58 protein-coding genes and 1 tRNA gene (1 of these 59 cut by a window edge) are annotated in these 56551 nt (G+C 74.2%); 24 read left to right on the top strand and 35 right to left on the bottom strand.

Translation table 11 applies throughout. The annotated features are described in order from the left end of the window. The 6 genes from JQN84_RS29915 to JQN84_RS29890 form a co-directional block, all read left to right on the top strand. On the top strand, positions 1-1218 hold the 3' portion of the coding sequence (locus tag JQN84_RS29915) for a dolichyl-phosphate-mannose--protein mannosyltransferase (RefSeq protein WP_204961933.1). It extends 564 nt beyond the left edge of the window; 1218 of the gene's 1782 nt are visible here — the last part of the coding sequence; its start codon lies off the left edge, out of view; its stop codon occupies positions 1216-1218. A gap of 589 nt (positions 1219-1807) precedes the next feature. Then, positions 1808-3091, top strand: a complete 1284-nt coding sequence (locus JQN84_RS29910) for a VWA domain-containing protein (protein WP_204961932.1) — start codon at positions 1808-1810, stop codon at positions 3089-3091. Further along, positions 3091-3870, top strand: coding sequence for a peptidase (locus JQN84_RS29905; RefSeq protein ID WP_204961960.1), 780 nt, complete (start codon positions 3091-3093; stop codon positions 3868-3870). The genes JQN84_RS29910 and JQN84_RS29905 overlap by 1 nt, the downstream gene beginning before the upstream one ends. Before the next feature lie 163 nt (positions 3871-4033). After that, complete coding sequence (locus JQN84_RS29900; protein ID WP_204961931.1) at positions 4034-4690, top strand: 4'-phosphopantetheinyl transferase family protein; 657 nt, start codon at positions 4034-4036, stop codon at positions 4688-4690. A 52-nt stretch (positions 4691-4742) separates the two neighbouring features. Beyond that, complete coding sequence (locus JQN84_RS29895) at positions 4743-5771, top strand: DUF4352 domain-containing protein (RefSeq protein ID WP_204961930.1); 1029 nt, start codon at positions 4743-4745, stop codon at positions 5769-5771. Between the two features lie 149 nt (positions 5772-5920). Next, positions 5921-6796, top strand: a complete 876-nt coding sequence (locus JQN84_RS29890; protein ID WP_204961929.1) for a S1 family peptidase — start codon at positions 5921-5923, stop codon at positions 6794-6796. A gap of 69 nt (positions 6797-6865) precedes the next feature. Here JQN84_RS29890 and JQN84_RS29885 read toward each other — a convergent pair. The 6 genes from JQN84_RS29885 to JQN84_RS29860 form a co-directional block, all read right to left on the bottom strand. Next, positions 6866-6942, bottom strand: a tRNA-Ala gene (locus JQN84_RS29885). A gap of 274 nt (positions 6943-7216) precedes the next feature. Next, complete coding sequence (locus tag JQN84_RS29880) at positions 7217-8083, bottom strand: hypothetical protein (protein ID WP_372446025.1); 867 nt, start codon at positions 8081-8083, stop codon at positions 7217-7219. Between the two features lie 178 nt (positions 8084-8261). Beyond that, positions 8262-8864 (bottom strand): GNAT family N-acetyltransferase, encoded by a 603-nt coding sequence (locus JQN84_RS29875; protein WP_204961958.1) that lies wholly within the window; start codon positions 8862-8864, stop codon positions 8262-8264. Positions 8865-8955: 91 nt separating this feature from the next. Beyond that, positions 8956-10248, bottom strand: a complete 1293-nt coding sequence (locus JQN84_RS29870) for a molybdopterin molybdotransferase MoeA (RefSeq protein WP_204927381.1) — start codon at positions 10246-10248, stop codon at positions 8956-8958. Continuing rightward, a complete protein-coding gene (locus JQN84_RS29865; protein WP_204961928.1) occupies positions 10245-11246 on the bottom strand; it encodes a UTP--glucose-1-phosphate uridylyltransferase in 1002 nt (333 codons plus the stop codon). The genes JQN84_RS29870 and JQN84_RS29865 overlap by 4 nt, the downstream gene beginning before the upstream one ends. Positions 11247-11255: 9 nt before the next feature. After that, complete coding sequence (locus JQN84_RS29860) at positions 11256-13517, bottom strand: diguanylate cyclase (protein WP_204961927.1); 2262 nt, start codon at positions 13515-13517, stop codon at positions 11256-11258. Positions 13518-13602: 85 nt separating this feature from the next. Between JQN84_RS29860 and JQN84_RS29855 the strand changes: the two genes are divergently transcribed. From JQN84_RS29855 to JQN84_RS29845, 3 genes are all read left to right on the top strand, one after another. Beyond that, positions 13603-14247, top strand: coding sequence for a 5-formyltetrahydrofolate cyclo-ligase (locus JQN84_RS29855; protein WP_204961926.1), 645 nt, complete (start codon positions 13603-13605; stop codon positions 14245-14247). Positions 14248-14607: 360 nt separating this feature from the next. Next, a complete protein-coding gene (locus JQN84_RS29850; protein ID WP_239486458.1) occupies positions 14608-15057 on the top strand; it encodes an FmdB family zinc ribbon protein in 450 nt (149 codons plus the stop codon). An 872-nt stretch (positions 15058-15929) separates the two neighbouring features. Then, complete coding sequence (locus tag JQN84_RS29845; protein ID WP_239486457.1) at positions 15930-16187, top strand: hypothetical protein; 258 nt, start codon at positions 15930-15932, stop codon at positions 16185-16187. Between the two features lie 328 nt (positions 16188-16515). Here the strand turns inward: JQN84_RS29845 and JQN84_RS29840 are convergent, their stop codons facing one another. Together JQN84_RS29840 and JQN84_RS29835 are read right to left on the bottom strand one after the other, a co-directional pair. Continuing rightward, on the bottom strand, positions 16516-16707 hold the full coding sequence (locus JQN84_RS29840) for a hypothetical protein (RefSeq protein ID WP_372444632.1): 192 nt from the start codon (positions 16705-16707) through the stop codon (positions 16516-16518). A gap of 1139 nt (positions 16708-17846) precedes the next feature. After that, entirely contained in the window at positions 17847-18329 is a 483-nt protein-coding gene (locus JQN84_RS29835) for a DUF2231 domain-containing protein (protein WP_204961956.1), read from the bottom strand. A 166-nt stretch (positions 18330-18495) separates the two neighbouring features. Between JQN84_RS29835 and JQN84_RS29830 the strand changes: the two genes are divergently transcribed. After that, on the top strand, positions 18496-19350 hold the full coding sequence (locus JQN84_RS29830) for an oxygenase MpaB family protein (RefSeq protein ID WP_204961925.1): 855 nt from the start codon (positions 18496-18498) through the stop codon (positions 19348-19350). Between the two features lie 36 nt (positions 19351-19386). Here JQN84_RS29830 and JQN84_RS29825 read toward each other — a convergent pair whose 3' ends face one another. The 10 genes from JQN84_RS29825 to JQN84_RS29780 all read right to left on the bottom strand — a co-directional run bounded on the left by JQN84_RS29825 (position 19387) and on the right by JQN84_RS29780 (position 27391). Beyond that, entirely contained in the window at positions 19387-20223 is an 837-nt protein-coding gene (locus JQN84_RS29825; RefSeq protein WP_204961955.1) for a RecB family exonuclease, read from the bottom strand. Between the two features lie 125 nt (positions 20224-20348). After that, positions 20349-20963, bottom strand: a complete 615-nt coding sequence (locus JQN84_RS29820) for a MarC family protein (protein WP_204961924.1) — start codon at positions 20961-20963, stop codon at positions 20349-20351. A 40-nt stretch (positions 20964-21003) separates the two neighbouring features. Then, on the bottom strand, positions 21004-21870 hold the full coding sequence (locus JQN84_RS29815; protein ID WP_204961923.1) for a PHP domain-containing protein: 867 nt from the start codon (positions 21868-21870) through the stop codon (positions 21004-21006). Between the two features lie 23 nt (positions 21871-21893). Continuing rightward, positions 21894-23144, bottom strand: coding sequence for a WD40 repeat domain-containing protein (locus tag JQN84_RS29810; RefSeq protein WP_204961922.1), 1251 nt, complete (start codon positions 23142-23144; stop codon positions 21894-21896). Next, positions 23141-24034, bottom strand: a complete 894-nt coding sequence (locus JQN84_RS31815; RefSeq protein ID WP_307821491.1) for a SigE family RNA polymerase sigma factor — start codon at positions 24032-24034, stop codon at positions 23141-23143. The genes JQN84_RS29810 and JQN84_RS31815 overlap by 4 nt, the downstream gene beginning before the upstream one ends. Before the next feature lie 103 nt (positions 24035-24137). Next, positions 24138-25004, bottom strand: a complete 867-nt coding sequence (locus tag JQN84_RS29800; protein WP_204961921.1) for a PH domain-containing protein — start codon at positions 25002-25004, stop codon at positions 24138-24140. 6 nt (positions 25005-25010) lie between these two features. After that, positions 25011-25169, bottom strand: coding sequence for a hypothetical protein (locus JQN84_RS29795; RefSeq protein ID WP_165942702.1), 159 nt, complete (start codon positions 25167-25169; stop codon positions 25011-25013). Positions 25170-25285: 116 nt separating this feature from the next. Next, on the bottom strand, positions 25286-25975 hold the full coding sequence (locus JQN84_RS29790) for a DUF6758 family protein (RefSeq protein ID WP_342747143.1): 690 nt from the start codon (positions 25973-25975) through the stop codon (positions 25286-25288). A gap of 210 nt (positions 25976-26185) precedes the next feature. Beyond that, positions 26186-26809 carry a TrmH family RNA methyltransferase gene (locus JQN84_RS29785; RefSeq protein ID WP_204961920.1) on the bottom strand — a complete coding sequence of 208 codons (624 nt, stop codon included), beginning with the start codon at positions 26807-26809 and terminating at the stop codon, positions 26186-26188. Between the two features lie 90 nt (positions 26810-26899). Then, the gene (locus JQN84_RS29780) at positions 26900-27391 is read right to left on the bottom strand and encodes a hypothetical protein (RefSeq protein WP_204961919.1); all 492 of its coding nucleotides are present in this window, start codon (positions 27389-27391) and stop codon (positions 26900-26902) included. A 645-nt stretch (positions 27392-28036) separates the two neighbouring features. Between JQN84_RS29780 and trxA the strand changes: the two genes are divergently transcribed. The 4 genes from trxA to JQN84_RS31810 all read left to right on the top strand — a co-directional run bounded on the left by trxA (position 28037) and on the right by JQN84_RS31810 (position 30853). After that, entirely contained in the window at positions 28037-28399 is a 363-nt protein-coding gene (gene trxA / locus JQN84_RS29775; protein WP_088647038.1) for a thioredoxin, read from the top strand. Between the two features lie 84 nt (positions 28400-28483). Then, positions 28484-29530 carry an Rv2578c family radical SAM protein gene (locus JQN84_RS29770; protein ID WP_204961918.1) on the top strand — a complete coding sequence of 349 codons (1047 nt, stop codon included), beginning with the start codon at positions 28484-28486 and terminating at the stop codon, positions 29528-29530. A gap of 93 nt (positions 29531-29623) precedes the next feature. Then, positions 29624-30031, top strand: a complete 408-nt coding sequence (locus tag JQN84_RS29765) for a CoA-binding protein (RefSeq protein WP_204961917.1) — start codon at positions 29624-29626, stop codon at positions 30029-30031. A gap of 588 nt (positions 30032-30619) precedes the next feature. Beyond that, a complete protein-coding gene (locus JQN84_RS31810) occupies positions 30620-30853 on the top strand; it encodes a DUF4190 domain-containing protein (RefSeq protein ID WP_307821489.1) in 234 nt (77 codons plus the stop codon). On the opposite strand, the gene JQN84_RS29755 is transcribed toward JQN84_RS31810, so the two are convergent. Further along, positions 30854-31759 (bottom strand): SDR family NAD(P)-dependent oxidoreductase, encoded by a 906-nt coding sequence (locus tag JQN84_RS29755; protein ID WP_204961915.1) that lies wholly within the window; start codon positions 31757-31759, stop codon positions 30854-30856. A 116-nt stretch (positions 31760-31875) separates the two neighbouring features. Between JQN84_RS29755 and JQN84_RS29750 the strand changes: the two genes are divergently transcribed. Both JQN84_RS29750 and JQN84_RS29745 read left to right on the top strand, forming a co-directional pair. After that, positions 31876-32436 (top strand): DUF4190 domain-containing protein, encoded by a 561-nt coding sequence (locus tag JQN84_RS29750; protein ID WP_204961914.1) that lies wholly within the window; start codon positions 31876-31878, stop codon positions 32434-32436. A 128-nt stretch (positions 32437-32564) separates the two neighbouring features. Beyond that, a complete protein-coding gene (locus JQN84_RS29745; protein WP_204961954.1) occupies positions 32565-33389 on the top strand; it encodes an SDR family NAD(P)-dependent oxidoreductase in 825 nt (274 codons plus the stop codon). Between the two features lie 31 nt (positions 33390-33420). Here the strand turns inward: JQN84_RS29745 and JQN84_RS29740 are convergent, their stop codons facing one another. From JQN84_RS29740 to JQN84_RS29715, 6 genes are all read right to left on the bottom strand, one after another. Next, positions 33421-33990, bottom strand: coding sequence for a PIN domain-containing protein (locus JQN84_RS29740; RefSeq protein WP_281900716.1), 570 nt, complete (start codon positions 33988-33990; stop codon positions 33421-33423). Further along, entirely contained in the window at positions 33987-35129 is a 1143-nt protein-coding gene (locus JQN84_RS29735) for a helix-turn-helix domain-containing protein (RefSeq protein ID WP_204961913.1), read from the bottom strand. Before JQN84_RS29735 ends, JQN84_RS29740 begins: the two co-directional genes overlap by 4 nt. 71 nt (positions 35130-35200) lie before the next feature. Beyond that, positions 35201-37408: an APC family permease gene (locus JQN84_RS29730; RefSeq protein ID WP_204961912.1), complete on the bottom strand. Its 2208-nt coding sequence runs from the start codon at positions 37406-37408 to the stop codon at positions 35201-35203. Between the two features lie 103 nt (positions 37409-37511). After that, positions 37512-38471 (bottom strand): DMT family transporter, encoded by a 960-nt coding sequence (locus JQN84_RS29725; protein ID WP_204961911.1) that lies wholly within the window; start codon positions 38469-38471, stop codon positions 37512-37514. 118 nt (positions 38472-38589) lie between these two features. Beyond that, entirely contained in the window at positions 38590-39123 is a 534-nt protein-coding gene (locus JQN84_RS29720; RefSeq protein WP_239486468.1) for a hypothetical protein, read from the bottom strand. Positions 39124-39174: 51 nt separating this feature from the next. Further along, positions 39175-40044: a PhzF family phenazine biosynthesis protein gene (locus JQN84_RS29715; RefSeq protein ID WP_204961909.1), complete on the bottom strand. Its 870-nt coding sequence runs from the start codon at positions 40042-40044 to the stop codon at positions 39175-39177. A gap of 33 nt (positions 40045-40077) precedes the next feature. Here JQN84_RS29715 and JQN84_RS29710 point away from each other — a divergent pair, with 33 nt between their 5' ends. The 3 genes from JQN84_RS29710 to JQN84_RS29700 all read left to right on the top strand — a co-directional run bounded on the left by JQN84_RS29710 (position 40078) and on the right by JQN84_RS29700 (position 43284). Next, positions 40078-41385: a magnesium transporter MgtE N-terminal domain-containing protein gene (locus tag JQN84_RS29710; RefSeq protein ID WP_204961908.1), complete on the top strand. Its 1308-nt coding sequence runs from the start codon at positions 40078-40080 to the stop codon at positions 41383-41385. Next, positions 41378-42004, top strand: a complete 627-nt coding sequence (locus tag JQN84_RS29705; protein WP_204961907.1) for a DUF1003 domain-containing protein — start codon at positions 41378-41380, stop codon at positions 42002-42004. Before JQN84_RS29710 ends, JQN84_RS29705 begins: the two co-directional genes overlap by 8 nt. A 134-nt stretch (positions 42005-42138) precedes the next feature. After that, complete coding sequence (locus JQN84_RS29700) at positions 42139-43284, top strand: P-loop NTPase (protein ID WP_204961906.1); 1146 nt, start codon at positions 42139-42141, stop codon at positions 43282-43284. A 23-nt stretch (positions 43285-43307) separates the two neighbouring features. Here JQN84_RS29700 and JQN84_RS29695 read toward each other — a convergent pair whose 3' ends face one another. Both JQN84_RS29695 and JQN84_RS29690 read right to left on the bottom strand, forming a co-directional pair. Next, positions 43308-43736: a twin-arginine translocase TatA/TatE family subunit gene (locus JQN84_RS29695; RefSeq protein ID WP_204961905.1), complete on the bottom strand. Its 429-nt coding sequence runs from the start codon at positions 43734-43736 to the stop codon at positions 43308-43310. A 73-nt stretch (positions 43737-43809) separates the two neighbouring features. After that, on the bottom strand, positions 43810-45159 hold the full coding sequence (locus JQN84_RS29690; protein ID WP_204961952.1) for a S1C family serine protease: 1350 nt from the start codon (positions 45157-45159) through the stop codon (positions 43810-43812). A 279-nt stretch (positions 45160-45438) separates the two neighbouring features. Between JQN84_RS29690 and JQN84_RS29685 the strand changes: the two genes are divergently transcribed. Beyond that, on the top strand, positions 45439-46047 hold the full coding sequence (locus tag JQN84_RS29685) for an O-methyltransferase (RefSeq protein ID WP_239486455.1): 609 nt from the start codon (positions 45439-45441) through the stop codon (positions 46045-46047). A 95-nt stretch (positions 46048-46142) separates the two neighbouring features. Here the strand turns inward: JQN84_RS29685 and JQN84_RS29680 are convergent, their stop codons facing one another. Continuing rightward, on the bottom strand, positions 46143-47612 hold the full coding sequence (locus JQN84_RS29680; protein ID WP_204961904.1) for a leucyl aminopeptidase family protein: 1470 nt from the start codon (positions 47610-47612) through the stop codon (positions 46143-46145). Positions 47613-47755: 143 nt separating this feature from the next. Next, a complete protein-coding gene (locus tag JQN84_RS29675; protein WP_007455245.1) occupies positions 47756-47923 on the bottom strand; it encodes a DUF3117 domain-containing protein in 168 nt (55 codons plus the stop codon). A 191-nt stretch (positions 47924-48114) separates the two neighbouring features. On the opposite strand from JQN84_RS29675, the gene JQN84_RS29670 reads away from it, so the two are divergent. Both JQN84_RS29670 and JQN84_RS29665 read left to right on the top strand, forming a co-directional pair. Beyond that, positions 48115-48933, top strand: coding sequence for a PaaX family transcriptional regulator (locus JQN84_RS29670; RefSeq protein ID WP_204961903.1), 819 nt, complete (start codon positions 48115-48117; stop codon positions 48931-48933). 4 nt (positions 48934-48937) lie between these two features. Continuing rightward, positions 48938-49729, top strand: a complete 792-nt coding sequence (locus tag JQN84_RS29665; protein WP_204961902.1) for an enoyl-CoA hydratase/isomerase family protein — start codon at positions 48938-48940, stop codon at positions 49727-49729. A 35-nt stretch (positions 49730-49764) separates the two neighbouring features. On the opposite strand, the gene JQN84_RS29660 is transcribed toward JQN84_RS29665, so the two are convergent. From JQN84_RS29660 to JQN84_RS29640, 5 genes are all read right to left on the bottom strand, one after another. Continuing rightward, positions 49765-50517 (bottom strand): SDR family NAD(P)-dependent oxidoreductase, encoded by a 753-nt coding sequence (locus JQN84_RS29660; RefSeq protein ID WP_204961900.1) that lies wholly within the window; start codon positions 50515-50517, stop codon positions 49765-49767. Between the two features lie 64 nt (positions 50518-50581). After that, positions 50582-51166: a hypothetical protein gene (locus tag JQN84_RS29655; protein ID WP_204961899.1), complete on the bottom strand. Its 585-nt coding sequence runs from the start codon at positions 51164-51166 to the stop codon at positions 50582-50584. Further along, positions 51163-51759 (bottom strand): DNA-3-methyladenine glycosylase I, encoded by a 597-nt coding sequence (locus tag JQN84_RS29650; RefSeq protein WP_204961897.1) that lies wholly within the window; start codon positions 51757-51759, stop codon positions 51163-51165. Before JQN84_RS29650 ends, JQN84_RS29655 begins: the two co-directional genes overlap by 4 nt. A gap of 132 nt (positions 51760-51891) precedes the next feature. Beyond that, entirely contained in the window at positions 51892-52410 is a 519-nt protein-coding gene (locus tag JQN84_RS29645) for an SRPBCC family protein (protein ID WP_204961896.1), read from the bottom strand. Further along, positions 52407-53039 (bottom strand): DivIVA domain-containing protein, encoded by a 633-nt coding sequence (locus JQN84_RS29640; protein WP_204961895.1) that lies wholly within the window; start codon positions 53037-53039, stop codon positions 52407-52409. The genes JQN84_RS29645 and JQN84_RS29640 overlap by 4 nt, the downstream gene beginning before the upstream one ends. A gap of 189 nt (positions 53040-53228) precedes the next feature. On the opposite strand from JQN84_RS29640, the gene folP reads away from it, so the two are divergent. Continuing rightward, positions 53229-54098, top strand: coding sequence for a dihydropteroate synthase (gene folP / locus JQN84_RS29635; RefSeq protein ID WP_204961894.1), 870 nt, complete (start codon positions 53229-53231; stop codon positions 54096-54098). A 102-nt stretch (positions 54099-54200) separates the two neighbouring features. On the opposite strand, the gene ndhC is transcribed toward folP, so the two are convergent. Next, on the bottom strand, positions 54201-54578 hold the full coding sequence (gene ndhC, locus JQN84_RS29630; protein WP_204961893.1) for an NADH-quinone oxidoreductase subunit A: 378 nt from the start codon (positions 54576-54578) through the stop codon (positions 54201-54203). Positions 54579-54720: 142 nt separating this feature from the next. Between ndhC and JQN84_RS29625 the strand changes: the two genes are divergently transcribed. Next, positions 54721-56106 (top strand): hypothetical protein, encoded by a 1386-nt coding sequence (locus tag JQN84_RS29625; protein WP_204961892.1) that lies wholly within the window; start codon positions 54721-54723, stop codon positions 56104-56106. Positions 56107-56551 lie beyond the last annotated feature (445 nt).

The following is a 56551-nucleotide window of genomic DNA, read 5'->3' as shown; positions in this document are numbered from 1 at the left end:
GTGCTCTCCCGCACCGCGCTGCTCGACATCTTCCTGCCGCTGTTCATCCTGGCCGCCTTCGGCGCACTGGTGCTCGACCGGGACGCCCGCCGACGGCGTTGGGCCCGCGCGTTGGACGCCGGCCTCGACCCGACCGCACCCGGCCGGGCCGGTCGCCCCGCCGGTGGCTGGCGGAACTGGCCCTGGTGGCGGTTGCTCGCCGGGGTGCTGCTCGGCTGCGCGTGCGCGGTGAAGTGGAGCGCGATCTGGTTCGTACCGGCCTTCGGGCTGCTGGTCCTGCTCTGGGAGGTCGGTCTGCGCCGGTCGGTCGGGGTCCGCCGGCCGTGGCGCGACGCGCTCCTGGACGAGCTGCCCTGGCTGGTGCTCGCCGGGCTGCTGGTGGTCGGCACCTACCTGGCCACCTGGTCGGGGTGGCTGCTCTCCGACCAGGGCTACTACCGGCTCGCGTCCAGGTACCCGAACGTGCCGGGGCTCAGCGACACCCCGGTCATCGGCGCGCTGACCAACCTGTTCCAGTACCACAAGGCGGCGTTCGAGTTCCATACCGGCCTGGAGACCGCGCACAAGTACCAGTCCTGGCCGTGGCAGTGGTTGCTGCTCGGCCGGCCGGTGGCGTTCCACTGGTCCGGCGACGGCGCGTGCGGCGCACCCACCTGCGCGTCGGAGATCCTGCTGCTGGGCACGCCGCTGCTCTGGTGGTCGTTCCTGCCGGCCCTGGCCGCCACACTCTGGCTCGGCATCGCGCGCCGCGACTGGCGGGCCGGGGCGTTCCTGGTGGCCGTGGCCGCCGGCCTGCTGCCCTGGTTCTGGTACGCCCTCGACGGCCGGACGATGTTCTCCTTCTACGCCGCCCCGGCGCTGCCGTTCCTGGTGCTGTGCGTGGTGTACGTGCTCGGCGCGATCGCCACCCCCACCGTGCCGGAGCGTGCCGCCCCGGCCGGTCGGACCGGCACCGCACCGGACGGCACGGCGCGCGACGGCACCACACCCGACACCGGCGAGCCGGCCGAGCCGAAGGCCGTCGTGGTCGTCGCGGAGGCTGACGCGGCGGCGGCGGAGCAGCTGGCCGACCGGCGACTGGTCGGCGGGGTCATCGTCGGCGCGTACGTGCTGCTGGTGGCGCTCTGTTTCGCCTACTTCTACCCGATCTTCGTGGGCAACATCCTGCCGTATGACGACTGGTCCGCCCGGATGTGGCTGGACGGCCGCTGGATCTGACCGGCCCGCATCCGCTTCCCGCCCCACCGTCCCTGCCGCCCGGGTCCCGAGCCCGGCCGGCAGGAGCCGGTGGGGCGGATTTCTTGTGGGGCACCCGCCCGCACCCACCTCCACCGCCCGTCGCGGCTCCCCAGTGGACGTGACGCGGGTTGCGGGCACGACACGGCGCGGGGCGCGGGAGCGACGCCGGCGGGGATTCACCCGTGCCGCGCCGCCGGGGCACAGGCCCGACCGGGGGCGGTGGGGACCGACGACGCCGGGAGGTGTCCCATGAGTGTGCCGGAACAAAAGGACGCGCCCCGATCGCCTGCCACGGGGGAAGCGGGCGATTGGGGCGCGCAAGGAGAGCTTAACCACGTTGTGCCACCGGCACAACGGGTCGACTTGGGTCAGATTTCCGACCGATGCGTCGCGTGGCAAATGGTTTACATCTAGCATCTAACGGACGGTCATCGAGCCGGGCCCAAGCGACCACCCGCGCTCCCGCCGCCCCACCGGCCCCATCTGTCGTGGAATCCCGTCGTCGAGACTCGCGCCGTGCCGCGCACCCCGATGAATCTCCACTGTGGATCTCACTACACTTCGCCCGGTGATCAACACGAGACGACGATCAACGGCCGTCCTGATCGGAGTGTTGGCGGCGACCACGCTGACCGGCCCCGCACCCGCCCGCGCCGAAGGCGAGGAGCCCACCGAGCCGCCCAAGGTCGAGCTGGTGCTCGACGTGAGCGGTTCGATGCGGGCCAACGACATCGACGGACGCAGCCGGATCTCGGTCGCCCAGCAGGCGTTCAACGAGGTGGTCGACGCGCTGCCCGAGGAGACCCAGCTCGGCATCCGGGTGCTCGGCGCGACCTACCGGGGCGAGGACAAGAAACAGGGCTGCCTGGACACCCAGCAGATCGTGCCGGTCGGGCCGGTGGACCGCACGGCGGCCAAGGCGGCCGTGGCCACGCTGCGCCCGACCGGCTTCACCCCGGTCGGGCTGGCCCTGCGGTCCGCCGCCCGGGACCTCGGCACCGGCACGACCGCCCGCCGGATCGTGCTGATCACCGACGGCGAGGACACCTGTGCCCCACCCGACCCGTGCGAGGTGGCCCGGGAACTGGCCGCGCAGGGCACCAAACTGGTGGTCGACACGCTCGGCCTGGCCCCGGACGCCAAGGTCCGCAAGCAACTGCTCTGCATCGCCACCGCCACCGGCGGCACCTACACGGCGGCACAGAGCGCCGACGAGCTGACCGGCCGGATCAAGCAGCTCGTCGAACGGGCGAAGGACACCTACACCGCCGCCCCCACCGTCGTCACCGGCCGGGGCGCGTGCGCGGACGCGCCGCTGCTCGCCCCCGGCGTCTACGCCGACCGGGAGGCGTTCTCCGAGCACCGGTGGTACCGGGTGCCGGTCCGGCCGGGCCAGGAGTTGCGGGCCTCGGTCAGCGTGGCGCTGGACCGCCCGGTGAACCCCGACCACGCGGTGCTGCTGCGGGCCACCGCCACCGACGGGCGGGAACTGGTCCGGGGCGTCGACGCCGGCAGCGGCCGTACCGACGTGGTGTCGGCGGGGCTGCGCTGGTCGCCGACGGAGGACGACGGGGCCTCGCCGAGCCCGTCGGCCACCGACGCGCCGGTGCCGGCCACCACGGTCTGCCTGGTGGTCAGCAACGCCTTCGCGCCGCGTCCGGGAACCCGGGCCGAACCCGGCATGCCGGTCGAGCTGACCATCGACGTGGTCGCCTCGTCACCGGCACCGGCCGCGCCGGACCTGGGGCGCGGCTGGGTGCTGCTGCTCCTGCTCACCCTGGCCGGCCTGGTCACCGGCCTGGTCGTCGGACTGCTCACCCGCTGGTGGGTGGCGACGTGGAGGACGAACTGATGCGTACCCCGATCATCCGGGGCGGTGCGGCGCTGGCCGCCGCCGGCCTGACCCTGCTCGCCGCCCCGGCCCCGGCCACGGCCGCGCCCACCCCCTCCCCCGGGGCCACCCCGGTCACCCGGGCCGGGACGTCGTTCCTGACCGCCACCGGCATCACCGCCGGCCAACCGGTCCGGGTCGACGCCTCCACAGGTGACTTCCTGTACTGGTCGTTCCCCGCCTCGGCCGGGCAACGGCACGAGATCACCGCGACGGTGTCGCTGCCCAGGGCCCGCACCGGCGCGTCCACCTGGACGGTCGAGGTGTTCGACGGGCTGCGCCGCCGGCAGGCGTGCACGGCCGGGGCGCAGACCCCGACGGTGGCGGCCTCGGCGGGCAGCGTGGCGCTGGGCTGCACGCTGCGGCAGGTGCGCTCCTGGGCGGAGCCCTGGTCGGCCGACCCGCTGCCCGGCACCTACTACGTCCGGCTGTCGGTGACCGACCTGCCCGAACCCGACCTGGGCCAGCCGGTCGACGTGGAACTGCTGCTCTCGGCAGCGGGCGAGGGCTCCCGCGACGACGGTGAGCTGAAGGCGCCGCTGGTGCCGAACACCAGGGCCGGCACGGTGCTGACCGGCGACCCGGCGGCGGCCCCCGCCGAGGCCGACGACGACTGGTTCGACGGCGACTGGCTGCCCGCGCTCGGCTCACGCTGGGCGTGGAGCACCGTCGGTGGCGCACTCGCCGCCGTCGCCGGGGTGGTCGGTTTCGCGCTGACCCGCCGGCCCCGCCGCCCCTGACCCACCCGGTGCCCGGTCCCCTCGGCGTGGCCACCGCCGCGCCGGACGGGACCGGGCCGCCGGGGGGCCCTGCGGTGTCGCCCGCTTGCGGTACGTTCACCAGCCATGGCCGTTGCGCGCGCCGGGCGGACCGGGCGTGGTCGTACCGGAAAGGGGTGGGTTGATGCGTGACCTGCTGCCGGCGGCCGTCTCGGTGGCGGTCGCCGGGACCGCCGACTGGGTCGGTGAGCTGCTCCCGGAGGAACGGGCCGGGCTGGGCGAGCGGGCGGTGGAGCGCCGACGGCGGGACTTCACCGCCGGTCGGGTCTGCGCCCGGCGGGCGATGACCGCCCTCGGCCTGCCGGCCACACCGGTCCCCGCCGCACCGAACCGGGCACCGGTCTGGCCGGACGGGCTGGTCGGCACCATCACGCACACCCGGGACTACTGCGCCGCCGCGGTCGCCCGCCGCGCCGACCTGCGCGCGGTCGGCATGGACGCCGAACGGCAACGCGACCTCAACCCGGGGGTACGCCGGATGATCCTGCACCCCGAGGAGGAGGACCGGCTGGCCCGGCTCCCCGGCGGGGTGAACTGGCCGATCGTGGTGTTCAGCGCCAAGGAGACCGTCTACAAGGTCTGGCATCCGGTGGTGGGTTCCTGGTTGGACTTCCTGGACGCCAGCGTCGACCTGGACCCGGACGCGGGGGTGTTCACCGCCCGGATCGACCCGGCCCGGGTCTCGGCGGCCACCGTGGCGGACCCGCCCACCGTGGTCACCGGCCGGTTCGCGGTCGAGGACGACCTGGTCCGCACCGCAGCCGTGCTGCACCTGCCCTGACCGTTGCCGCCACCCAGCTTCCCCGAGTGCCGACCGTCGAACGAGGAGTACGGTGAACCAGCCCCAGCCCCCCTACGGGCCGCAGGACCCGCACCAGCAGCCCCCCGGGCAGTACTACCCGGTCGACCCGACCGCCCCACCGCCCCCGGTCCCCGAGCCGCCCTACTCCGACCCGTACGCCCCGCCGTCGCCGTACGCGCCGCCGCCGGTGTCGGGGGCACCGCAGCCGTCGTACGAGCCCGGGGGCACCCCGCCGGTCTCCGGTGCCGGCTATCCGCCGGTGTCGGGCGCGGGCTACCCGCCGGTGTCCGGTGGGGGCTATCCGCCGCCGCCCGGTGGCGGGTACCCACCGCCCGGCGGGGGCTATCCGCCGCCGCCCGGCGGGGCCTATCCGCCGCCCGGCGGGGGCTATCCGCCGCCGCCCGGCGGGCCCGGCTACCCGCTGGGTCCGGCGAAGCCGGCCGGTTCGTCGAACAAGAACGTCTGGATCGTCGTCGGCCTCGTGGTCGCCCTGGTGGTGCTGCTCTGCTGCGGCGGCATCATCGCCCTGGCGGTCGCCGGCGGCGACAAGGCCGACGAGGCGGCCGGGGAGTTCGATCCCTCGCCGCCCACCCCCGGCGTCACGGCGGCACCGGGGCTGCCCGGTGACCCGCCGTCGGCGGCGCCGTCGTCCACCGACGAGTCGTTCAACCTCAAGGCCGGTCAGACGCTGGTGATCAGCGACAACGACGGCACCATCGAGATCACCGTCCGGAGCTTCAGCACCTCGACCAAGGGCTGCCGCTCGTACGCGCCGCCGCCGAACAAGGGCTTCTACCTGATCGCCGACGTCACCGCCACGGTGACCAAGGGCACCTCGTCGATCAACCCGTTCTACTTCCAGTGGGTGGCCGACGACGGGACCACGGTGAACGGCCTGGCCGGCGCGTTCTCCGGCTGCGGTGGGGACCTGCTCGACTCGGGTAGCGGCATCCCGGCCGGCAGCAAGCGTTCCGGCTCGGTGGTGTTCGACGTGGCCGACAAGAACGGCGTGGTCGAGTACCAGCACAAATTCAAGGCGGCCGGCTCCTGGAAGCCCTGATCGCCGATCCGCCGACGGGCCGGTTCCCCCACCGGGGGCCGGCCCGTTCGCGTCGCGCGGGGTCGGGATCGCTGCCGTGCCTTGAATCGGGTCCGGCACCGGCGGATGCTTGACGCATCGACCATCAGCGATCGATTTGGAGGTGGGGGATGCGTCGTCTCTCGCTCGTCGCCCTGGCCCTGACCGTCACCCTGTTGCCGGCGACCCCGGCCGCCGCGCGCCCCGACGTCGACCGGCCCGCCGCCACCCGGGCGGACCTCGGCGGCCCGACGGCCGCGGCGGAGCTGGCACAGGTACGGACGGTCGGCACCGCCTGGGGTCCGGACCCGACGACCGGACGGCCGACGCTCACCGTCGACGACACCGTCACACCGGAGCAGCTACGCGTGCTGCGCGACCTCACCGCGCGGGCCGACGCCGACCTGCGCCGCGAACCCGGCCGGCTGCGCATCCTCATCGCCGGCGGGCAGGGCATCTACGGTGGCGGCGCCCGGTGCTCACTCGGCGCGAACGTGCACAGCGGCAGCACCTGGTACTTCCTCACCGCCGGCCACTGCACCGCCGCCGCGACCACCTGGTACGCCGACAGCGGTCAGACGGCCGTACTGGGCACCCGTACCGGCAGCAGCTTCCCGGTCAACGACTACGGCCTGGTCCGCTACACCGGCAGGGTCAGCCACCCGAGTGCCGTCTACACCTACCCCGGCCTGCTCACCGTCAACGCCGTCGGCACCGCGTACGTCGGGCAGGCGGTGTGCCGCAGCGGGTCCACCACCGGCGTACGGTGCGGCACCGTGACCGCCCTCAACCAGACGGTCAACTACGCCGAGGGCAGCGTCACCGGGCTGATCCGCACCAACATCTGCGCCGAACCGGGCGACAGCGGCGGCCCGCTCTACGTCGCCGCGACCGGGGTGATCATCGGCATCCTCTCCGGTGGCAGCGGCAACTGCACCAGCGGTGGCAGCACCTACTACCAGCCGGTCGCCGAGATCCTCGCCGCCTACGGCGTCACCCTCCCCTGAGCGACCCCCCAAGAAATGATCCAGGGCGGGTCTCCCGCCCGGGAGACCCGCCCTGGATCATGAACTTCCTGGTGGAGCTGAGGGGATTCGAACCCCTGACCCCCTCGATGCGAACGAGGTGCGCTACCGGACTGCGCCACAGCCCCTCCGCCGGTGGACCGGCTTCGGTCCCACCCGGCTTTCACCGGGCGGGCCGGCGCCAAGACTAACAGCCCACCCGCCCGCCGGGCGAATCACCCCTCCCGCCGGGCGGGCCGACGTGCCACCCGCGCCCGTGCGCCCAGCTAGCGGCATCCGACCGCCCGGACACCGCCGTTCCGGCCACGCGAGTCGATCATCGGGACACCCGACGGGCGGGCCGATCACCCGGACATCCGACCGGGCGGGCCGATCACCGGGACGGTCAGCCCGGAGGCGAGGTCAGCGGGAATCCCGGCCGGACTGGTAGGGGCGGCCGCGCAGGCCGCCGGAGCGGCGGTAGGACACCGAGCCGCCCCCGCTGGCCGCCGCCGGCAGGTCGGTCGGCCGGTCCAGGCCCATCGCGGTACGGCGTACCGCCTCGCGTTGCGCGGCCAGGCGGCGCTGCGCCTCCCGGCGGGCCGCCGCTCGACGGGCCTGCTCCCGGCGTACCTCGGCCTGCCGGGCGGCCAGCCAGGCGGCCTCCCGGGCGCGCAGCCGCCGCCGACGCCGCTCGGCCAGCGCCCGCCGCCGCAGGTGTACGACGTACACTGCGAGCAGGCCGGCGGTGACCGAGAAGCTGATCCAGAAACCGGGGCTGACCACGATCACGCCCACCAGCTCGACGAAGTTGAGCAGTAGCAGCGCGGCGAGCACCCGACGCCGCCGGTAGACGGCCGGGGTGTGGTGCCGGGGCGGGCGGCGGCGGGCCTGCCGGGGGGCGGGCGGCACGGCCCGCAGCCGGCCGGAACGGCGCGCGGTAGCCGGCTGGGCGGCACCACGGGCGGTAGCCGGCTGGGCGGCACCACGGGCAGTGACCGACGGCGCAGCCCGGCGGCCGGGGGCCGGGGGCGCGTAGACCGGGACCGCCAGACTCCCGGTGGCGGCATCCTCGGCCAGGGTGACCACGAGCGCCCGGGGCTGGTTGACCGGCCGCCTCCCGGGGACAGTACGACGTCGCCGGCGGCGCTGGAGCACCCGCGCCGTCGACTGCGCCCGCTCCGCCACCAGCCGCTCGGTGGCGTCGTACCGACGGACCAGGGCCGGCGCGAGGGCGAGCAGACCGGCGGCGGCGAGGACGGCGAGGAGCACCGAGGTCGGCACCCTCACCCCTCCCGTCACCGAATTCGGGGCACCCGCCGGTCGGCAGCAGGATCTTCCCCGAAATCTCGCCCTGGGCGCAGATCCTGCAGCCGAGCAGCGCTTGCCGCAGCTTGCAGTTACTTGAGGTTACGGGCCACCGACCGGGATGCCGACACGCCGCGCCGCATCCCACGCGTGGGACGACTCATCCGGCCTCGTGACGCATCCGGTGCCAGCGGGCCAGCAGGCCGCCCTCGGCGGCCACCTCCTCGCTGGTCATCGCGTATCCGATGTGGTCCCGCCAGGCCCCGTCGATGTGCATGTAGCGCACGTGGTACGCCTCCTCGCGGAAGCCCAGCTTCTCCACCACCCGCCGGGACGGCTTGTTCTCCGGCCTGATGTTCACCTCGACCCGGTGCAGCCCACCCGCGCCGAACGCATGGTCGACGGCGAGCGCCATCGCGGTGGGGATCACCCCGCGCCCGGCCACCCGGGAGTCCACCCAGTAGCCGACGTACCCGGAGCAGAACGCCCGCCGGACGATACTGCCCACGTTCAGGTGCCCCACCAGCCGCTCCTGGCCGTCCTCACGCAGGCAGACCGCGAACGGCATCCCCTCACCGGTACGCGCCGAGCGCCGCTGGTCGGCGTGCACGTAGCGGAACGCGGCAGGGGAGTTCGTCTCGTCCCAACTACCGGGCAGGTGCGATTCCCAGGGCGCCAGCCAGGCCCGGTTCGCCCGACGCACCGACGACCAGGCGCCGGCGTCGGAACGGCGGTACGGCCGCAGCACCACCGGACCGTCCATCAGCACCACCGGCCACCCCGGTGCCCGCCCGAACCAGCTCACCGCGCCGACCTCCCGTCCACGCCCGGGGCGTCGGCACGCCCGGACCGGCTCACCGCCGCCGGTCCAGCAGCAGCACGTCCACGGTGGAGCCGGCCGCCGCGGTCGTCACCCGCTCACCGAGCACCATCAGGCCGTTCGCCTCGGCCAGCCCAGACAGGGTGTACGGCCCACCGCTGAGCGGCTGCACCGTGTAGCCCCCGCCGCGCCGCTCGGCCACGTGTGCGGGCCGGAACTCCCGCAGCCCGCCGGGCGACGAGATGGTCTCCAGCAGGTGCGCCCGCACGCTCGGCCGGAACACCGGCTCCGCGCCGGCCAGCAGCTGGATCGCCGGCCGGGCCAGCACCTCGAAACCGATCAACGCCGCACCGGGCTCACCGGGAAGACACACCACCGGCACCTCCTCGGCGCCGACGGTACCGAACCCGAGGGCCGTGCCGGGGTACAGCGCCACATCGGTGAACGTCACCGGCCCGGCCCGGCCGCCCTCCCGGCGCGACAGGATCCGCCGGACCATGTCGCCGGGGCCGGTGCCGGTGCCGCCGGTGGTGATGATCAGATCGGCCCGCAGGGTCTGGTCCTCCAGCAGCCCACGCAGCCCCTCCGGGTCGTCGTCGCAGATCCCCACCCGGTACGCCAGCGCGCCCACCTCGGCGGCGGCCGCGGTCAAGGCGTGCGAGTTGGCGTCCACCACCTGACCGGGCTGGCTGCCCCGGCCGACGTCGACCAGTTCGTCACCGGTGGCCACGATGACCACCCGGGGGCTGGGCCGCACCACCACGTGCCCGATGCCGGTGGCGGCGAACACGGCCACCAGCGCCGGGGCGACGTACGTGCCGGCCCGGGCGAGGACGGTGCCGGCGGGCAGTTCCTCACCGGCGCGGCGGACACCGTACCCCCGCTTGGGGGTGCGGAAGATCTCCACCGCGGCCATGCCCTGGTCGGTCCACTCCACCGGCACCACCACGTCGGCGGCGATCGGCATCGGCGCACCGGCGGCCACCGAGAAGCACGAGCCGGGGGTGAGCCGGACCGGCCGCCAGCTCGCCGCCCCCAGGTCACCGACCACGTTGAGCCGTACCGGACGGCCCGGCCCCTGCGTGGGGACCGGGCCGTACCCGACGAGGTCCTCCCAACGCGCGGCGTACCCGTCCACCGCCGCCTGGTCGAAGGCGGGGAACGAGTGCGGGGCGACGACGTCGGAGGCGAGGACGTTGCCGTACGCCTGGGTGAGGTCGAGGTCGAGCGGGGGCAGCGCGCGCAACCTGCGCAGCACGCTGCCCAGGTAGTCGGCGAGCGGCGTCAACTCGTTCGCGGCCGCCTCGGCGTCGGCCGTCGAGGTCATGTACCGGAGCCGCCCGCCGCGTCGCGTACCCCGTTGAGGATCGCCGCCGTGACCGTCTCGTCGCCGTTGTTGACGAACTCGGTCAGCCAGGCGCGGAACTCGGTGCCGAGGTCCTCCCGCTCGGCGGCGATCTGCACGACTGTCTGGAGGTAGCCCAGTGGCATGCCGGTGTCGTAGCGGGTGCCCCGGTAGACGATCGCGTGCACCGGCACCCCCTCGCTACGCAGCAGCTCCATCGCGTCGGTCAGCTGGATCTCCCCGCCGCTGCCCGGTTCGGTACGCCGGATCGCGTCGAAGATCCGCCCCGGCAGCACGTACCGGCCGAGGACCGCCAGGTTGCTCGGGGCGTCCTCCGGTTGGGGCTTCTCCACCATGCCGGTGACCTTCACGACCTCGCCGATGTCGGTCAGCTCCGCCTCGGCCGGCTCGACCGAGGCGATGCCGTACCGCTTGGTCTCGGCCGGGTCGACCTCGAAGAACGCCAGCACCACCCCACCGGTGCGGGCCTGGAGCTCCAACATGGCCGGCAGCAGCGGCTCGGACGGCTTGACGAACTCGTCGCCGAGGAGCACCGCGAAGGGCTGGTCGCCGACGTGCGACTCGGCGTACCCGACGGCGTGGCCCAGGCCGAGCTGCTCCGGCTGGCGGCAGGTGTAGATCTCGGCCAGCTCGCTGGGACGCTTGACCGCGGCCAGCCGCTCGGCGTCGCCCTTGGCCTCCAGCCGGGCCTCCAGATCGGGGCGACGGTCGAAGTGGTCCACCATCGACGTCTTGCCCCGCCCGGTGATCAGCAGCACGTCACCGATGCCGGCCTGGGCGGCCTCCTCGACGATGTACTGGAGCACCGGTCGGTCGATCACCGGTAGCAGCTCCTTGGGCACCGCCTTCGTGGCCGGCAGGAACCGGGTGGCCAGGCCGGCGGCCGGGATGACAGCCTTGACCGCGCGGGCGCGACCGGTCGCGGCGGTCGCTGAGGGGTTCGCTGAGTGCTCCGACATGCCGCGAGACTATCGGCCACGGCTCTGCCGCGGCGGGTGAGGACCGGAAGACGCGCCGCCCGGCTGCGTCACACCGGGAGCGCCGACGGCGTGCCGACCGGCCGACCCGTCGGCCGGCAGGTCGTCGACGGAACCCCGGTCGGGGGGCGGCCGACGGATGGGTGGCCGGTCGGCGGGGGGCGGCCCGGCGCGGGGCAGGCCGTCGTCCGGGCTGGTCGCCCCCGCCGGCACGGCGATCTCCCCGACCGCGCCGTCGGCTGCCGGCGTCGGGCGGGGCCGGGCGGTCGCCACCCGGTAGCCGTCCCGGCCGGCACCCTTGGCCGCGTACAACGCCTCGTCGGCGGCGTCCAGCACCTCCGCGCCGGTGCTGGCGTGATCGGGATAGACGGCGATGCCGATGGAGACCGACACCGCGATCGTCGTCGGGACCCCCGCGTGACCGACCACCACGACCGGGGTCTCCCGCACCGCCGCACCCAACCGCTCGGCCACGGTCGCCGCGCCCCGGGCGTCGGTCTCCGGCAGCAGCACCACGAACTCCTCACCGCCCTGCCGGAAGGCGAGGTCCACCTCGCGGATCTCGCCGCGCACCCGACGGGCGAACTCGGCGAGCACCGCGTCCCCGGCGGCGTGCCCGTAACCGTCGTTGACGGCCTTGAAGCGGTCCAGGTCGAGGACGAGGATGCTGAGCATCCGACCGAACCGGCTGGCCCGTTCCACCTCCCGACGCAGCGACTCGCGCAGATAGCGGTAGTTCCACAGCCCGGTCAACGGGTCGGTCAACGACAGCCGCTGCGCCTCCTCGTGCACCCGGACGTTCTCCACCGCCACCGCCGCGTGCCCGGCGAAGGTACGCAGGGTGGCCAGGTCGTCGTCGTCGAACTCGTCGCCGCCCAGCCGGTCGTAGAGGACCAGCACGCCGCCCGCGGGCTCCCGACCGGTGACGTCCCCGCCGGGCGCGGTGAACGGCACCGCCACGTACGTCTCGCACCACGGTTCGCCGGGCGGCGTCGACCCGGGCGGCACCCGACCGCGCTGCGGTTCCCCGGTGGCGGCGACCGCGCCGACCACCCCCGCGCCCACCGGCACCCGCAACTCCTCCGGCTCGGTGCCCGCCGGGCAGCGCCCCGCCAGCCCCTCGGCGCACCGCCCGACCAGCGTCGCGGCGTCGTCGCGCAGCAGCACCGCCCCGGCCCGCGCCCCGGTCGCCGCGATGGCGCTGTGCAGGATCACCCGCAGGATGCGTTGCAGGTCGTGGGTGCTGGCCAGGGTGTCCCCGAGCACCCCGAGGTGCCCGCGCAGCTGGTCCCGGCTGCTGGTCAGCGCGGCCACGTACCCGGCGGTCTCCCGGATCATCCGGTTGAACGCGGCGGCGAGCCGGCCGATCTCGTCCCGGCTGCGCACCGGCACCCGGGCGGTCAGGTCGCCCCGGGCCACCCGGTCCACCGCCCCGGCCAGTTCCACCAGCGGCCGGGTGGTGACCCGGGCCAGCCGCCACGCGGTCAGCACGGCCAGCACGGCGGCCAGCAGCACCGCCCCGACCAGCGCCGCCGGCAGACCCGACGGCCGTTCACCGGCGACCGAGAGCAGCAGCGGCAACGGCTGCCCGGGGGCCGGCCCGAGCCGCCGCACGTACCGGCCGTCGGGGGTCGTCGTGACCCGGTCGCCGTCGAGGCCGCCGGCGGCGGCGAGCACCTCCCCGCGTACCCGCCGGGTCTCGGTGGTGTGGGTGATCCGGTCGGGGCCGTCGGCGTCGTCGAGCAGGGTGACCGCGACGCCGGTCGCGGCGGCCAGCCGGGCCACGAACGCCGGATCGACGATCTCGGCGGCGGCCACCGCGCCGAGCGGCGCGCCAGCCGGGTCCCGCAGGTCCACCCGGGCGCTCAGCGCCCGCACCGGCCCGCCGGTCCGGGCCGTCCCCGTACAGTCCTGCCAGGGGGTCGCCGGCCCGCCAGGGGTGGCGTACGTGGTGCCGCCGGCCACGTCGGTGACCAGCACGGCGGCGGCCAGCCCTCGGCTGACCACCTGACCGGCCGCGCCCGCCCGGGTCGCCGGGTCGGGGCGCAGGGCCACCGCGTCGGCGGCGGCCCGCAACTGCTGGCAGAGCGCGTCGATCGAGGTACGCACGGCGGACGCGGCCAGGCCGAGGCGTTCGGTGGACCGGCTGCGGTCCACCGTCGACAGGGTGCTGCCGACGAAGACCGCGCCGAGCAGCACCGGACCGAGCACCACCGTGAGGAAGGCCGCCGTCAACCGCCCGCGTAGCGTCAACGCTGTCCCCCCGGAAGTTCCAGGCCCGTTCCTGCGATGCTGACACAGAGCGACCGATTTGACAGCGTTGCGTCAGGAGTGTTGCGTGCCCGATTTTTCTGATGGAGCGGACGTCGCCCACGCGGCCAAACGCGAGACACGGACCGCGCTGCTCGCCCGCCGCCGGGCGCTCACCGCAGCACAGCGGGCCGCCGCTGCGGCGCGCGTGCAGGCCGAGCTGACCGCACTGGTACGCCGGCTGCGGCCGACCAGGATGACCGGGTACGTGCCGGTCGGCTCCGAGCCGGGCGGCCCCGACCTGCCCGACGTGCTGCGGGCCGCATTGCCGGCCGGGGCGGAACTGCTGCTGCCGGTGCTGTGCGACGACCTCGACCTGGACTGGGCCCCGTACGCCGGACCGGACACCCTGGTCGCCGCCGGCCGGGGCATGCGCGAACCGGGCGGACCCCGGCGGGGGCGGGCGGCGATCGTCGGGGCCTCCCTGGTGGTGGTGCCCGCGCTGGCGGTGGACCGGCGCGGGCTGCGGCTGGGTCGGGGCGGCGGCTCCTACGACCGGGCCCTGGCCCGGGTGCCGGCGACCACCCTGACCGTGGCGCTGCTACACGACGGCGAACTGCTCCCGGAGCTGCCCGGCCAGCCGCACGACCGGCCGGTGGGCGCCGCGCTCACCCCGGCGGACGGGTTGCTCACGCTCCCGCCGCCCGGCCCCGTCGATCATGTGGTGGGTTGACGCCGTGGTCCGGGTCGATGCTGTGGTCGGGTTCATGCTGTGGTCGGGCTCGATGCTGTGGTCGGCTCGATGTCGGGGCGTCGGCGGGTGCGGGTCGGCTGATGTGTGGGCTTCGGCCGGGTGCGGGCCGGCCGGCGATGTCGTGGGCTTCGGCCGGGTGACGACCCGGTCGGCGGTGTCGTGGGCTTCGGCCGGTTGCGGGCCGGTCGATGTGGTGGTCCGGCACGATGTCGGAGCCCGGGTCGATGTCGGGGCCACTGGTGGAGTGTGGTCCGTAGCTGGCGGGCCGGGGTGCACGGACGCCCGGCGGGCGGATGACGATCACGTCCGCTGGACGAACCCGGGTCCGATGACGCACCATTGGCACTCGAATACGTCGAGTGCCAACCGGCCGTACCAGATCCGGAGGAGAACGTGCCCACGTACCAGTACGCCTGCACCGCGTGCGGCCACCAGCTCGAGGCGGTGCAGTCGTTCTCCGACGATCCGCTGACCGAGTGCCCCGCGTGCGAGGGGCGGCTGCGCAAGGTCTTCAACTCGGTCGGGGTCGTGTTCAAGGGCTCCGGCTTCTACCGCACCGACTCCCGGGCCTCCGGCAGCGAGGGCAAGAGCGGCGCGGCGAAGCCGACGAAGTCGGAGGGCTCCTCGTCCGGCGGAGACTCCTCCGGTTCCGGCTCGTCGTCCAACTCGGGCTCGTCCAGCTCGGGCTCGTCGCCCAGCTCGGGCGGGTCCTCGGCCTCCGGCTCGCCGTCGTCCGGCTCCGGTTCCCCCAGCCCCACCAAGTCCCCCGCCCCCAGCACCTCCTCCTAACCCCCCCCTCCCTCCCCCCTCCCACCCCCACCCCCACCCCCGGCCACCCGAGTTGATCAAGAGGTTTACGTCAAGTTGATCTCTACGGATGACGTAAACCTCTTGATCAGCTGACGCAAAGCTCTTGATCACCGAGCTGGGCCGGGGTGGCGGGCGGGGTGGGGTTTTCCACAGGGCGAGCCGTTGTCCACAGGCTGTGGACGACGGCTCGTGAGGTGTGCAGTTTCCGCCTAACCTGCTGAGCCGGGACGCCACCGCGGCGTCCCGGTGGACAGCGGAGGTGGAGCATGGCGGCCAGCGGCGCGGACGGTCACGGCTCGCTACGACCGTTCCGCTGGCCGCGTCGGCCGGGTGGGGCGACCCTGCTGCGTGCGGCACTGGTGGCCGTTCTGCTGGGGCTGGCGGTGATCGTCCTGGACGCTCCGGAGGACTGCGCCCCCGGTGCTTCCCCGACCATGAGGTTCCCGGTCGCGGCGGGGATCTACGACGCGAAGGGCCCTACCGGGTCGACCGGCCCCACCGGTACGCAGGAACCTGCCGGTACGCGAGGCCCCACCGGCCTGGAGAGACCTGCCGGCGTGACGGGTCTTGCCGTTGTGAAGGGACCTGCCGACAGGCGGGGGCCTGCCGATTCGGTAGTCCTCCCGGGCACGACATTCAGCGCGATCGGCTGCACTGCCGCACCGGACCGCGGGGCCGACGGTTCTGCCTCCGCGGACCCGCCCGGCCCCGCCGCGCCCCACAGGCGTACGGGTGCCGACGGGGTCGCCGTCCCCCATGGGCAGGATGGCGGCCGGTCCCCGGCCAACCGTGATCGATCCGTCGACGGGGTCGCTCCGGCTGCACTGCCACTGCCGAGCGGCTTCGTCGGCGTGCCCGTACGCCTGGCCGAGCCGGCCGCCCTCGCGGTGTTGCGCCCCGGCGCGCGGGTCGACCTGCTCGTGTTACCGGCGGGACGGGACGCCGGCGAGACGGTTCTGCTGGCAGCCGACGCGCTGGTGCTCGACGTGGTGGGTGGGGACGCCGCCGACGGCTCGTCCGCGCTCTACCTGGCGGTCCCGCCCGATCAGGCGCAGCGCTCCGTCAGCCAGCCGGAGGGCAGCCGGTTCAGTGTCGTCATCCGGAGATGATCCAACCGCCGGGGGGTCTGCGGCGTGCCGCCCGGCATCAGGTCGGTCCACGAGGCCAGGTCACGCTCCCATGCGGACGACACGATCACTTTGGCCGGCTCCGCCGGCCCGTCAGCGCGCACCCGTAGCGCGTCCGCGACGGGCACGCCGGTCGACCCTCGGCACCTCGTCGTAGCCCGTCCGGCAAGTCAGGGTGCCCTGCGGATCCATGCCGACGGCCAGCACCCGGTGACCCCGTTCAGCGCCAGCCCCGCCAGTGGGCGCCGCACCGGGTGGAGGCCAGTGGATCTTGCCAAGATCATGCCCGGCCGGGGGCGGCTCCGGGTGGTCAGCTCCAGTGCGGAGGGCGTTCGGCGAGCAACCAGTCGTCGTTGCCGCCCCGGCGCTCACCCCAACCGAAGTCGGTGTCGTCGGTGGTCTGCTCGGGCAGCACCACGAAGTCGTCGCTGAGGTCGACCGTACGGTCGTCGTCGCCGGGCACACCATGCCCGGCCGGGTCCTCGGGGATCACGATCGGCAACACTACCCCGCACCGGTTCCACCCCGACGTACCCCGGAAGGTTCCTGTCCGGCAGCCGTCCGAACCGCAGCGGACCGGACCCCGACACCGACCCCCCGGCGAGTCAGGCCGCAGGCCGGAGATGAGCCGCCAGACTGGTGGGGCCACCCCGAGCCGGGATGAAGCCGACCGTACCGCCGTCAGTCCGCAGGTTGCCCCAGTCGAAGACCGCCGGGTCGAACCGCCTGACCGGGTCGCCGCGTTGGTAGCGTCGGACGGCGTGACGACGCCCAGCGGTGCCAGCCCCGAGGACGAGTACTGGCGACGCCCACCCACACAGCCCCCCACCGGACCGACGCCCCCGTCGGGCGACGCGGGTACGACGGAACGGACGGACTCCGCCCCGTCCCCCCGGTCACACCCGCCCACCACCGACGGGTCGGGTACACACGGGACTACCCCAACAGGTCCCGGGCAGGCATCCAGCGGAGCCGAAGCCGACGCGGAAAGGCCAGACTCCGCAGCCGGCACGGGAGTGAGCAACGCCGGAGCCGGCATGAAGGAGGGAACCACCGCAGCCGCAGCCGGCCCGGAAGAGGGAACAGGAGCCGGGTCCGGAACCATGACCGACGTGGAACCCTCGCCCTGGACCGTCCCGGCCGACGGATCCGCGTCGGGTCTTCCGGCTTCCTCGTCCGCTCCACCGCCCGCCCAGCCCGCCCCACCGCCCGTCCAGCCCGCTGCGGACACGCCGGCCAGGACGGGACCCGGGACGGGAACGTCCGAGCCGGGGACGGGCCCAGCGGTACCGGAACCGAACAGGCCCGCGTCAGGGCCACGGTGGGCGGGCGCGCGGCAGGCGGGCACGGCTGGTTACGCCGGGCCGCCGCCGACCACGCCCCCGCCGCCGGGCTGGCGTCCCCCCGTACACCTGGCGGCGACCCCGGCCCGCACCCTGCCGGCGCAGGACATGGAGGCGATGGACGCCGCGGAGCAACAGGCGCAACGGATCACCTGGAGTGTCGGCGCGGTGGTCGGGGGCGTGCTGCTGGTGCTGCTCTGCCTGCTCTGTTCCCGAGCGCTGTTCTGACCGTCGCCGGACGGCGGGGCGCCCGACGACACCGCCGTCCGGCGCGGCCCCGACCCGCCCGGGTCACCGGTCAGAAGGTGTTGCTCCACACCGAGGCGGCACCGCTGTCCCCGGTGAGATAGACGTAGACCAGGGCGAACACGGCCAGCACCACGGTGATCGCGGTCAGGGCCCAGGTCGTCCAGGCGGGCAGGTTCGGGGTACGCACCCGGTTGCTGGTCACCGCCAGCAGCAGCAACGCCGCCACGGCCAGGCCGATGGTGAACCATTGAAGCGTCTCGCCGTACTCGGAATGCTCGTGGATCTTGGCGAGCAGTTCCGGCGAGTAGCCCTTCGCCCGCAGCGCCGCCTCGAACGCCTCCCCCGACTCGGTCGCCACCCAGGCGAGGACCGGGGTGACCAAGGCCAGGATGGCCACCGCCCAGTCGAGCCGGGGCCGCCAGCGGGGCATCAGCCCGTACGCGCTGGCCAGCAGCGCGAGCAGTGGCACGAACACCACCACGGCGTGGACCACCAGAACGTGACCGGGCAGACCGTTGATCTCCTTGAACACCGACACCTCCGAGCGTGGAATGCGGGTTGCGGCAGACAGCGTACGTCGCGACCTGCCCCTCAGGCGTACACGCGGCGAAGACCGGTCCGGTTCATCCCGCCCGGTGGCGTCCCGGGCAGCGTCCCGACGGCCGGCGGTTCCCGTCCGGGCGTGGCACTGTTGACGGGTGGACACCGACGATCTCGGCCTCTTCGGTCCCGGTTCGGTCACCTGGAAGGTGCACGACGAGCCGATCCTGATCGTCGCCGGCCTGCGTTCCCTCTACCTCCAGGCCCTGCACCCACGGGCGATGGCCGGGGTGGCCCAGAACAGCAACTACCGGTCGGACGCCTGGGGGCGGCTGGTCCGCACCGGCACGTACGTCGACACGGTCGTCTACGGCACCACCGCCGAGGCCGAGCGGGCCGGCCGGCGGTTGCGGGCCCTGCACGGCCGGCTGCGCGCCACCGACCTGTTCACCGGGGAGCGGTTCCGGATCGACGAGCCGGACCTGCTGCGCTGGGTGCACGTCACCGAGGTCGAGTCGTTCGTCAGCACCGCCCGCCGGGCCGGCCTGTCGCTGACCGACGCCGAGGTCGACGGGTACTACGCCGAGCAGCGGCGGGCCGCCGCGCTGGTGGGGCTGGACCCGGCCGGGGTGCCGGGCAGCGCCGCCGAGGTGGCCGACTACTACCGGACGGTCCGGCCCGAGCTGCGGATGACGAAGGAGGCGGCCGAGACCGCGCTGTTCCTGACCGCCCCGCCGATCCCGTGGAAACTCAGCCGGCCGGCCCGCCTGGGGCTGAGTCTGGGGCCGCCACGCTGGGCGTACTTCGGGGTGGCCGGCACGGCGCTCGGGCTGCTGCCGCCATGGGCGCTGCGGCTCTACGGCGGGCTGGGGCTGCCCACCACCGCGCTGTCGGCCGACCTGAGTGTCCGGACGTTGCGGCTGGCCCTGGCGGCGCTGCCCCGCAACTGGCGGGAGAGCCCGATCCAGCAGGCGGCGAAGACCCGTGCCGCCCGCCTCACCGCCGCCGCCTGACCACCCCGGTCGGATCGCCACGACGCGGACGGCCGGTCACTCGGCCACCGGAGCGGCGGGGCGGTCGATCGCCGACCAGGGCTCGCGGCCGGGGGTCTGCGCGCCGACCGGGCAGGTACGCCGGTAGTCGCACCAGCCGCACCGGGGCCCGGCGACGGCGGGGAACGCCTCGTCCGGGTCGGCCCCGTCGGTGACCGCCCGCTCGGCGGCCATGATGTCCCGGGCGGTGTCCTCGGCGCGGCTGAGCTGCCGGGCCAGCGACTCGTCGGTGTGGTCGTGCCCGGCGACGGTGCCGGTCGGCAGGTGGTGCAGCTCCACCCGGCGGCAGGGCCGGCGGAACGTCCGCTCGGCGGCGTACGCGTAGAGGGCGAGCGCCTGCGAGCCGCGTGCGTCGTCGGCGTCCAGCCCGGTACGGCCGGTCTTGTAGTCGACGATGACCAGTTCGGGGCCGTCCGGGCCGGGGCGGGAGTCGATCCGGTCGGCCCGCCCGTTGAAGGCCAGCACCGCCGTCTTGACGGCGACCACCCGTTCCACGCCCAGCGGGTCGTCGCCGGGGTCGAGGGTCGCGACGTACCCCTCCAGCCAGCCCAGCGCCCGCTGGTAGGCCGCGCGTTCCTGCTCGTCGTCGCGGTAGCCCTCGCGGACCCAGGTGCCCTTGAGCAGGGCGGGCAGCGCCTCGGGACGCCGCCGGTCGGCAGGCAGCGCATACCAGTTCTTCAGGGCGGTGTGCACGCTCGCGCCGAGCGAGTTGTGCGCCCACGGCGGGCCCTTCGGCGGGGCGGGCCGGTCGAGGTAGGCGTAGCGGTAGCGGCGGGGGCAGTCGGCGTACGCGCCGAGCTTGCTGGGTGTGCAGGTGAAGAGCCGTTCGGGCATGCCGGCGAAGCCGAGTTGCTCGGGTTGGCCGGAGCGGGGCCGGGGGGTACCGGCGGAGGAGGCTCGTCGCACCCCCGTGATCCTGCCAGCCCGGTACGACAGCCCGACGGCGGCACGACGGCGGATCAGCTCATGTTCACGTACTGGGTGACGAAGGCGGCCACCGCGTCGGCGATGAGCTGCACGGCGATGGCCGCCAGCAGGAGGCCGGCGATCCGGGTCAGCACCTCGATGCCGCCCGGTCGGAGGATCTTGACGATCCCGCCGGAGAACCGCAGCACCACCCAGACCGCCAGCATCACCGCGACGATCGCGGCGGCGATCGCCGAGACCTGCCCGACGCCCTCGGACTGCTGCACGAAGAGCATGGTCGCCACGATCGCGCCGGGACCGGCCAGCAGCGGGGTGCCCAGCGGCACCAGGGCGATGTTGGAGGTGACCTGCTGGCTGGGGTCGTCGGCCTTGCCGGTGAGCAGTTCCAGCGCCACCAGGATCAGCAGCAGGCCACCGGCCGCCTGCAACGCCGGCAGGTCCACGTGCAGGTAGGCGAGGAGGGTCTGGCCGGCGACGGCGAAGACCACGATGACGCCGAGCGCCAACGCGACCGCCTGCCAGGCGGCCCGGTTACGGTCACGGGCCGGCAGCGGGCCGGTCAGGGCGAGGAAGATCGGCATCATGCCCGGCGGGTCGACGATGACCAGCAGGGTCACGAAGACCTCACCGAAGAGCTTGAGATCCACCGGACGAGGGTAGCGGTGCCGCTGGCAGGCGAAACGCGGATCACCCGGAAGCGACGCCGGTCACTCCGGAGGCCGCCGCGACGATCCGCTCGTACGCCTCCACGGCGGTGGTGTGCGCGCCCAGCCGGACGGTCTTGTGGCTGCCGTGGAAGTCCGACGAGCCGGTGACCAGCAGGCCCAGGTCGGCGGCGAGCTGCCGGACGTACTCCGCCTCTTCGGGGGTGTGGTCCTCGTGGTCGGCTTCCAGGCCGGCGAGCCCCGCCTCGGCCAGCTCGGCGATCAACGAGTCGGGGACGATCCGCCCCCGCCGGCTGGCTCGGGGGTGGGCGAACACCGGCACGCCGCCGGCCGCCCGGACCAGGGCGACGGCCCGGAACACGTCGGTGTCCTCCTTGGGTAGCCGGTACCGCTGCCCCAACCACTGCGGGCCGAACGCCTCGGTGGTGGTGGCGACCAGGCCGGCCCGGATCAGCGCGGCGGCGATGTGCGGGCGGCCGACCGTGCCCCCGTCGGCGGCGGCCATGATCTGCGTCCAGCTGACGTCGATCCCGTCGGCGCGCAGCAGCTCGACGATCCGTTCCCCGCGCACCTCCCGGGCCTGCCGTACTCGGGCCAGCTCGGCGACCAGTTCGGGATGTTCCGGGTCGAACAGGTACGCCAGCAGGTGCAGCGGGAGCGCCGGCTCGGCACCCTGCCAGCGACAGGACAGTTCCGCACCCCGGACGAGGCTGAGCCCGGCCGGCAGCGCGTCGACCGCCGCCGCCCACCCGGCGGTGGTGTCGTGGTCGGTGATCGCCACCACGTCCAACCCGGCGTCGGCGGCGGCCCGGACCAGTTCGGCCGGGCCCAGCGTGCCGTCGCTGGCGGTGGAGTGGGCGTGCAGGTCGATCAACGGGCGCGCGGGCATGATCCCGACGCTACCCGGGCAGGTCACCCCGGATCGGCACCGGTCACCAGCACCGGCCGGACGCCGTCACCGGCCCCGGCGACCGGGGTCGAGCTGGTCGGCTGGCCCGCCAGCGCCTCGTCGGGGCGCAGCCGGACCAGTGCACCGTCCCGGTCGACGTACGCCGCCGTGCGGGTGTCCGTCCAGGTCACCACGCCGTCGATCACCGGGCCGACGGTCCGCGACGGCGGGGCGGTGCCGGCCAGGTCGACCAGGACCGCGCCGTCCGCCCCGGCGAGCCGGCCGTTGACCAGCAACCAACGCCCGTCGGGGGAGACCACACCCCGGCCGTCGGCAGCGGGCGTCGGCGCGCACCTGGTGGTGGCCGGGGTGAGGTCGGGGTCGAGCACGGCCAGACAGTTCCGGGCCCCGGCGCGTACCCGGGCGACCAGCCGGCCGTCCGGTCTGGTCCCGTAGACGTCGAGGACGTCCGGGGCGACGGGCCCGGGTGACCCGCCAGGCGTCGGCCGCCACCACCGGTGGCCGGAGACGGAACCGGACCGCAGCAGCACCCGGTCGCCGACGAACCGGACCGGCACCGCGTCGGCGGGCGGTCCCGCGACGAAGGCGACGAGCTGACCGGCGACGATCCCGGCGGCGAAGAGCCGGCCGTCGTCCCGCCAGGCCACCTGCCGCCCGTCGGGTGACAGGGCGATCTCGTCCACCCCGGCGAGCAACGCCCGGGACTCACCGCCGGCGGGCACCATCCAGAGGGTACGGCCGGCCGCGGTGACCGCCCCGGTCAGCAGCCAGCCGCCGTGTTCGGGCAGCCGTTGCGCGCGTTCGACCGGCCCGACGCCCAGGTCGTACCGCTGCCCGGCGACGGTGACCAGGGCACCGGCGACGATCAGGTCGACCCCGCCGTCGGCGGGTGTCTGTGGCGGGGCGGGCGCGACCGGGCCGGCGGACAGGCTGGCCACCTCGCGCGGGTCGCCGAGCACCACGGTCGGGGTGGTGGGGCGGCCCGCCTGCCCAGCGAGCTGGGTCATCCCCCCGGTGAGCAGTGCGGTCGCCACACCGGCCAGGGCGAGTCCGGCGGCCGTACGCCGTCGTCGCGCCCGACGGGCCCGCCCGAGCGCCGTCCCGGCCGGGTCGACGGGCAGCCGGTGCGGTACGGCGACCCGCTGGGCGAGGGTCTCCCGCAGCGCCTGCTCCAGCGGCTCGTCGTGCGTCACGGCGAATGGACGCTCGGGGGTGCCGGTCTGGTTGTCCGACCGGGGTGAGGAGGGTTTCATCGGCTCTCCGCAGCGAGCGCGGTGGTCGGTTCGGGTCGGGTCCCCGCGCCGACCGGCCGGGCCGTCGCCGGGTCGTCGCCGGTCCCGGCGGGTGCCGCTACCGACGGGGTGGCCCCGGCCCGGGTGGGCCGCCCACCGGCGGGGGTCAGGGCGGACGGCGTGCCGGCGCGGTCGGGCAACGCCCCGGCGTGCTCCGCGGCGGGCGACCCCGCCACCTGCACCGGCGGGCCGGCGCGTCGGCGTCCACCGGCCGGGGTCCGGCCCGGCGTGGGCGTCGGGGTGCCGCCGGTGGCCCGGTCGGACGACGGGGTACGGGCGGCGCGGGAGGGCCGGGCGGAGGTGGCCGGGCGGGCCGTCGGGGTGGGGCGGCCGGTCGGGTCGGCGGCGAGGTCGGGCAGTCCTTCGGCGGCGAGCCGGCGGCGCAGGGTGTTCAGGGCGCGCGACGTCTGGCTCTTCACCGTGCCCGGGGAGATCTCCAGCAGGGCCGCCGTCTGGGCCTCCGACAGGTCCTCGTAGTAGCGCAGCACCAGCACCGCCCGCTGCCGGGCAGGCAACCTGCGCAGGTGCCGCCAGAGGGCGTCCCGGTCGAGCTGCTGCTCGATCTCGTCGACTCCGGCCCGCTCGGGCAGCACCTCGGTGGGGCGCTCACCGTGCCACCGACGCCGCCACCAGCTCGTGGACGTGTTGACCATGACCCGCCGGGCGTACGGCTCGACCGCCTCGATCCCGCCCAGCCGCCGCCAGGCCAGGTACGTCTTGGTCAGCGCGGTCTGGAGCAGGTCCTCGGCGGTGGCCCAGTCCCCGGCGAGCAGGTACGCGGTACGCAGCAGGGCACCGGAGCGCGCCGCGACGAAGTCACGGAACTCGTCCTCCAGCGGATCCCGGCCCACCGCTCACCTCCGCACCCCGTCCTGCCTGGCAGGCTGTCACGCCGGACCGGGTCCGGTCGACGGCGGAAGGGAGGCAGTTCGCCCTCCGGACGGACGAAACCGTTCAGGCGCCGTCGTCGGCCTTCGCCTCGTCGGCCTCCTTGCCCAGCCGGGCCTCGACCGCCTGCGGCTCGTACATCTCCTCGACGACCCGCAGGTAGAGCTCGTTCGGGTTGGGCAGATTCTTGATCTCCCGCAGCGCCTGCTCCTGGCCGGCGGACTCGAGCACGAAGGTGCCGTAGTTGAGGGCGCGGCCGGTGGGGGTCTGCTCGTACTTCATGTCGGTGACCCGGGCCAGCGGCATCATGGCGACCTTGCGGGTGACGATGCCGTTGACCACCATGACCCGCTTGTTGGTCAGGATGAACCGGTCGTACCACCAGTCGGCGACCTTCCACGCCACCCAGCCCATCACCGCGAACCAGAGCAGCACGGCGATGGTGGTGAGGGCGCCGACGTCCTGCCCGGCGAGGAAGCCGGAGAGGTAGCCGAGAACGAAGGTGGCCGCCACGCCGACGACGATCGGGGTGGCGAGGTGGATCCAGTGCCGCTTCCACTCGCCCCGGTAGCGCTCGGTGGGGAAGAGGTAGCGGGCGACCAGGGAACTGGGCTCGTCCTCCAGGGGCAGCACCCGGCGGGGTGTCATGCCCTGGGCGTCGGACCGCAGGCCGGCCAGCTCCTCTTCGGAGATGACCGGCTGTTGGTAGCCGGCTTCCGGATCGCGGACCCAGGTCCGCCCCTGACCACCGAATCCCGGGACGTCGCCGTAGCCGGCGTCGTCCGAGAAGGACGGTCCGCCGGTGGGTCCCGCCCCGGCCCCGTAGGCCGGCCCGTCGTCGGGTCGGTACCTCGGGATCGGCTCGGTGTCCCGCTCCCGGCGGTCCCGGCCGGGATCGTCCGGGTCGAACGGGGGTCCGGAGGGGCTGCCCATCGGGGGTTAGGCGACGAGGCTCGTGAAGAAGTCGCCGAAGCCCTGGGCGATGTCCACGATGCCACCGCCGAGCGACTTGAAGACGTCCGCTGCCGAGTTTGGCCGGTAGGCAACGAAGAAGATCAAGAATGCGATACCGGCCCAGGTGAGGACCTTCTTGACCATAGCGGGCCATCCTCTCGCGCGGCGCCGGGTCCGTTTACCGCAGCGGCACCCAGAGTATCAGCATGATGCCGTAGCGTGAATATCTGCGTCCCATCTCCGACTCGCCGGGAGGGCCGTCAAGCCCCTCCGTGCAGGTACGGGGACGGAGCGCCGTACACGAGCTCGGGCGGAGTCCACTCGGTGAGGTCGTGCAGGACGACATCTTCCGCGAGGAGGTGACCCGCGCTCGCCGGCCAGGCTATCGCATGGAGCCACATTCCCCGAGCCTCACCGGCGTACGCGCTTCGATCCGTTGCCGAATTGATTAACCACAGTGGAGTCGGATGGCCCCCGACCCTGATCCGCGCCGGCTCGACATGCTCGGGGTGACCAGGGCCGGGACCGGGCCCGGCCAGCACCTCCGTCAACTCTGGACCGGGATCCGGGCCGGCCACCCCGGCGAACCGGGTGCCCAATCCCACTCCCGGCTCCTCGGCCACCAGGACCAGTTCGGCCGGTCCACCGCCGAGCGGGGCCGGCCCGGCGCACGCGACGGCCGTGGCCCGCACGCCACCGGCCTCGTCGCCGGCCCAGGCCACCCCGGTCACCGTCCAGCCGGACGGCAGCGGCCACGGGCACCACAGGGGCAGCGCGGGCCGCTGCGGGTCGCTCTCTGCCGCCACCCGGTCCACCACGCTCGCCACGATGTCGGCGTCGATGTGCTCGGGCACGTGCAGCGGGGCCACCGGTCCGCACCTGACGCAACGCGACTCACCGTGCATCAGGTCCGGTGGGCGTACCTGACCCGCACACCTCGGACAACTCACCACGACACTCACATCCCCACCGTGGCCCGGCGACGCGCCCGGCGTCAAGCCGCCGCCACGAACGTGCCGCCCCTTTCCGCACCTCAGCGCCCACGCGGCGATTTCCCGGGGCCGGCCGCCCGGCGCGAGTGCCGGTCGCCGGGGCGGGGACGCCGGCCCGGTGCGGGGCGGGCGGGTGCGGGCCAGGCGGGCGGGTGCAGGGCGGGCGGGTCAGGCGGGCGGGGCGGCGGCGTGGGCGCGTACCCAGGCGTGCATGGCGATGCCGCTGGCCACCCCGGCGTTGATCGACCGGGTCGAGCCGTACTGGGCGATCGAGAAGAGCTGGTCGCAGGCGGCGCGGGCGGCGGCGGACAGCCCCGGCCCCTCCTGGCCGAAGAGCAGCACGCAACGCCGGGGCAGGGTGATCGTCTCCAACGGCCGGGAACCGGGCAGGTTGTCGATGCCGACCACCGGCAGCTCCTGCCCGGCGGCCCAGCCGACGAACTCCTCGATGGTCGGATGGTGCCTGACGTGCTGGTACCGGTCGGTGACCATGGCACCCCGACGGTTCCACCGGCGCAGCCCGACGATGTGCACCTCGGCCGCGAGGAAGGCGTTGGCGTTGCGCACCACCGTGCCGATGTTGAAGTCGTGCTGCCAGTTCTCGATGGCCACGTGGAAGTCGTGCCGCCGGGCGTCCAGGTCGGCCACGACGGCCTCCCGCCGCCAGTAGCGGTAGCGGTCCACCACGTTGCGCCGGTCGCCGGCGGCGAGCAGCTCCGGGTCGTAGCGCGGGTCGTCAGGCGGGTCGCCCGGCCACGGTCCGACACCCACGTCGAGCTGGTCCTCGGTCACGGTTCCAAGAGGGTACGGCCGCCGCCGCGACCCCCGTAGGCCACCCCGACCGGTGTCACCCCAGGGGGTGCGCACGGGTCCGGGGTGCCCTCACCGCCCGCGCAGCCCCAACGCGTCGCCGAGGCGTTCCAGGAACCACCTGTCGGTGGGGTCGGGGGCACCGGTCCGGCAGACCCGGACCGCCACCGACTCCACCCACTGCCGGTACGCGGCGGAGTCCGCGGGGTCGGCCCGTCGACGCAGCACCCGGACGGCGGCCCGGCAGGCCGGTGGCAGGTCGGCCGGGCCGGTGGGCCCGCCGACCGCAGCGGTCGCGCCGTCGTGCCGGGCGTAGATCGCGGCGACCACGGCGCGGACGAGGTCGCTGTCGGAGGCCCGGCCGGCGGCGAGAGCGTCCAGCCCGACGAGGCCGGCGGCGACGTCCCGGGTCGGGCGACCGGGGCCGGGTGAGGCGGCGGCCACCAGCACCCGGCCGGGCAGCGTGGTGAGCAGTTCCCACTCGGTGGCGGAGTAGGTGGCGGTGGTCAGCGGTGCGGCACGCCGTCCGGCAGAGGGCGGCTCTCCGGCGCGGGAGTGGCTCATCAGGACCTCCGCCGCCAGCATAAGCCCGCCGGACGGGTGACGGGCTCGTCCCGGCGCGATCCGCGCCCGTGGGCCGTTCGGTGTCGCGGCCGGGGTGCCCGCGCGCCGCCGTCGACGGGCAGCGGCGAGTACGACTCGACACGCCTTACCGCTGATTAAGGAGACCTCGGCTGGCGGGTGACAGGAAAATGTCACTCCCGGGCCCATCCGGGGGGAGACGCAATGAGCGGCGGGGCCCTCCCCGGCACCCGCCGCCCACGCTCTGATGTCGAAGATTCTGCCCCACCACGACGATGAACGAACAGAGACGGAGGTCACATTTATCTTTTCGTAACAATACTCAGAGTCACTAACGATCAACGAGAGAGCGATCTCTGCAGGTGAAGTAGTACCTTGTCAGGCGACAAGTTCGCGCATGTTGGCTGCTCCGGGCGGCGATCTCCCTGGAAACGCTCCCATCACGGGCCGTCACGCAAATGCGTCGTGCAAGTGCAGTCCGCACACGCGCATCGACAGATGCAGCTCGATGAGCATGATCGGAGCTCCGGAGCGGCCCGGTTTCGGCACGCCCCACCCGGGAATTTGCCGGGGTACCACCTGGTTCTACCGGACGGAAAAAGCAATCCGCGCTGATCGGAGAGTCCAATGGCAACCGTTGAGCTGACCACGGCCAACTTCGACGAGGTGACCGAGAGCAGCGGCATCGTGCTGGTCGACTTCTGGGCCGAGTGGTGCGGCCCGTGCAAGCGGTTCGCCCCGGTCTACGAGCGCTCGTCGGAGAAGCACCCCGACATCACCTTCGGCAAGGTCGACACCGAGGCGCAGCAGGAACTGGGCGCCAAGTTCGACATCCGCTCGATCCCGACGATCATGGCGATCCGGGACGGCGTGATCGTCTTCGCCCAGCCCGGCGCGCTGCCCGAGTCGGCCCTGGAGAACCTGATCGAGCAGGTCCAGGCCCTGGACATGGACGACGTCCGCAAGCAGCTGGCGAACCACCAGCACTGAACACCGCCGCCGGCGGTCGGGCCCCACGGTCCGGCCGTCGGCGTTTCACTTGCGTCGCGCTCGCACACATGTTCGAATAGCGACATGCGCTGGGACCACCTCTCCGCTCCCCCGGACGAGGAGCGTCCCGACCGGGCAGCGCCAGCGACGCCACCCCTGCCGCTGGCGCTGCCCGGCGCGGTCACCCGCACGTTCGACACCCCCGACTTCGCCGGCATGACCTTCTACGAGGTGCAGGCCAAGTCGATCATCAACCGGGTGCCGACCGGGTCGCGGGTGCCGTTCAGCTGGACGATCAACCCGTACCGGGGCTGCACCCACGCCTGCGTCTACTGCTTCGCCCGCAACTCGCACACCTACCTCGACCTCGACGCGGGCGCGGACTTCGACCGCAAGGTGGTCGTCAAGGTCAACGCCGGGGAGCTGGTCCGGCGTGAGTTGGCCGCCGCGCGGTGGCGGGGCGCACCGATCGCGATGGGCACCAACGTCGACTGCTACCAGCGCGCCGAGGGCCGCTACCGGCTGCTGCCGCCGATCATCACGGCGCTGCGGGACTTCGCCAACCCGTTCTCGATCCTCACCAAGGGCACCCTGATCCTGCGTGACCTGCCGCTGCTGTGCCAGGCCGCCGAGGTCACCCGGGTCAGCCTGTCGTTCTCGGTGGGCTTCGTCGACGAGACCCTGTGGCGGGCGGTGGAGCCCGGCACCCCGAGCCCGCGTCGCCGGCTCGACGCGGTCCGCCGGCTCACCGACGCCGGCTTCGAGGTGGGGGTGCTGATGGCGCCGATCCTGCCCGGCCTCAGCGACGACGACGCGTCGATCGACGCCACCCTCGCGGCCATCGCCGCCGCCGGCGCCACCGGTGTCACGCCGCTGGCCCTGCACCTGCGCCCCGGTGCCCGCCAGTGGTACGCGCACTGGCTGGGCCGGGAGTTCCCGCACCTGGTCCCCCGCTACCGCGAGCTCTACCGCGCCGGGGCCTACCCGCCGCAGGCGTACCAGCGGGAGTTGACCGCCCGGGTGCGGATCGCGGCCCGCCGGCACGGCCTGCACCGGAGCGAGCGCGGCGACAGCCATCGGGTGCCGGCCCCACCGTCCGCACCCGCCCCCGAACAGCTCGCCCTGCTCTGAGCAGGCCCGTCGAGCGCGCGCGACGGGCAAGCAGGGCCGTGCCCCGGCGGCCGGGCCGGTCCCACCCGCCCGGAATCGGGCTAGGCTCGGCGGATGCGGACCGCACAGCAGCTCCTCGCCGACTCCGCCGTGATCGCCGTCGTGGGCGCGTCCCGCGACCCGGGCAAGGCCGCACACCGGGTGCCGGCACAGATGCAGCGGTACGGCTGGCGGATCATTCCGGTCAACCCGACCGTGGACGAGTTGTTCGGTGAGCGGGCCTACCCGTCGCTCGCCGACATTCCGCACCCGATGGACCTGGTGAACGTCTTCCGCCCGGCCCGGGACGCCGTCGAGGTGGTACGGCAGGCGGCGACCATCGGCGCACCGGCGGTCTGGCTCCAGCTCGGCATCGTCTCCGCCGAGGCGCGGCGGATCGCCGAGGCGGCCGGCATGGACTACGTCGAAGACCGCTGCCTGATCATCGAGCGGGCCGCCGCCGACCTCTCCCGGCTGCCCTGACCGGTCCCCCACCCGCCCCGACGAGGTGACCCGGCGTCAACCGGGTGAAAAGCCGCGCCGCCAGCCGGTAGCGTCCGCCGTAGAGAGGCCACTGACCTGCGGCGGAGGGCGGGCACCGTGAGTACGCCACCGGGGGAGCCGGAGCAGCCGCCGTCACCGTACGAGCCGCCCCGACGTCCGTCCGACGAACCGGCCTCCCCGCCCGCGCCCACCCCGCCGGACGGACCGTGGAGCCCGAGCGGGCCCGAGCCGTCAGCGTGGGCCCCACCTGCCGAGCCGTCCCCCTGGGCGCAGCCGTCCGCGCCCTCCGAGCCGTCGGCCCCGGCCCGGCCGCCGGAGCCGGGTCGCATCGGTGAGTTCCCGGGCGGCGGCGAGCCGGGCGGGTCGGCCCCACCGTCCGGGTCGCCCGGCTGGAGCCGGCCACCGTCGGGCGAGCAGCCGGCGGTCACGCCGCCGGGCGGGCCAGCAGCCTGGGAACAGCCGTCCGCTGGGGAACAGCCACCGCCGTGGGGGCAGCCGCCGGGCGGACAGCAGTGGGGCCACCCGCCACCCGGGCCGTACGGACCACCCGGTGGCGGCGGGACCAACGTGCCGGCGATCCTGTCCCTGGTGTTCGCCTTCGTCTTCGCCCCGGCCGGCATCGTCCTCGGCCACCTGGCGAAACGGCAGATCCGGCGGACCGGCGAGGACGGCGACCAGCTCGCCACCTGGGGGCTGGTCCTCAGTTACGCGTTCACCGCGATCGGGGTGCTCGTCTGCTGCGGCTGGCTCGCCCTGGTCGTGGTGGCCGGCGTCGGCAGCAGCACCGGCACCGGCTACTGATCAGCGGAACTGCGCCTCCCGGACGCTGTTGCCACCGTCGACCACCAGCATCTGCCCGGTGATGTACGACGCCGCGGGCGAGCAGAGGAAGCTGATCGCGGCAGCCACCTCGTCGGGGGTGCCGGGGCGGCCGACCGGGGTGCCGAGCCCCTGCTTGAGCTCCGCCATCGTCGAGGCCGCCGTGTAGATGGTGCCGGGGGCCACCGCGTTCACCGTCACCCCGTCGGCGATCATCTCCATCGCCAGGGCCCGGGTCAGCCCGACCACCCCCGCCTTGGCCGCCGCGTACGCCGCCTCGGTGGGCAGGGCGTTGACCGGGCCGGCGGTCGCCGAGAGGTTGACGATCCGCCCCCAGCCCCGCTCGGCCATCCCGCTGATGAAGGCCCGGCTGCACAGGAACGCGGTGGTCAGGTTTCGGTCGATCTCGCCGCGCCACTCGTCGTAGCTGAGCTGGGCCACCGGGCGGAGCACCTCGGGGCTGGCCCGGCTGGCCAGGCCGGCGTTGTTGACCAACACCTCGACGTCGCCGAGCTGCTCGGCGACCGCGTCGGCGAGCGCGCCGACCTCGGACTCGTCGGTCAGGTCGGCGACGAACCCGGTCACGCCCAGCTCACCGGCCCGCTCGTGGATACGCCGGGTGGTGGAGACGATCGCCACCCGGGCGCCCAGGTCGGCCAGGCGGCGGGCGGTGGCGTACCCGATGCCGTCGGCGCTGCCCGCACCCGTGACCAGGGCGACCCGGCCGTCCAGCCGCATGGTCACCGGGTCCGGCAGCGGCACCGGCTCGTCCTGGCCGGGTTGGCTGCCGCCGGTGGTGGCACGGGTGCGCCGGGCAAGGCCGGGGCGGCTCACGTCCCGCCTCGGTCGGCTGCCGGATCGGTCGGCCCCACGCGCGTCGATAGCCATGCCGGCATCCTGCCCGCTCGACCGGACGCGGGCAACGAGCCACCACGGGGCCGACCCCACCACTGTGCGGTCCTGGCTACCCTGACGGCGCACCTACATGCGACGGAGAAGATCAGATGACCTACCCCCCGCCCTCCGACGGCTGGTCGGACCCGGCCTGGTCGGCCCAGCAGCCCGACCCGACACTGCCGGCCAGTGGCCCGCCGATCTCCGCCCCACCGGTCGGGAAGGACCCGTACGCCCCGGCCGACCCGTACGCGGGCGCGCCGGGCATCCCCGCCCAGGCCGCCCCGGTCGACCCGTACGCCGCCGCTGCCGCCTACCCGCAGCCCGGCTACCCGCAGCCGATGGGGTACGCCGGTTACGGCGGCTACCAGCCTCCGCCGCCGCAGAACGGCCTCGCGATCGCCTCGATGATCGTCTCGATCATCGGCGCGATCGGGCTGTGCGGTTACGGACTCGGCGGCTACATCGGCCTCATCGGCGCGATCCTCGGCCACGTGGCCCGGCGGCAGATCCGGGAGCGGGGGGAGGGCGGTGCGGGCTTCGCCACCGCCGGCATCATCGTCGGGTGGATCTCCACCGTCATCGCGGTGCTGGCCACCATCGCCATCGTGGTCTTCTTCGTCTGGCTGGCCAACCAGGAGTCGACGACCGGGTACGGCACCTCGTACTGAGCGGTGGGGCCGCCCCGGGCACCCTGGGCGGCCCACCCGGTCACCCGCACGTGACGAGAACCCGTACGGCCCCGGTGGGCGTGGTGACTCCACGGTAACCTCGTGCCGTGACCGGGGTGAATGGACCTGTGGAAGATGCCACCGGGCGGCGGACCGTGGTGGTGACCGGGGCCAGTTCGGGCATCGGCCTGGCCGCCGCGGTGGCGCTGGCCCGGCGCGGCGACCGGGTGGCGCTCGTCGGCCGGGACCCGGCCCGCCTCCAGGCCGCCGGTGACCGGGTACGCGAGGCGTCCGGCGAACGCCCCGAACTGTTCCGCGCCGACTTCGCCGTGCTCGACGACGTACGCGGGCTCGCCGAGCGGCTGCGGGCGACGTACGACCGGATCGACGTGCTGGCGAACAACGCCGGGGCGATCGTGTTGGAGCCGCTCACCACGGTCGACGGGTTCGAGCTGTCGATCCAGGCCAACCACCTGGCCCCGTTCCTGCTGAGCAACCTGCTGGTCGACCGGGTCGGCCGGCTGGTGGTGACCGCCTCCGGCGCGCACCGCAGCGGGACCCTCGACCCGGACGACCTCAACGCCGCGCTGCGCCGCTACCGGCCGATGCGCGCGTACGGCACCAGCAAGCAGGCCAACATCCTGTTCGCCGCCGAGGCCGCCCGGCGCTGGTCCGACGTGCCGGCGTACTCGTTCCACCCGGGGGTGGTGCGGACCCGGTTCGGCGCGGACAGCCGGCTGGTCGCCCTCGGCATGCGGGTGATGCCGTTCCGCAGCCCGGAGAAGGGCGCGGAGACGCTGGTCTGGCTGGCCAACCAGCCCGCGTCCCGGCTGGTCGACGGCGGTTACTACGCCGACCGGCGACTGCGCCGGCCCTGGCCGCGTGCCGCCGACCCGGCGCTGGCCGCGCGCCTCTGGACCGCCAGCGCCGCCGCCGTCGGCCTCGACACCTGACCGCGGCGGCAACGGCCACCCACGCCTGCGATCATGACGCCGGGGGAGACAGTTCGTCGTATTCAAGCAGTCCGTTCTCCAGAACATGGCGACGGAACCCACCGACACCGAACGGTAGGAAGTACTCGCCTTCCAGAAGCCGGTCGACCAACTCCTCCACCGTTTTCACGGCGAGCATTTTCGTGCGGACCGCCTGGCACAGCAGCGGGACAGTCGCCGTGACCCGGATGCCCTTTTCCTCGGCGATCTGGCGCGGCGTGGCATCGTCCAGCACCACCTCGCACTTGTAGACCTGGCCCATGGCGAGCACCCCGCACTCGCCGATGTTCCTGCCGTCGACCACCAACCGATCGGCATAGTGGGCGAAGGCTTCGGCGAAACCGACATCGGTCGACCGGTGGACCTTGATCCAGTCTGCGTCGAGCACCGCGCGGGCGGCCGGCACCTGCTCGACGGCACGCTGGAGTTCACGCTCCACGCTGTCGGGGACGTAGACAGGGCGGTCCTCGGCGAGAAAACGCAGGACCCCCAACCATCCCTGCTGAGCGAAATGACGCAGCGGCCCGGTGTCGAAGACCAGGGCGTTCTCGGGAACCGTCACGACACGAAACGCCAGATCTCGTCGGCCCGTCGCTGCCGGACCTGCGGCAGGTCCGCCTCGTCGAACGTGCCCTGTAGTAGGTCCAGGGCACGTTCGCGGCTGATCCGCTCGTCCCGTACCAGCCGCAGCACCGCGCGGGCGAACGGGCGAGGGACCGTCGTTCCCGCCAGTTCCTCCGGGGGGACGTTGAGACCCATCTCCACGATGTCGGTCTGGGTCGTACGGTATCGGCGTACCGCGGCCACCCGCTCGGCGTCGGCCAGGCCCAGTTCCTTCAGGCGGGTCGCGAGGGTGGCCATGTCGACCCGGTAGGCACTCGCGAGGTAAATCGCCGCAGCGCGTTCCCCGGACCGGGACGCCTTTTCCTGCCACTGCGGGGTGATCGCGGCCTCGGGTAGCAGAAACGCGCGGGCGAAGCGGTCGAGGCGTGACTCCAGGGGGACCACCTGATCGGAATGGCCGGCCACCCGCCAGTCGACGGTGTAAGTGTCCGCGATGAGATAGTGACCGAGTTCGTGCGCGAGGGCGAGTCTCCTACGACCGACCTTCATATGGCTGTTGACGAGGCACACACCGCCCCGGGGCAGCAGGACCGACCCGGCGTCCGCCGTGTCCTTGCCGATGTCGCGAGAGAACGCCAGGAGCCCGACGGCGGCGACCCGTTCGACGAACCGACTGATCGGTTCCGTTGCCGAGCAGGCCAGCAGGCCACGCGCCTGCGCCGCGAACGCCTCGGCCTCGGCATTGGTCGACGGTGTCGTGATACCGGCCTGGGTGACCGCCTCGGCACCGTCGAGCCCCAGTTCGTTGACGCCCAACGACGCGACGAATGCGACCTCGCTGGCGAACGTGGTCAGCAGGGTGTCGACCTGCGAGTCTGCGGTGTCCAGCCCCTGACTGGACCGATGGGCGACGAGCGCGGGGACAGGCTCCTCGAAGAACGTGGACATGCGTACACCGATCGCCCCGGCGATGTCCGCCAGTTCGAGCGCGGTGACCTTGCGTATGCCACTCTCGATCTTGTTCATGACCGTTCGTTCGATGCCTACCGCGTGCCCGAGGTCCTCTTGACTGAGGCCTGCACGCTTACGCGCATCCCGGATGCGCTCCCCCAGCGTCCGCGCGTCGATGTCAGCCACCGTGCGATTCTCGCACACCCGAACTGTGACACAGGACACCATCGGTCGAATCGCCGGTCGTCTTGCCGCCTTCACTCAAGCACGTGGACGGGGACGGTGGTGACCACCACACCGGGCAGGGCGCGCAGCGCCCGACGCAGCCGCTGGCCGGTACGGCTGTGCAGCAGGCGGTGCCACGGCCGGCGCAGCACCACCTCCGGCACCACCACGGTCAGCACCAGATCCGGTGCGGCGGCGTGCAACGCCTCCAGGTAGTGCGCCAGCGGCCCGACCACCGCCCGGTACGGCGAGACGATCGTCTCCAGCCGGACGTGATCCCCCCAGGCCCGCCACTGCTCCCGGAACCGGTCCGCCTCGGCGTCCTCCGGGGCGAGGTGCACCGCCAGCGTCGGCCGGCCCAGCGACACCGCGTACGCCAGGGCCCGCATCGAGGCGCGGTTGAGGCGTACCACCGGGACCACCACCAGGTGACGCAGCTCCTGCGGCACCTCCTCGCCCTCGACGGACCGGCCCGCCGGTACGCCGGACGGCCCGGCGGCGGGTCCGCGGGCGGCGGCCGGCGGGGCGGGGTCGGCAGGTGGCGGGCGCAGGGCCAGGGCGGCGTGCAGGGTGCGGTAGTGCCGGTGGATCCGGGCGAAGAGCAGCACCAGCAGCGGTACGGCGACCACCACCACCCAGGCGCCCTCGGTGAACTTCGCCACCGCCGCGGTCAGCAGCACCAGCCCGGACAGCACCGCGCCCACCCCGTTGACCAGCGCCCGCCGCCGCCAGCCACCGCCCCGGTGCCGCCGCCAGTGCACCACCATGCCGCTCTGCGACAGGGTGAAGGCGAGGAACACCCCCACCGCGTACAACGGGATCAGTTTCTCGGTGTGCCCGCCGAACGCGACGAACACGACGATCGCCGTCGCGGCCAGCGCGACCAGGCCGTTGCCGAACGCCAACCGGTCGCCCAGGTGCAGGAAGCGGCGGGGCGCGTGACCGGCGCGGGCCATGAAGAACAGCAGCCGGGGAAAGTCGTTGAACGCGGTGTTCGCCGCCAGCAGCAGGATCAGCGCGGTGGTCACCTGGACCACGGCATACCACGGGCCGGTGGGGAAGGTCACCCGGGCGAGCTGGGACAGCAGCGTCTCGCCCGGTCGGGGCACCAGCCCGGCCAGGTGGATCAGCAGGGTCAGCCCGGCGAACAGGACCACCAGCATCGCCACCATCCAGGTCAGCGTGGTGCGCGCGTTGCGCCACTCCGGCGTACGGAACGCGGGCACCGCGTTGGAGACCGCCTCGATGCCGGTCATCGACACCGCCCCGGAGGCGAACGCCCGCAGCACCAGCAGCAGCCCCAGCCCCTGGGTCGCCGGCACCACCGGCGGGGCCACCGACGCGAACCCCCGGCCCGCCGCCCGCAGGTAGCCGACCACGAGCAACCCCAGCACGGCGGCCACGAAGGCGTACGTCGGCAGGACGAACAGGTTGCCGGCGGCGCGTACCCCGCGCAGGTTGCCGGCGAGCAGCAGCAGGATCACCAGCACCCCGAGCGGCACGGCGAACGGCGTCAGCCCCGGCAGCGCCGAGGTGATCGCGTGCACGCCCGCCGCGATCGACACCGACACGGTCAGCACGTAGTCGAGCATCAGCCCGGCGGCGGCGGTCAGCCCCGCCCTGACCCCCAGGCTGTCCCCCGCCACCAGGTACGACCCGGCCCCGTGCGGGTACGCCGGGATGGTCTGCCGGTACGAGATCCCGACGGCGACCATCAGCAGCACCAGCCCGGCCGACAGGGGCAGGGCCAGGCCCAGTGCCCCGCTGCCGGCCAGCACCAGCACGGTCAGCAACGCCTCCGGCCCGTACGCGACCGAGCTGAGCAGGTCGGAGGAGAGCACCGGCAGCGCCACCAGTTTGCGCATCCGCTCGTGCAGCACGGCGGCGCTGGCCAGTGGTGGGCCGAGGAGCACCCGGCGGACCCGGCCGAGCCGCCGGTCCAGAGGCGAGTCCGGCTGGTCGGCCCGTTCGGCGGCGACCAGCCCGTCCCGGCCGGCCGGTGCCCCCGGTGCCGGCCGGAACAGCGCGATCGGGGCCAGCCGGCTGAACCGGCCCGGGGCGGGGTGGTTGCGGTAGCGGTCCAGGGTCGGGTCGACCGGCAGGGCGGGCGGCGCACCGACCCGCCAGTGCGCGCCGACCCGGCGCAGGGCGTCCACCTCCGCCGGCGTGAGCGGCGGGAACTCGGCCGACGGGGTGACCACGGTGCCGCTGCGGTCGTCGTCCGCGCTGCGCCCCGCCATCGCCCCACCTCCCCCCGCACTCTCACGTGCGGACGGGACCCGTGCCCGCCGTTCCGGCGGAATCGCGGCGAACGGATCGCGGGCGGGCAGCCGGACCGGGTGGTCAGGGTGCCGGCGGGACGGCGGCGGGCAGCGTGGCCGGGATGGCCCGCCGACCCGTACGGGCACCGCCGAGCACCACCACGACCACCCCGGCGAGCAGCAGCGCCAACCCGGGCAGCGCGTACGGGCGGGGCAGCTGCCCCAGCCACGCCCAGGCGATCAGCGCCGCACCGGGGGCCTCCAGCAGGATCAGCACGCTGATGGTGGTGGCCGACACCCGGCGCAGCGCGTGGTTGAACATCGAGTGGCCGAGCAGTTGGGCCCCCACCACCAGCCCGACGATCGCCAGCCAGGTGCTGGTGCCGTACCCGTGCAGCCGTACCCCGCCGACCAGGCAGCCGACCAGCAGGATCGCCGCGCACACCCCGTAGCAGATGGTGGTGTAGGTGGCGGTGCTGATGGTGGCGCGGGCGCGTTCGCCGAACGCGGTGTAGACGGCGGCGAACATCCCGCCGACCACCGCCAGCAGGTCACCGGCGAAGGCCCGGCCGGAGACGCCGACGTCCGCGCCGGTGGCCAGCACCGCGCCGGTCACCGCCACCCCGATGCCGACCCAGACGGGGTACGACAGCCGCCGGCCCTGCCAGCGGGCGATCAGCCCCTGCCAGACCGGTTGGGTCGCGCCCAGCGCGGTGGCCGCCGCCACGGAGGTGAGCTGGGCGCTCGGCATCCAGGTGGCGAAGTGCGCGGCCAGCGCCACCCCGGACAGCACGCAGTACCAGCCCTCCCGGCGACCCGCCCCCACGGTCAGGGCCCGCAGTTCGGCCCGGCGACGGGCCACCGTGAACGGGGCGAGCACGGTGACCGCGAGCAGGTTGCGCCAGCACGCCACGGCCAGCGCCGGTGCCGCCGCGAACGCGATCAGCGGGGCCGACGACGAGACCGAGGCGACGGCGAGCACGAGGACGCCGACGGTGAGCGGATCGACGGGCGGACGCGGCGGCGGTGCGGCGGAGGACACGGTGGGTCATCCTCACACGGGCGGCGACGGGTCGGGTGCACGCCGGGCGGCGGGTCGACCCTGCCGGGCGGTGCCCCGGAGCGCTGGTCAGCGGTGCCCGGCGGCGACGGCCGGTGGGTCAGCGGCGGCGAACCCGGTGCAGGCGGAACGGTTTGCGGGTGGCCCGGACCACCGCCGCGCCCCGGGGCTCGGCGGCCAGCGAGGTGTCCGGCAGGGCGTCCCCGGCGTCCGGCGTGCCGTCCGGGACGAGCCGGGTCAGCGCGCAACCGTCGGCCGCCCAGCGGGCCACCAGGTCGGCGGTCGGACCGGAGGCGTTGAGCCGCTTCGCCGCCACCAACGGCGCGGAGGTCTCCCACTCCGGGCTGCCCGGGGCCAGCCGGATCACCCGCGCCGGCCAGGTCACGATGCGCCCGCCGTGGTCGCCACGCAGGGTCACCCGGGCCGTGGCGGCGTCGGCCAGCCCCGGCGCGGTCTGCTCCCCCGGCCCGCTGACCACGAACAACGACCCCTCCAGGGGTACGCACCACAGCGCGACCGCCGGCCCGTCACCGACCCCCACCCAGGCCACCGCCGCCTTCTTGACCGCCTCGTCGACCAGTGGCGTCGACCGGGAGGCGTCCACCTCGTCCGTCACACCCGCATCCTCTCGCAGCTTCCACCCGTCCGGCACCCGAGCGCCGTCACCGGCCCCGACGGTGCCCGGTCACCCGACGAAGGGCGGCACCAGGATCTCGCCCCGGGCGACCGGCATCACCTGGCCGGTCACCGTCGCGCCGACCGCCGTCGCGTCCTCGGCGGTCACCGTGCAGTCCAGGGCCGACGGACGGCCGATCTCCGCGCCCTGCCGGACGGCGTACCCGCTGCGGCCGGTGCCGGGGAGCAGACCGCTGGCGACCAGCCACACCCCCAGCCCCAGGGCGGCCGAACCGGTGGCCGGGTCCTCGGACACGCCGAGCCCCGGCACGAAGACCCGGGCGTGGGCGGTGCGCGTGTCGGCGTCCCAGGAGAAGACGCTGACGTGCTCCACCCCGTACCGCTCGGCCGCCGCCAGGTTGACCCGGGCGCGGGCCACCGCGTCGGGGTGCACCGGCAGGTAGGGGAACTCCAGCCCACAGCCGGCCACCCGGGGGGCCGGGCCGGCGTGGTCGGCGGCGGCGAGCCCGGCCATCTCCAGCAGCGGTTCCGGGTCGAGTTCCGGCCCGAGGGTGGGGGTGCCGCCGGTCAGCGTGGCACCGGTCGCGGTCACCTCGACCGGCAGCACCCCGGCGTGACACTCCTGGCTGACCGGTCCGGCGGGGAACAGGCCACGACGGCTGGCGACGACCGCCGCGCCGACGCTGGGGTGACCGGCGAAGGGCAGTTCCCCGGTCGGGGTGAAGATCCGGGCCCGGTAGGTGGCGCCCACCTGGGTCGGCGGCAGCACGAACACCGTCTCCGAGAGGTTGAACTCCACCGCCAGCACCTGCATCTGCTCGGTGGCCAGCGCTTCGGCGCCGAACACCACGGCCAGGGGGTTGCCGGCGAACGGGCGGTCGGTGAAGACGTCCACGATCTCGTAGGCCAGGGTCGACATGGTGGTAAACACTAGGCGCTTAGGCTGGTGGCCGTGAGCACGCCGAACCGGGTCTACATCGCTCGACTCGCCGGAGTCGCCGTCTTCGACCCGAACGGCGACCAGGTGGGGCGGGTCCGCGACGCCGTCGCCCGGATCCGGCCGACCCAGCGTCCACCCGAGGTGGTGGGTCTGGTGGCCGAGATGCCGATGCGCCGCCGGATCTTCCTGTCCATCAACCGGATCACCTCCATCGACCCCGACGCGGTCGTCCTCGGCAGCGGCACCCTCAACCTGCGCCGCTTCTCCAAACGCCCCAACGAGCTGCTCGTCCTGCAGGAGTTGCTGGACCGGCGGGTGCAGCTCGACCCGGGCGGCCAGCCCGGCGCGGTGGTGGACGTGGCGATGGAGTGCAGCCGGGGCGGCGAGTGGTCGTTGTCCCGGGTCGCCGTCCGCGAGCAGACCAGCCGGTTGACCCGCCGTGGCCACCTGCACCAGGTGGACTGGGACCGGGTACGCGGGCTGAGCGGCATCGCCGACAACCGGGGCACCGCCAACCTGCTGGCCGTGCTGGAGGACATGCGCCCCGCCGACCTGGCCAACGCGCTCCAGGACCTGCCCGACGCCCGGCGCAACGAGGTCGCGGCGGCCCTCGACGACGAACGCCTCGCCGACGTGCTCAGCGAGCTGCCCGAACGCGACCAGGTGGAGATCCTCGCCGCGCTGGACCGGGAACGGGCCGCCGACGTGCTGGAGGAGATGGACCCGGACGACGCCGCCGACCTGCTCAACGAGCTGCCCCCGCCGGAGCAGGACGTGCTGCTGGACCTGATGGAGCCGGACGAGGCCGACCCGGTCCGCCAACTGCTGAAATACACCTCCGGGACGGCCGGCAGCGTGATGACCTCCGAGCCGGTGATCCTGCCGCCGGACGCCACGGTCGCCGAGGCGCTGGCCCGGATCAGGGAGGAGCAACTCTCCCCGGCGATCGCCGCGCAGGTCTTCGTGACCCGCGCCCCGATGACCACCCCGACCGGCCGCTACCTGGGCATCGTGCACTTCCAGCGGCTGCTGCGCGAACCCCCGGCCGACCTGCTCGGCGGGGTGGTGATAAACGACATCGACCCGCTGCGCCCGACCACCCCGCTGCCGGAGATAACCCGTCGGATGGCCACCTACGACCTGGTCGCGATGCCGGTGGTCGACCGGAACAACCGGCTGGTCGGCGCGGTCACCGTCGACGACGTGCTGGACCACTCGCTGCCCCGGGACTGGCGGGACCGCGACGCGGTGTCCACCCCGGGCGCGGACGATGCCCCGGAGCCGCCCACGACACCGGTAGGCGGTGGCACCGATGGCTGACCAGCGGCGGACCGAGCGGCTGGACCAGCCGCGCGAGCCCCGGGGCGTCAAGCTGCCCCGGTTCGACCCGGAGGCGTTCGGCCGCTGGTCGGAGGGGATCGCCCGGGGCATGGGCACGGCGAACTTCATCGTCTACATGACGGTGGTGATCGCGCTGTGGTTCGGTTGGAACACCCTGGCCCCGGCCGACCTGCGCTTCGACCCGTACACGTTCACGTTCCTGACCCTGGTGCTGTCGTTGCAGGCGTCGTACGCGGCCCCGCTGATCCTGCTCGCGCAGAACCGGCAGACCGACCGGGACCGGGTGGCGCTGGAGGAGGACCGTCGCCGGGCGACCATGCAGAAGGCGGATACCGAGTACCTGGCCCGGGAGGTGGCCGCGCTACGGATCGCCCTGGGTGAGGTGGCGACCCGGGACTTCCTCCGCTCGGAGCTGGCCCGGCTGGCCGAGGAACTGGACGCGGCGGCGCAGCGGCGGCAGAAGCGGGAGTTGCGGCAGCCGGAACGGCCGGTGGGGCGCGGTGAGGGCCGCTCCGGCGGGGGTGAGCCGCCGCTCGACGAGCCGCGCGACGATCTCGACGGCGACTACGCCCGCGACGGTCTCCGCCCGGAGAGCTGAGCGGGCCGGGATCTCGTACCTGATCGTCCAGCTTTGTCCGGGAGGGCGGGCTGACCCCGGCCGGCCGATCGATTCGCTCACACCCGGCCCCGCTGTTGTCGGACGCCCCGCGCCGCCGACGTAGCATTGCCCGCATGTCAGCTCCCGTCAGCACCATCTCCGACGCGATCCAGGCCGCGCTGGCCACCGTCAACGACCCGGAGATCCGTCGGCCCATCACCGACCTCGGCATGGTCCGCTCCGCCGAGATCGGCGAGGACGGCGTGGTCCGGGTCGGGCTGCTGCTCACCGTGGCCGGCTGTCCGCTGAAGGACAAGCTGCGCGGGGACATCACCGCCGCCGTCGGCGCGGTGCCCGGGGTGAGCGGTGTGGAGATCGACTTCGGGGTGATGAGCCCGGAGCAACGGCAGGAGTTGCAGGGCAAGCTGCGCGGCGGTGCCACCGACGAGGCGGTGATCCCGTTCGCCCAGCCCGGCTCCCGTACCCGGGTCTACGCGGTGGCCAGCGGCAAGGGCGGCGTCGGCAAGTCCAGCGTCACGGTCAACCTGGCCGCCGCGCTGGCCGCCCGGGGCCTGTCCGTCGGTGTGGTCGACGCCGACATCTACGGCCACTCGGTACCCCGGATGCTCGGCGCGGACGGCAAGCCCACCCGGGTGGAAGACATGATCATGCCGCCGCAGGCGAACGGCGTGAAGGTCATCTCGATCGGCATGTTCACCCCGGGCAACTCGGCGGTGGTGTGGCGCGGCCCGATGCTGCACCGGGCGTTGCAGCAGTTCCTCGGCGACGTCTACTGGGGTGAGCTGGACGTCCTGCTGCTCGACCTGCCACCGGGCACCGGCGACATCGCCATCTCGGTCGCCCAACTGCTGCCCAACGCCGAGATCCTGGTGGTGACCACCCCGCAGGCCGCGGCGGCCGAGGTCGCCGAGCGGGCCGGCGCGATCTCGTTGCAGACCCACCAGCGGATCGTCGGCGTCATCGAGAACATGTCCTGGCTGGAGCTGCCGGACGGGACCCGGATGGAGGTCTTCGGCTCCGGTGGCGGCGCGGCCGTGGCCGAGTCGCTGACCCGGACGATCGGCGCGCAGGTGCCGTTGCTGGGCCAGATTCCGATGGACAGCCGGGTCCGTGAGGGCGGCGACGCCGGCACCCCGATCGTGCTGGCCGCGCCGGACGCGCCCGCCGCGAAGGCGCTGCACCAGGTCGCCGACCGGCTGGCGGTACGCCGCGAGTCGCTGCTCGGCAAGTCGCTGGGTCTCAAGCCCGCCGGGCGCTGACCGCGTCCCGGGCGGGCCGCCGCTCAGGTGGCGTCGTCGTAGCTGGGGCGGGGGGCCGGCGCGGGCGTAGGAGCGGCGGTGCTCGTCGCGGTGCTCTTACGGGCGGCGGCCCTCGGGTCGATCCGGTCGGCGACGCCCTTGAGTTCCTCGTGCACCCCGGTGACGTCCGCCCGCAGGTCGTCGTAGACACCCTGGAGGGGCTTGCGGATCGCCTGCTCGTCCTCCTCGCTGAGCAGGTGCTTGCGGATGAACGCCTTCGGGTGGAGGTCCTCCAGCTGGATGTCGGTGCCCAGCTCACGACTCAGGTCGCCGGTCGCGTTGCGGGCCATCGCGCGCAGGTTGCGCACCATCCGCAGACCGTCGCTGATGACGTTGGGCAGCCGGTCACCGAAGATCAGCAGTGCCAGGAGCAGCAGGACGCCGATCTCCCACCAGTTCAGGTTGTCGAGCACCGCAGGGCCTCCTCGTCACGTCGACCCAAGCCTACGCACGTCAGGCCCCGGTCCGGGAGGGGGTGAAGGGACCTCACTTGGCGTCCGCGGCGAGCGTCACCGAGGCGTTCTGCCGGGTCGACCCGCGCCGGTACTCCACCGTCACCACCGACCCGGGGGCGAACTTGCGGACCAGGGCGATCAGATCGGTCGGATCGTTGATCGGCCGACCGTTGAGCCTGAGCACGACGTCGCCGGTCTTCAGTCCCGCCCCGGCCGCCGGACCGGCCGGTTCCACGGCCGCCAGGCGGACCCCGACGCCGGCCCGGGTGGCCGTCCCGGTCCCGGCGACCTGGGCCCCGATCACGGTACGCCGGGCCTTGCCCGTGCCGATGATGTCCTGGGTGATCCGCTTCGCCTGGTTGATCGGGATGGCGAAGGCGAGCCCGATGTTCCCCGCCTCCTGCCCCTCCGCCACCAGCGACTTGATCGTCGAGTTCACCCCGATCACCCGGCCGGCGGAGTCGACGAGCGGGCCACCGGAGTTGCCGTGGTTGACCGCCGCGTCGGTCTGGATCGCCGCGTAGTAGCGGACCGGCCCGCCCGGCTCCCCCGCCTGCATGGTGCGGTCCAGCGCGCTGATGATGCCGGCGGTGACCGTGTTCGCCAGGGACAGCGGCGAACCGATGGCCAGCACCGGGTCCCCCACCGCGAGCGCGTCGGAGTCACCGAACTCGATCGGCCGCAGCCCCGTACGGTTCACCTTGATCACCGCGATGTCCGACTCCGGATCCTGGCCGACCACCGTCGCCGGGGAGCTGCTGCCGTCGTTGAAGGTCACCGACGCCCGGCCGGTGCCGTCGGCGACCACGTGGTCGTTGGTGACGACGTAGCCGTCGGTGCTGACGATGAACCCGGACCCCTCGCTGGTGCCGACCGGGCCGGCCACCCGGATCGTCACCACGCTGGGCAGGACCCGGCCGGCGACCCCGGCCAGCGAGTCCGGGCGACGCTGGGCCAGCGCGGGACCCTCGGCCGGGCCGGCCCCCAGGGTGACCCCGCCGCCGACACCACCGCGCACCGCGAAGGCGTAGCCGAGGGCGCCACCCAGGGTGCCGGCGAGCAACGCCACGATCAGCGGGACGAGCAGCAGTTGGCGCAGCCGTGGCCGGCCGGGCGCATCCGGATCGGTGACCGGCTCCGGCGCGGCACCGGTGGCCGGTGCGCCGGGCAGCACGACCGCCGCCGGGGCGTACGGGTCCCGCCAGGGGTCGGCGAGCGCGTCGGACCACCAGGGCGACGTCGACCCGCCGTACGGTGCAGCCGACCCGCCGTACGGCGTCGTCGGGGCCGTCTGCGGCGGACCGGGCGGCGGCCCCGCCGAACCCGGAGTCCCGCCGGGCGCTCGCCAGTCCCAGCCGTCGGTCACGTCGGTGCCTCCCAGTCGTCCCCCGGTGCCCCGGGCCACGACCGGGGGTGGCGGTCACGGCGCAGGGGGCACCCCGTCCAGGATTGCACGGATGCGCCGGACGGAGTCAGCTCTTGTCCGCCCGGACCGGTGCCGTACCCGCCGCCGCGCCGCCCGGACCGGCACGGGTGGACTCGCGGCTGCGCCGAAGGAGCCTCGCCTCTAGGCTCATAGCGCCCACCCGCTCCCCGCACCACCGCCCGGAGGTGTCCCATCGCCACGGTCGCCAGTTCCGGCAGCCCGACGGCGCAGTCGTTGCAGTTCGCCGAGTCGTACGTCGGAGAGGACATCGTGCTGGCCACCGCCCGGAGCCTCGCCCGGGAGGTCGGCCTCGACGCGGTCACCCCCGGGGCCGGGGCGGCGCTGCGCCTGCTCGCCGCCGCCGGTAACGCCCGCGCGGTGGTGGAGATCGGCACCGGCACCGGGGTCAGCGGGGTGTGGCTGTTGCGCGGGATGCGCGCCGACGGGGTGCTCACCACCATCGACGTCGAGGTCGAGCACCAGCGGATCGCCAGGCGGATCTTCGTCGAGGCGGGTTTCCCGTCCGGCCGTACCCGGATCATCACCGGCCGGGCGCTGGACGTGCTGCCCCGGCTCGCCGACGGCGCGTACGACCTGATCTTCGTCGACGGTGAGTCGACCGGCTCGGCCGCGTACGTCGACGCCGCCCTGCGGCTGCTGCGCCCCGGCGGGGTGCTCGCCCTCAACGGCGGTTTCGCCGGTGGCCGGATCGGTGACCCGGCCGCCCGGGACGCCGAGACGGTGACCATGCGGGAGACGGTCAAGGCGATCCGGGAGGCCGAGCAGTGGATCCCGGCCCTGCTCCCGGTCGGCCACGGCCTGCTGGCCGCAGTCAAGTGCTGACCACGGCCGGACACTGACCACGGCCGGGTGCTGACGGCGACCGGGTGCCGACCGGGGCCGGGACGCGGGGCGCGGGCACCCGGCCCGGCGACGGCTCAGTCCAGCGTCGCCAGCCAGCGCAGCAGGCCCCGCACGCCCCAGCCGGTCGCGCCCCGGGTCAGCTCCGCGTCGTCGCCGTCGGCCCAGGACGGCGCGGACATGTCGATGTGCAGCCAGCGGTCCCGTAACTCCCCGGTGAACTCGCGCAGGTAGAGCGCGGCCATCACCGAACCGGCTCCCCGGTCCGGGGAGCTGTGCCGGTCGGCCAGGTCGCTGCCGAGGTGTTCGAGGTAGTCGGCGGGCAGCGGCATCCGCCAGGCCGCCTCGCCCGCGTCGGCCACGGCGGCCAGCACGGCGGCGGCCAGCTCGTCGTTGTCGCTGTACAGTGCGCCGGTCCGCTTGCCCAGCGCCACCGCGTTCGCACCGGTCAGGGTGGCCAGGTCGATCAGCAGGTCGGGGCGGAGTTCCCGGGCCGCGTAGCCGAGCGCGTCGGCGAGCACCAGCCGCCCCTCGGCGTCGGAGTTGGTGGTCTCGCTGGTCGTCCCGTCGTAGTGCCGGATGATGTCGCCGGGACGGAACGCCGACCCGCTGACCATGTTCTCGGCCAGCGGGGTCAGCGCGGTGACCCGGACGGGCAGCCGCAGCGCCGCAGCGCCCAGGGTGGCCGCGACCACCGCCGCCGCGCCTGCCATGTCCTTGCGCATCAGCTTCATCGCCGGCACCGGCTTGATCGAGATGCCGCCGGTGTCGAAGGTGATCCCCTTGCCGACCAGGACGACGTGCTGCCGGGCGTCGGCGGGCCGCCAGTCCAGCTCGACCAGGCGGGGGCCGCTGGCCGAGCCGGCACCGACGGCGAGGATGCCCCCGAAGCCCTCGTCCGCCAGCTCCTGCGGCCCGCGTACCCGCAGGTGCAGGTCGGGTTGGTCGGCGGCGGCTTCGGCCACCTGGGCGGCGAACCACTGCGGGGTCTTCACCGCCGAGGGGGTGTTGGTCAGGTCCCGGGCGAGGCGGGTCATCGCGGCGGTCGTCCGGGCCGTCTCGACGGCCCCGGGGTACGCGTCAGGAGTGGCGGTCAGCAGGGTCACCCCGGCCAGCGCGGGCGTCGTCCCCGCCTCGGTCAGCCGGAACCGGTACGAGGCGAGCAGCAGCCCCTCGACGACAGCCCGGACGACCTCGGCGGACGCGTCGACCGGCACCGCCAACGTGACATGTGTCTCAGCTACGGCGGCACGGGCCAGCGCGGCACCGGCCGTCCGCCAGGCCCGTTCCCCGCCGTCGCCCACGCCGAGCAGCAGCAGCCGGGCCGGGGAACCGCCGGGGCGGAGGTGGGTCAGCGTCTCGCCCGCCCGCCCGGTCAGCCGGGCGACCGGCAGCAGCGCCCGCGCCTGTGCCCGCACCTCGTCGGTGGGCGGCGGCGCGGTGGCGACCAGCGCCGGTGCGGCGTCGTCCGGGTCGGTGGCGGCGCGGACGGGCAGGACGAGGACGTCCGACCCGTCGGGGGCGGCGGCGAGACTGATGGCGAGCACGCTGGACCGTACCTCCGGAAGAAGTTGGCGGTGCGGGACCTCGACGACCCGCTGGGGACAGACGAAGTCCCTGAGTCACCGGCGGTGCCGGTGACTCAGGGACCAGGGACCTTCCGCGCGGCACCGCGCGGAGTGTCGGCCGATCAGCCGGCAGCCGCCTTCAGCGCGTCACCGAGCGCGTTGGCCTCGTCGGGAGTCATCTCGACGACGAGCCGGCCACCGCCCTCCAGCGGGACCCGCATGACGATGCCCCGACCCTCCTTGGTGACTTCCAGCGGACCGTCGCCCGTCCGCGGCTTCATCGCCGCCATGTTGTCTCCCCTCAGACCTATACATCAGGGTCGGTGTACTGCCCCACAGCCACTTCGTATCGACCACCCGCAAGGTGCACGGGGGCGTCGACCACGATTTTCCCTGATGAACACCGCCGGACCCAAACCGGAGCAGCATTGATGTAACAGCATCTAGCTTATCTTGAGAAGGCCTGTCACAATGTGCGGTCATGCAGGCACGGTCGGCACTCTTCGACCTGTACGGCGACCATCTCCGCACGCGGGGTGGGCGCGCACCGGTCGCCGCCCTGGTGAAGTTGCTGGCCCCGCTCGGCGTCGCCCCGCCGGCCGTCCGGACCGCCGTCTCCCGGATGGTGCGCCAGGGCTGGCTGGAGCCGCTGCGGCTCGCCTCCGGTCCCGGATATTCGATCACACCGAAGGCGGTCCGTCGGCTCGACGAGGCCGCCGCCCGGATCTACCGCACCGGCCGGATCACCTGGGACGGGCGTTTCGACCTGCTCGTCCTGTCCACCCCGACCGCCCGGCGGGACCGGCAGCGGCTCGCCGCCAACCTCAGCTTCCTCGGCTACGGCACCCTCGACGAGCACACCTGGGTGGCCACCCGGGCCAGCGACGACGTCGACCTGCTGCTGGAGGAGGCCGGGGTGCGCTACGAGCGGTTCACCGCCGCGCACGCCGCCGGCACCCCCGGCGCGATGGGCGTGGTCCGCCGCGCCTGGGACCTCGGCGAGATCGGGCACGCCTACGAGCGGTTCGTCGCCGAGCAACGCGCCCAGCTCGCCGGGGTGACCGTACGCAGTGGTGACGAGGAGGCGTACGCGGCCCGGTTCCGGCTGGTGCACGCGTGGCGTACCTTCCTGTTCCAGGACCCTCAACTCCCTCCGGCACTGCTTCCCGAACGCTGGCCCGGCACCGCCGCCGCCAGCTTCTTCGACCGGCACGCCGCCCGGCTCCGGCCGGCCGCCGACCGGTACGTCGAGCAGTGCCTCGACGCCGGCAACCGGGTCCCCCGACAGAAGGGCCGTTAGAGACGTGACCGAGCCGCTGCTCGTCGACCGCACCGATGGCGTGGTCACCCTGACCATGAACCGCCCCACCGCGATGAACGCGCTCGACGTGGCGCTCAAGGAGGCGCTGCGGGACGCGCTGGCCGCGTTGGAGACCGACCGGTCCTGCCGGGCGGTGGTGCTGGCCGGATCGGGTGGCTCGTTCAGCGCCGGCCAGGACCTGCGCGAGCACGTGCAGATCCTGGAGTCGCCGGGCCGCGACCCGCTGGACACCGTCCGGGCGCACTACAACCCGATCGCCGCCCGGCTGGCCAACCTGCCCAAGCCGGTGGTCGCCGCCGTCCGGGGCATGGCCGCCGGGGCGGGCGCCTCGCTGGCGTTCCTGGCCGACTTCCGCATCGGCGGGCCGAAGACGAAGTTCCTGATGGCGTTCGCCGGGGTGGGTCTCGCCGCCGACACCGGGGCGTCCTGGACGCTGCCCCGGCTGGTCGGCCACGCCAAGGCCGTCGAGCTGCTGATGCTCGCCGAGCCGGTCGCCGCCGCCGAGGCGTCCCGGCTGGGCCTGCTCACCCGGCTGGTCGACGACGACGAGCAGGTGCTGCCCACCGCTCACGAGCTGGCCGCCCGGCTCGCCGCCGGCCCGACCGTCGCGTACGGGGCGATCAAGCGGCAGCTCTCCATCGCCGACGCGGGCACCCTCGCCGACGCCCTCGCCGCCGAGGCGCAGGCCCAGTCGATCTGCGGGGGCACCGCCGATCACCGGGCCGCCACCCTCGCCTTCGTCAACAAGCAGAAGCCGGTCTTCCAGGGCAACTGAGCCGGCCGGCCGGGCGCGCGACGACATGCCGGCCGTCAGCGCGCCACGTACCCGCCGTCGATGGGCACCGTGTGGCCGGTGATCCAGGCCGCGTCGTCGGAGCAGAGGAACAGCACCACGCCGGCCACGTCGTCCGGGCTGGGGATGCCGGGTTTCGGGTTGAACGACTCCATCCGGGCCCGCATCTCCGCCGGGTCCGGCGCGCTGTCGATGAAGTGCTGCACCAGCGGGGTCATCACCACCGTGGGGGCGACCGCGTTGACCCGGATGTCGCGGGCCGCGTACTCCACCGCCGCCGACCGGGTCAGCCCGACGATGCCGGCCTTGGTGAAGGTGTACGGGGAGATGTTCTCCTGTGCCGCCAGGCCGGTGGTGGACGAGGTGTTGACGATCGCGCCGCCACCGCCGCGCAGCATCGCCTCGATGCCGTACTTGAGCACGTGGAAGACCCCGTCGCCGTTGATCCGGCGGACCTTCTGCCAGTTCTCGACGTCCATCTCGTGCAGGGGCTGCTGCCGGCCGTCGATACCGGCGTTGTTGAAGATCAGGTCGATCCGGCCGTAGCGCCGCACCGCTTCGGCGATGCCCTGCTCCACCGCGTCGGCGTCACCGGTGTCGACGGTGACCGCGAGGGCGTCGGGCAGGTCGGCGGCGAGCCGTTCGGCACCCTCGGTGTTGATGTCGGCGACCACCACCCGGGCGCCCTCGGCGGCGAACCGCCGGGCGGTGGCCTCGCCGAGCCCGGAGGCACCACCGGTGACGAATGCGACCTTGTCCTGGAACCGCATCGGCCCTCCCTCGACCGGCCGACCGGGCGTCGGCACCGGTGCGCCATACCCGGTGGGTGGGCGGCTAGTCGTCCTCCTCCGGGTCCTGGTTGGCCTCGACGCCCAGCACGAACGCCTGCATGGCCAGCTCGTCGCCGCTGGGCGAGACGAACGCGGGCAGCTCGGCCGGGCCCAGCTCCTGCACGTACGACCAGAAGAGCCGGACCGCCTCGGCCCGCGACTCGGCCTCGATCGGCAGGTCGAGGCTGACCAGCCAGGTCCGGCGCGACGGCGGCGGGCCGAGCCGGTCGACCAGGTCGCGGTAGGTGCCCGGGTCGAGCGCGGTGACCGGGCCGGCGACGGACACCTGCCCGGCCGGCACCGGCGCGTCGAACGACCGCCGGGTGTAGGTCACCAGCAGCGCCCGCCCGTCGTGGCGGGCCACCCGGCCCAGCGCCACCATCCGGGGCGGCCCGTCGGCCAGCACCGCCACCGGGTCACCGGGACGCGGGGCGGGCCCACCGGCCGGGACGGCCAGCTCCAGGGTGTCGTGGTGGACGAGGCGTTCGGCGTCGTGCCGCCCGGCCGGGAGCAGCACCGCCCAGGCGTCGCCGTCCGGCCCGCCGTCGACGTCGGTCGGGCCGGTGCTGCGGTGATCGGTCACGGTCATGACCCCATCTGATCACGGGCCACGGCGGTGCCGGCGTGGCAGCCCGCGAGATGGTCGTCGACCATGCCGGTGGCCTGCATCAGCGCGTACGCCGTGGTGGGGCCGACGAAGCGGAAGCCCTGCTTCTTGAGTGCCTTGGCCAGCGCGACGGACTCCGGGGTCGACGCCGGCACCTCGGCGAACGACCCGGGCCGGGCCGGCCGGGGCGGTGGCGCATACGACCAGAGCAGAGCGGAGAGCCCGTCGGGCAGCGTCAGCGCGGCGCGGGCGTTGGCGATCGCCGCCTCGATCTTGGCGCGGTTGCGGACGATGCCCGCGTCGGCGAGCAGCCGGGTCACGTCCGCGTCGCCGAAGGCGGCGACCCGCTCGATCCGGAAGTCGGCGAAGGCGAGCCGGAACGCCTGGCGTTTGCGCAGGATGGTCAGCCAGGACAGCCCGGACTGGAACGCCTCCAGGGTGAGCCGTTCGTAGAGGGCGTCGTCGCCGCGCAGCGGGCGGCCCCACTCGGTGTCGTGGTAGATCGCGTAGTCCGGGGTGCTCGCCCCCCAGGCGCAGCGGGGCAGGCCGTCGGGGCCGGTCACCAGGTCAGTCACCCGTCACACGCTAGGCCAGGGGCCTGACGCCCGGCGTCGGGGCCGGGTGGCACGGCCCGGCGTTCCCCCGCCGGCCCGTTCCGGGGCACGTCAGGGCGTGGCCGGACGGGCGGCCGGCCGCACGCCGGGGCGTCAGGGCGTCGGCGGGCGGGGCAGCCGGCCGGACTCGACCAGCCGGGCGAAGCGCTTCAGGGCCAGCGTCAGGCTGGCCTTGGAGCCCGGCCAGAGCAGCGGCCAGGCGACCCGGCCGGCCGCGCCGCCGGGCAGGTGGAACCACTCGTGCCAGACCACCTGGGTACGGTCGTCGGCCAGCGGGGTGCAGCGCAGCACCCCCGGGCCGCGCAGGAGCCTGCCGCAGTGCACCACGCCCACCTCGTACGGCGCGTCGACCCGGACCACCCGCATCTCGTCGCGCAGCGCCGCCGGACCGAGCGCGGTGACCGCCTCGATCAGGCTGCCCTCGCCGCCGTCGCCCTCGACCACCCGGACCCGGGTCAGCGGAATCCAGTCGGACTGCCCCTCCCAGTCGGTCAGCGCGGCGAAGACCCGTTCGGCGGGGGCGTCGACGATCACCGTGGCGGTGAACTCGCCGGCACCGGGCTGGGCCGCGTCGTCGGCCAACCCGCCGCCGGCCGGATCGGGAGCTGTCACACCGGCTCCGAGCGGACCACCGCGCCGCCGGGGCGGTCGGCGTCGGACTCCCCGGCCGGCTCCCCCGCCCGGTCGTCCCCGGCGCGGCCGCCGGTCGGGGTGGCCTCGCCGGTCGGGGTGGCGTCACCGGTCGGGGTGGCGTCACCGGTGGCGGCGACCGGCGGGTCGGCCTCGGCGGACGGGCGGGCTGGCTGGTCCGCCGGCTGCGTCGGCGCGGCAGCGGTGGTCGGCCCGTCCGGGTCGGCGGTCGTCGGGGAGGCGTCGGACGCGGTGCTCGCGGCCTCCTCCCGGGTACGGCGCAGCGCGTCGGCGTCGGCGGTACGGCCCTCCCGCAGCGCGGCGATCTCGGCCTCCAGCACCCCGATCAGCTCGGTCTTGTACCCGATGTCGTAGCCGGCCCGGCGCACCGCCTGGTCGACCTGGTCCATCCGGTAGCCGCGCAGGGCGGTGTCGAAGCGCAGCGCGCCGACGTCCGACTCCCGCAGCGGCCGGCCACCCGGCAGCGGGACGGCTCTGCCGTCGGGCTCGGCGGGCGCGAGGCCGTCCCGACCCGAGATCAGCACCGTCACGCCGAACACGACCGCCGCCACGGTCAACGCGACGACCAGAATGAGCAGAGTCTGACCCATGAGGAGATCGTGGCACGGGGACGCCCTCCGGAGCGACCCCAACCACCATCATCGTCACCGATCTTCTGGCCGGAACGGCCCGGCGGCGGGCCGGGTCGTCGGGGTCGTACCGCCCCGGAGGCGGGTCGGGCGACCGGATAGCGTCGGCGTCGGCCGGGTCGTCCGGCCGGTGACCTGCGGGAGGCGGAATTGGCCGGGGCGCTGCGACTCGGGAGGCGGAGCTTCGCCCCGGGCGAGCCGGTGGTGATGGCGATCGTCAACCGGACGCCGGACTCGTTCTTCGACAGGGGCGCCACCTTCGCCCAGGACAGCGCCCTGCGCGCGGTGGAACGGGCGGTCACCGAGGGCGCGGAGATCATCGACATCGGCGGGGTGAAGGCCGGGCCGGGCGACGAGGTCGACGTGGCCGAGGAGATCCGCCGGACGGTGGACACCATCGCCGCCGTCCGGGCCGCGTTCCCCGAGGTGGTCATCTCGATCGACACCTGGCGGGCCGAGGTGGCCGTCGAGGCGGTGGCGGCCGGCGCGGACCTGCTCAACGACACCTGGTCCGGGGCCGATCCGGCGCTCGCCCGGGTGGCCGCCGAGACCGGCGTCGGGCTGGTCTGCTCGCACGCCGGTGGGCTGACTCCCCGGACCCGGCCGCACCGGGCCGCCTTCACCGACGTGGTCGCCGACGTGGTCGCGACGGTGACCGGGCTCGCCGAGCGCGCGGTGTCCCTCGGGGTACGCCCCGACGGCATCCTGATCGATCCGGCGCACGACTTCGGCAAGAACACCAGGCACTCGTTGGAGATCACCCGCCGGTTGGACGAGCTGGCCGGCACCGGCTGGCCGCTGCTGGTGGCGCTGTCGAACAAGGACTTCATCGGCGAGACGCTCGACCTGCCGGTGCCGCAGCGCTTGGAGGGCACCCTGGCCGCGACGGCGGTGTCGGCCTGGCTCGGCGCACGGGTGTTCCGCGCCCACCAGGTGCTGCCCACCCGGCGGGTGCTGGACATGGTGGCCTCGATCCGGGGCGACCGCCCACCGACGCTCAGCCGGCGCGGCCTGGCCTGACCGGTCACCGGGCGACCCGGCCCGGCCGGCACGGGTGGTCGGGGCCCGGTGCGGTGGCCCGGCCCGGTGCGGTGGTCGGGTCCGGCCCGGCCGGCGCGGCGGTCAGGTCCAGTTCAGGATGCGTTTGCGCCAGGCGTAGAGGATGCCGAGGGCGACCACGGCCACGAAGACGCCCATCTCGGCGACCGTCACCGCGCCGAACCCGGGCCGGTCGAAGACCATCGCCCAGGGGAACAGGAAGACCGCCTCGACGGCGAACAGCACGTAGAGGTACGCGTACACGTAGTAGCGGATCTGCATCTGCGCCCAGTCGCCGCCCACCGGATCGAGGCCGCACTCGTAGCCGGCCCGCTTGCCGACCGGGTCGGCCGGCCGGCCGGGACGTAACACCCGGTTGGCCGAGAACGCCGTAACGAAGAAGAGGACCGCAGCGAGCAGCAGCAGCCCGAGCGTCGCGTACGAGCCCAGGTAACCGGTCACGGTGGCTGAGCCTACCGGTCGGCGGGCCGTACGGGACGCGGCGAGGGCTGCCCGACCGTCACCGAATATTTTCCACCGGAACTAGTGCCCCGCCGCAACTGTTACCGAATAATGAACTCTCACCCAGGGTCACGGAGGTCAGATGCCCGGCGTGGACGCGCGTGCCGTCCGGCGGCTCCTCGCCCGGCGTACCCCCGCTCTGGCGGTGGTGACCCTGGCGGCCGGGCTGGCGGTCACGCTCGGGGTGACGCCGGGCCTGGCGGCCCTACCCACCGTGACCAGGGCGGTGACCGACCCGACCGACGCCGGGACCCCCGGCGGCCCGACCACGCCTGCGGTCGAGCCGACGGCGACCGGGGCGGGCCCGACCAGCGCCCCACCGACGCTGCCGCCGGACCCGGACCCGACCACCGCCGCGCCGGAACCGACAGGCACCCCGCCGCCGCCGACCACCGCGCCCGCACCCACGGCCACCACCGCGCCGACCGCCCGGCCGCCGCGGCCCGGCCGGCCCACCCGCCCCGGCCAGCCGGACGGCGGCCGGCTCGGGGTCCAGGTGGGCACCGGGGACGTCACCCTCGACGACGGTTACTGGGCGGCCGGCAGCACCGTCACCGACCTACGGGTCACCGTCACCAACACCGGGTCCGTGCCGGCGCGGCTCCGGCTGGCCTACACGCTGCCGGCCGGGCTGACCGACGCCGGGACGCCGGGGTGCGGGGCCACCGGCGACGGATGGCACTGCGGCGAGTGGGCCACCGCGCCAGGCGACCAGTTCAGCAGCATGATCCGGGTACGGGTCAGCGGCACCGCCTGGCGGCAGATGCCCCTCAGCGGCGCGGTACGGGTCACCGCGACCGGCCCGGACGGCGGCACCGCACAGGACGACGAGGGGTTCGCGGTGCTCTTCCCGGCCGGCCCGCCGGTGCCCGGGATACTGCTCGATGCCGACGAGGTGGCCTTCGACATCAGCGGCGGGCCCACCGTGCTGACGGCCCAGCTGGGCAACACCGGCCGGGTGCCGGCCGCCGGGCGGGTCGAGGTGACGTTGCCGGAGGGGGTCAGCGTGTTGGACCCGCCGGACGGCTGTGCGCCGCTGGCTCCGACGCGTACCCGCTGCGACCTCGGCATGCTGCCGGCGGGGCGGACGCAGTTGCTCCGGTTCACCGTCGCCGCCACCCCGGACGCCCAACGCGAGGCCCCGCTGGCCGGGGCGCTGACCGGCCGGTTGACCCCGGAGAGCGGGCCGGCCCGGCAGGTCCAGATGAGCTTCCGGATCACCGCCGCCGCCGCGTTGTCCACCCCACCGGTGGCCACGCCCGCGCCGACCGGTTCACAGGGGCTGATCGCGGCGCAGGGCGGGACGGTCACGCTGAGCGGGATGTCCTCCGCCCGGCGGACCGCGCTCGCGCTGATCACGGCCTCCGTCCTGCTGGTGGTGCTGGCCCTCGGGCTGGCGACCGCTGCGCTGCGCCGGCGCTCGGCCGAGGTCGCGGGGGACCTGCCGCCGACGGGACGGCCGGACTGACCGTCAGGCGGTCGGGGCGGGCGCAGGGGCCAGCCGGACGATCGCGGTGATATCGATTACGGCGGGCACCACAAATCGCCGCATAGTCGTACAGATTTCGCCGACCAGGTTCCCAGGTGTCGGACCTCCACCAAGGATGCCCTAAGCCCGGGACGTAGGCTCGGAGGCGAGAGATGACAGCGGTCCGGCCCGCCACGGGCGGACCGGGCGCAGCGGCGCATCAGGGAGGTCGCGTGGCCGGGCAAGGCGGGGTCACCATCATGTGCAGCCGCACGCGCGGCGGGGCCGAGCGAAGCGAGGTGCAGGCGTGACCAAGCAGATCCGTCAGTTGGACCGGGTGGTGATCCGGTTTGCTGGTGACTCGGGTGACGGGATGCAGTTGACGGGGGACAGGTTCACCTCGGAGACGGCGCAGTTGGGTAATGATATTTCGACGTTGCCGAAT

This window comes from Micromonospora humidisoli, assembly GCF_016900955.1.
GTDB lineage: Bacteria > Actinomycetota > Actinomycetes > Mycobacteriales > Micromonosporaceae > Micromonospora > Micromonospora wenchangensis.
The sequence above is the reverse complement of the archived record's forward strand: the minus strand, read 5'-3'. Positions and strand labels throughout refer to the sequence as shown.

Bases quoted from the DNA above. Each gene is read 5' to 3' on its own strand.
- JQN84_RS29700 (WP_204961906.1), top strand. From the start codon at position 42,139: ATGTCAGCTCCCGTCAGCACCATCTCCGACGCGATCCAGGCCGCGCTG.
- JQN84_RS29715 (WP_204961909.1), bottom strand. From the start codon at position 40,044: ATGTCGACCCTGGCCTACGAGATCGTGGACGTCTTCACCGACCGCCCG.
- JQN84_RS29810 (WP_204961922.1), bottom strand. From the start codon at position 23,144: ATGAAACCCTCCTCACCCCGGTCGGACAACCAGACCGGCACCCCCGAG.
- JQN84_RS29865 (WP_204961928.1), bottom strand. From the start codon at position 11,246: ATGTCGGAGCACTCAGCGAACCCCTCAGCGACCGCCGCGACCGGTCGC.
- JQN84_RS29890 (WP_204961929.1), top strand. From the start codon at position 5,921: ATGCGTCGTCTCTCGCTCGTCGCCCTGGCCCTGACCGTCACCCTGTTG.
- JQN84_RS29670 (WP_204961903.1), top strand. From the start codon at position 48,115: ATGCAGGCACGGTCGGCACTCTTCGACCTGTACGGCGACCATCTCCGC.
- JQN84_RS29870 (WP_204927381.1), bottom strand. From the start codon at position 10,248: ATGACCTCGACGGCCGACGCCGAGGCGGCCGCGAACGAGTTGACGCCG.
- JQN84_RS29875 (WP_204961958.1), bottom strand. From the start codon at position 8,864: ATGGACGGTCCGGTGGTGCTGCGGCCGTACCGCCGTTCCGACGCCGGC.
- JQN84_RS29675 (WP_007455245.1), bottom strand. From the start codon at position 47,923: ATGGCGGCGATGAAGCCGCGGACGGGCGACGGTCCGCTGGAAGTCACC.
- JQN84_RS29780 (WP_204961919.1), bottom strand. From the start codon at position 27,391: ATGAGCCACTCCCGCGCCGGAGAGCCGCCCTCTGCCGGACGGCGTGCC.
- JQN84_RS29625 (WP_204961892.1), top strand. From the start codon at position 54,721: ATGCCCGGCGTGGACGCGCGTGCCGTCCGGCGGCTCCTCGCCCGGCGT.
- JQN84_RS29770 (WP_204961918.1), top strand. From the start codon at position 28,484: ATGCGCTGGGACCACCTCTCCGCTCCCCCGGACGAGGAGCGTCCCGAC.
- JQN84_RS29825 (WP_204961955.1), bottom strand. From the start codon at position 20,223: ATGCCCGAACGGCTCTTCACCTGCACACCCAGCAAGCTCGGCGCGTAC.
- JQN84_RS29795 (WP_165942702.1), bottom strand. From the start codon at position 25,169: ATGGTCAAGAAGGTCCTCACCTGGGCCGGTATCGCATTCTTGATCTTC.
- JQN84_RS29705 (WP_204961907.1), top strand. From the start codon at position 41,378: ATGGCTGACCAGCGGCGGACCGAGCGGCTGGACCAGCCGCGCGAGCCC.
- JQN84_RS29640 (WP_204961895.1), bottom strand. From the start codon at position 53,039: ATGGGTCAGACTCTGCTCATTCTGGTCGTCGCGTTGACCGTGGCGGCG.
- JQN84_RS29660 (WP_204961900.1), bottom strand. From the start codon at position 50,517: ATGCGGTTCCAGGACAAGGTCGCATTCGTCACCGGTGGTGCCTCCGGG.
- JQN84_RS29765 (WP_204961917.1), top strand. From the start codon at position 29,624: ATGCGGACCGCACAGCAGCTCCTCGCCGACTCCGCCGTGATCGCCGTC.
- JQN84_RS29815 (WP_204961923.1), bottom strand. From the start codon at position 21,870: ATGCCCGCGCGCCCGTTGATCGACCTGCACGCCCACTCCACCGCCAGC.
- JQN84_RS29755 (WP_204961915.1), bottom strand. From the start codon at position 31,759: ATGGCTATCGACGCGCGTGGGGCCGACCGATCCGGCAGCCGACCGAGG.
- trxA (WP_088647038.1), top strand. From the start codon at position 28,037: ATGGCAACCGTTGAGCTGACCACGGCCAACTTCGACGAGGTGACCGAG.
- JQN84_RS29800 (WP_204961921.1), bottom strand. From the start codon at position 25,004: ATGGGCAGCCCCTCCGGACCCCCGTTCGACCCGGACGATCCCGGCCGG.
- JQN84_RS29905 (WP_204961960.1), top strand. From the start codon at position 3,091: ATGCGTACCCCGATCATCCGGGGCGGTGCGGCGCTGGCCGCCGCCGGC.
- JQN84_RS29750 (WP_204961914.1), top strand. From the start codon at position 31,876: ATGACCTACCCCCCGCCCTCCGACGGCTGGTCGGACCCGGCCTGGTCG.
- JQN84_RS29655 (WP_204961899.1), bottom strand. From the start codon at position 51,166: ATGACCGTGACCGATCACCGCAGCACCGGCCCGACCGACGTCGACGGC.
- JQN84_RS29730 (WP_204961912.1), bottom strand. From the start codon at position 37,408: ATGGCGGGGCGCAGCGCGGACGACGACCGCAGCGGCACCGTGGTCACC.
- JQN84_RS29900 (WP_204961931.1), top strand. From the start codon at position 4,034: ATGCGTGACCTGCTGCCGGCGGCCGTCTCGGTGGCGGTCGCCGGGACC.